The sequence below is a fragment of the Chryseobacterium daecheongense genome (assembly GCA_027920525.1).
Lineage (GTDB): Bacteria > Bacteroidota > Bacteroidia > Flavobacteriales > Weeksellaceae > Chryseobacterium > Chryseobacterium proteolyticum.
The window spans coordinates 1,441,788-1,499,458 of the sequence record CP115858.1 but is presented as its reverse complement, the minus strand read 5'-3'; the positions used below and the strand labels follow the sequence as shown (position 1 = coordinate 1,499,458).

49 protein-coding genes (2 of these 49 cut by a window edge) are annotated in these 57,671 nt (G+C 37.4%); 28 read left to right on the top strand and 21 right to left on the bottom strand.

Translation table 11 applies throughout. The annotated features are described in order from the left end of the window. Positions 1-1,025, top strand: the 3' portion of a protein-coding gene (locus PFY10_06550; GenBank protein WBV58100.1) for a cation:proton antiporter. Its footprint begins 124 nt before the window's first position; only the last 1,025 of its 1,149 coding nucleotides appear in the window; the start codon falls outside the window, past its left edge; its stop codon occupies positions 1,023-1,025. Between the two features lie 187 nt (positions 1,026-1,212). Beyond that, positions 1,213-1,665: an Hsp20/alpha crystallin family protein gene (locus PFY10_06545; GenBank protein WBV58099.1), complete on the top strand. Its 453-nt coding sequence runs from the start codon at positions 1,213-1,215 to the stop codon at positions 1,663-1,665. A gap of 124 nt (positions 1,666-1,789) precedes the next feature. Here the strand turns inward: PFY10_06545 and PFY10_06540 are convergent, their stop codons facing one another. Both PFY10_06540 and PFY10_06535 read right to left on the bottom strand, forming a co-directional pair. After that, the gene (locus PFY10_06540) at positions 1,790-2,107 is read right to left on the bottom strand and encodes a nuclear transport factor 2 family protein (GenBank protein ID WBV58098.1); all 318 of its coding nucleotides are present in this window, start codon (positions 2,105-2,107) and stop codon (positions 1,790-1,792) included. A 20-nt stretch (positions 2,108-2,127) separates the two neighbouring features. Further along, the gene (locus tag PFY10_06535) at positions 2,128-2,922 is read right to left on the bottom strand and encodes an SDR family oxidoreductase (protein ID WBV58097.1); all 795 of its coding nucleotides are present in this window, start codon (positions 2,920-2,922) and stop codon (positions 2,128-2,130) included. Positions 2,923-3,072: 150 nt separating this feature from the next. Here PFY10_06535 and PFY10_06530 point away from each other — a divergent pair, with 150 nt between their 5' ends. Further along, complete coding sequence (locus PFY10_06530) at positions 3,073-3,420, top strand: helix-turn-helix domain-containing protein (GenBank protein WBV58096.1); 348 nt, start codon at positions 3,073-3,075, stop codon at positions 3,418-3,420. Between the two features lie 77 nt (positions 3,421-3,497). On the opposite strand, the gene PFY10_06525 is transcribed toward PFY10_06530, so the two are convergent. Then, positions 3,498-4,088 carry a Crp/Fnr family transcriptional regulator gene (locus PFY10_06525; protein ID WBV58095.1) on the bottom strand — a complete coding sequence of 197 codons (591 nt, stop codon included), beginning with the start codon at positions 4,086-4,088 and terminating at the stop codon, positions 3,498-3,500. A gap of 197 nt (positions 4,089-4,285) precedes the next feature. Here PFY10_06525 and PFY10_06520 point away from each other — a divergent pair, with 197 nt between their 5' ends. The 14 genes from PFY10_06520 (at position 4,286) to PFY10_06455 (ending at position 18,196) form a co-directional block, all read left to right on the top strand. Further along, positions 4,286-4,798, top strand: a complete 513-nt coding sequence (locus PFY10_06520) for a YceI family protein (protein WBV58094.1) — start codon at positions 4,286-4,288, stop codon at positions 4,796-4,798. A gap of 260 nt (positions 4,799-5,058) precedes the next feature. Next, positions 5,059-5,880 (top strand): alpha/beta hydrolase, encoded by an 822-nt coding sequence (locus PFY10_06515; GenBank protein WBV58093.1) that lies wholly within the window; start codon positions 5,059-5,061, stop codon positions 5,878-5,880. Between the two features lie 27 nt (positions 5,881-5,907). Continuing rightward, positions 5,908-6,396, top strand: a complete 489-nt coding sequence (locus PFY10_06510; protein WBV58092.1) for a MaoC family dehydratase — start codon at positions 5,908-5,910, stop codon at positions 6,394-6,396. Positions 6,397-6,521: 125 nt separating this feature from the next. Continuing rightward, positions 6,522-7,433: an alpha/beta hydrolase gene (locus PFY10_06505; protein WBV58091.1), complete on the top strand. Its 912-nt coding sequence runs from the start codon at positions 6,522-6,524 to the stop codon at positions 7,431-7,433. A 32-nt stretch (positions 7,434-7,465) separates the two neighbouring features. Next, positions 7,466-8,098 (top strand): hydrolase, encoded by a 633-nt coding sequence (locus PFY10_06500; protein WBV58090.1) that lies wholly within the window; start codon positions 7,466-7,468, stop codon positions 8,096-8,098. Between the two features lie 19 nt (positions 8,099-8,117). Further along, positions 8,118-9,506 (top strand): alginate export family protein, encoded by a 1,389-nt coding sequence (locus tag PFY10_06495; GenBank protein WBV58089.1) that lies wholly within the window; start codon positions 8,118-8,120, stop codon positions 9,504-9,506. Positions 9,507-9,526: 20 nt separating this feature from the next. Continuing rightward, positions 9,527-10,270, top strand: a complete 744-nt coding sequence (locus PFY10_06490; protein WBV58088.1) for a peptidase M17 — start codon at positions 9,527-9,529, stop codon at positions 10,268-10,270. 6 nt (positions 10,271-10,276) lie between these two features. Beyond that, positions 10,277-12,166: an amidohydrolase gene (locus PFY10_06485; GenBank protein WBV58087.1), complete on the top strand. Its 1,890-nt coding sequence runs from the start codon at positions 10,277-10,279 to the stop codon at positions 12,164-12,166. Between the two features lie 12 nt (positions 12,167-12,178). After that, entirely contained in the window at positions 12,179-12,604 is a 426-nt protein-coding gene (locus tag PFY10_06480; protein ID WBV58086.1) for a DoxX family protein, read from the top strand. Position 12,605: 1 nt separating this feature from the next. After that, a complete protein-coding gene (locus tag PFY10_06475) occupies positions 12,606-13,079 on the top strand; it encodes a DNA starvation/stationary phase protection protein (protein ID WBV58085.1) in 474 nt (157 codons plus the stop codon). Between the two features lie 4 nt (positions 13,080-13,083). Further along, the gene (locus tag PFY10_06470) at positions 13,084-13,749 is read left to right on the top strand and encodes a YoaK family protein (protein WBV58084.1); all 666 of its coding nucleotides are present in this window, start codon (positions 13,084-13,086) and stop codon (positions 13,747-13,749) included. A gap of 45 nt (positions 13,750-13,794) precedes the next feature. Further along, positions 13,795-16,062, top strand: a complete 2,268-nt coding sequence (locus PFY10_06465) for a tetratricopeptide repeat protein (protein ID WBV58083.1) — start codon at positions 13,795-13,797, stop codon at positions 16,060-16,062. A gap of 12 nt (positions 16,063-16,074) precedes the next feature. Continuing rightward, positions 16,075-17,427 carry a sigma-54 dependent transcriptional regulator gene (locus PFY10_06460; GenBank protein ID WBV58082.1) on the top strand — a complete coding sequence of 451 codons (1,353 nt, stop codon included), beginning with the start codon at positions 16,075-16,077 and terminating at the stop codon, positions 17,425-17,427. Between the two features lie 127 nt (positions 17,428-17,554). Further along, on the top strand, positions 17,555-18,196 hold the full coding sequence (locus PFY10_06455; GenBank protein ID WBV58081.1) for a TMEM175 family protein: 642 nt from the start codon (positions 17,555-17,557) through the stop codon (positions 18,194-18,196). Here PFY10_06455 and PFY10_06450 read toward each other — a convergent pair. The 5 genes from PFY10_06450 to PFY10_06430 form a co-directional block, all read right to left on the bottom strand. Beyond that, positions 18,175-19,734 carry a sigma-54 dependent transcriptional regulator gene (locus tag PFY10_06450; GenBank protein WBV58080.1) on the bottom strand — a complete coding sequence of 520 codons (1,560 nt, stop codon included), beginning with the start codon at positions 19,732-19,734 and terminating at the stop codon, positions 18,175-18,177. The two genes, PFY10_06455 and PFY10_06450, sit on opposite strands and share 22 nt — an antisense overlap. Before the next feature lie 181 nt (positions 19,735-19,915). Then, the gene (locus PFY10_06445; GenBank protein ID WBV58079.1) at positions 19,916-20,563 is read right to left on the bottom strand and encodes a MarR family transcriptional regulator; all 648 of its coding nucleotides are present in this window, start codon (positions 20,561-20,563) and stop codon (positions 19,916-19,918) included. Positions 20,564-20,598: 35 nt separating this feature from the next. Next, the gene (locus PFY10_06440; GenBank protein WBV58078.1) at positions 20,599-21,297 is read right to left on the bottom strand and encodes an SDR family NAD(P)-dependent oxidoreductase; all 699 of its coding nucleotides are present in this window, start codon (positions 21,295-21,297) and stop codon (positions 20,599-20,601) included. Positions 21,298-21,307: 10 nt separating this feature from the next. Continuing rightward, on the bottom strand, positions 21,308-21,589 hold the full coding sequence (locus tag PFY10_06435) for a TIGR03643 family protein (GenBank protein WBV58077.1): 282 nt from the start codon (positions 21,587-21,589) through the stop codon (positions 21,308-21,310). Further along, positions 21,589-23,067 (bottom strand): cryptochrome/photolyase family protein, encoded by a 1,479-nt coding sequence (locus tag PFY10_06430; GenBank protein ID WBV58076.1) that lies wholly within the window; start codon positions 23,065-23,067, stop codon positions 21,589-21,591. Before PFY10_06430 ends, PFY10_06435 begins: the two co-directional genes overlap by 1 nt. Positions 23,068-23,405: 338 nt before the next feature. Between PFY10_06430 and ribA the strand changes: the two genes are divergently transcribed. From ribA to PFY10_06400, 6 genes are all read left to right on the top strand, one after another. Beyond that, the gene (gene ribA / locus PFY10_06425; protein WBV58075.1) at positions 23,406-23,996 is read left to right on the top strand and encodes a GTP cyclohydrolase II; all 591 of its coding nucleotides are present in this window, start codon (positions 23,406-23,408) and stop codon (positions 23,994-23,996) included. Positions 23,997-24,044: 48 nt separating this feature from the next. Beyond that, positions 24,045-25,475, top strand: coding sequence for an SDR family oxidoreductase (locus PFY10_06420; protein ID WBV58074.1), 1,431 nt, complete (start codon positions 24,045-24,047; stop codon positions 25,473-25,475). Between the two features lie 377 nt (positions 25,476-25,852). Next, positions 25,853-29,755 carry a PAS domain S-box protein gene (locus PFY10_06415; protein WBV58073.1) on the top strand — a complete coding sequence of 1,301 codons (3,903 nt, stop codon included), beginning with the start codon at positions 25,853-25,855 and terminating at the stop codon, positions 29,753-29,755. Between the two features lie 12 nt (positions 29,756-29,767). Next, a complete protein-coding gene (locus PFY10_06410) occupies positions 29,768-30,124 on the top strand; it encodes a response regulator (protein ID WBV58072.1) in 357 nt (118 codons plus the stop codon). A 7-nt stretch (positions 30,125-30,131) separates the two neighbouring features. Next, positions 30,132-31,199 carry a HEAT repeat domain-containing protein gene (locus PFY10_06405; GenBank protein ID WBV58071.1) on the top strand — a complete coding sequence of 356 codons (1,068 nt, stop codon included), beginning with the start codon at positions 30,132-30,134 and terminating at the stop codon, positions 31,197-31,199. After that, positions 31,193-34,624, top strand: coding sequence for a sulfatase-like hydrolase/transferase (locus PFY10_06400; protein WBV58070.1), 3,432 nt, complete (start codon positions 31,193-31,195; stop codon positions 34,622-34,624). The genes PFY10_06405 and PFY10_06400 overlap by 7 nt, the downstream gene beginning before the upstream one ends. A 6-nt stretch (positions 34,625-34,630) precedes the next feature. Here PFY10_06400 and PFY10_06395 read toward each other — a convergent pair whose 3' ends face one another. The 10 genes from PFY10_06395 to PFY10_06350 form a co-directional block, all read right to left on the bottom strand. Further along, complete coding sequence (locus PFY10_06395; GenBank protein ID WBV58069.1) at positions 34,631-35,866, bottom strand: YaiO family outer membrane beta-barrel protein; 1,236 nt, start codon at positions 35,864-35,866, stop codon at positions 34,631-34,633. Positions 35,867-36,108: 242 nt separating this feature from the next. After that, positions 36,109-36,804, bottom strand: coding sequence for an ABC transporter ATP-binding protein (locus tag PFY10_06390; GenBank protein WBV58068.1), 696 nt, complete (start codon positions 36,802-36,804; stop codon positions 36,109-36,111). Beyond that, positions 36,798-38,144 carry a DUF3526 domain-containing protein gene (locus PFY10_06385; protein ID WBV58067.1) on the bottom strand — a complete coding sequence of 449 codons (1,347 nt, stop codon included), beginning with the start codon at positions 38,142-38,144 and terminating at the stop codon, positions 36,798-36,800. The genes PFY10_06390 and PFY10_06385 overlap by 7 nt, the downstream gene beginning before the upstream one ends. Beyond that, a complete protein-coding gene (locus PFY10_06380; GenBank protein WBV58066.1) occupies positions 38,144-39,589 on the bottom strand; it encodes a DUF3526 domain-containing protein in 1,446 nt (481 codons plus the stop codon). The genes PFY10_06385 and PFY10_06380 overlap by 1 nt, the downstream gene beginning before the upstream one ends. Before the next feature lie 3 nt (positions 39,590-39,592). Then, positions 39,593-41,908, bottom strand: a complete 2,316-nt coding sequence (locus PFY10_06375; GenBank protein ID WBV58065.1) for a TonB-dependent siderophore receptor — start codon at positions 41,906-41,908, stop codon at positions 39,593-39,595. A gap of 142 nt (positions 41,909-42,050) precedes the next feature. Continuing rightward, on the bottom strand, positions 42,051-42,377 hold the full coding sequence (locus PFY10_06370) for a hypothetical protein (GenBank protein ID WBV58064.1): 327 nt from the start codon (positions 42,375-42,377) through the stop codon (positions 42,051-42,053). 350 nt (positions 42,378-42,727) lie between these two features. Then, positions 42,728-44,134, bottom strand: a complete 1,407-nt coding sequence (locus tag PFY10_06365; GenBank protein WBV58063.1) for an MFS transporter — start codon at positions 44,132-44,134, stop codon at positions 42,728-42,730. After that, positions 44,131-44,781, bottom strand: a complete 651-nt coding sequence (locus PFY10_06360) for a zeta toxin family protein (protein ID WBV58062.1) — start codon at positions 44,779-44,781, stop codon at positions 44,131-44,133. Before PFY10_06360 ends, PFY10_06365 begins: the two co-directional genes overlap by 4 nt. A gap of 44 nt (positions 44,782-44,825) precedes the next feature. After that, on the bottom strand, positions 44,826-45,947 hold the full coding sequence (locus tag PFY10_06355) for a hypothetical protein (GenBank protein ID WBV58061.1): 1,122 nt from the start codon (positions 45,945-45,947) through the stop codon (positions 44,826-44,828). 61 nt (positions 45,948-46,008) lie between these two features. Beyond that, the gene (locus PFY10_06350; protein WBV58060.1) at positions 46,009-48,432 is read right to left on the bottom strand and encodes a TonB-dependent receptor; all 2,424 of its coding nucleotides are present in this window, start codon (positions 48,430-48,432) and stop codon (positions 46,009-46,011) included. A gap of 244 nt (positions 48,433-48,676) precedes the next feature. On the opposite strand from PFY10_06350, the gene PFY10_06345 reads away from it, so the two are divergent. Next, positions 48,677-49,606, top strand: coding sequence for a LacI family DNA-binding transcriptional regulator (locus tag PFY10_06345; protein WBV58059.1), 930 nt, complete (start codon positions 48,677-48,679; stop codon positions 49,604-49,606). A 65-nt stretch (positions 49,607-49,671) separates the two neighbouring features. Here PFY10_06345 and PFY10_06340 read toward each other — a convergent pair whose 3' ends face one another. Further along, positions 49,672-50,877: a hypothetical protein gene (locus PFY10_06340; protein WBV58058.1), complete on the bottom strand. Its 1,206-nt coding sequence runs from the start codon at positions 50,875-50,877 to the stop codon at positions 49,672-49,674. Positions 50,878-51,317: 440 nt separating this feature from the next. Between PFY10_06340 and PFY10_06335 the strand changes: the two genes are divergently transcribed. Next, positions 51,318-52,928, top strand: a complete 1,611-nt coding sequence (locus PFY10_06335; GenBank protein WBV58057.1) for a reverse transcriptase domain-containing protein — start codon at positions 51,318-51,320, stop codon at positions 52,926-52,928. 33 nt (positions 52,929-52,961) lie between these two features. Here PFY10_06335 and PFY10_06330 read toward each other — a convergent pair whose 3' ends face one another. Together PFY10_06330 and PFY10_06325 are read right to left on the bottom strand one after the other, a co-directional pair. After that, positions 52,962-54,224 carry a DUF4263 domain-containing protein gene (locus PFY10_06330; protein WBV58056.1) on the bottom strand — a complete coding sequence of 421 codons (1,263 nt, stop codon included), beginning with the start codon at positions 54,222-54,224 and terminating at the stop codon, positions 52,962-52,964. A gap of 203 nt (positions 54,225-54,427) precedes the next feature. Next, positions 54,428-54,736, bottom strand: a complete 309-nt coding sequence (locus PFY10_06325; GenBank protein WBV58055.1) for a helix-turn-helix transcriptional regulator — start codon at positions 54,734-54,736, stop codon at positions 54,428-54,430. Between the two features lie 92 nt (positions 54,737-54,828). Here PFY10_06325 and PFY10_06320 point away from each other — a divergent pair, with 92 nt between their 5' ends. The 3 genes from PFY10_06320 to PFY10_06310 all read left to right on the top strand — a co-directional run. Beyond that, complete coding sequence (locus PFY10_06320) at positions 54,829-55,374, top strand: hypothetical protein (protein WBV58054.1); 546 nt, start codon at positions 54,829-54,831, stop codon at positions 55,372-55,374. A gap of 261 nt (positions 55,375-55,635) precedes the next feature. Further along, positions 55,636-57,261: a T9SS type A sorting domain-containing protein gene (locus PFY10_06315; GenBank protein ID WBV58053.1), complete on the top strand. Its 1,626-nt coding sequence runs from the start codon at positions 55,636-55,638 to the stop codon at positions 57,259-57,261. Positions 57,262-57,268: 7 nt separating this feature from the next. Further along, positions 57,269-57,671, top strand: partial view of a hypothetical protein gene (locus tag PFY10_06310; GenBank protein WBV58052.1) — the 5' end (the start) only. 2,354 nt of this gene lie beyond the right edge of the window; only the first 403 of its 2,757 coding nucleotides appear in the window; the start codon lies at positions 57,269-57,271; its stop codon lies off the right edge, out of view.

Below are 57,671 nucleotides of genomic sequence, written 5' to 3'. Positions count from 1 at the left end.
TCAGAATTGTAGATAAACCAGATGAAATAGAAGTTATTGGCGAGATCGGGATATTGTTGCTGATGTTCTTCATCGGAATGGAAATCAATATTCCGAATAAAAGAAGTCTTATTATTAAGCCTGTGATGGCGCAGAGTATTAAAGTGTTGCTGAGCTTTGTATTTGCCTATCTTCTAGGAAGGATACTTCACCTGGACTATAAAAGTATTCTCCTGATTGCCATCCTTTTCATGTTCAACAGTACAGCAGTTGTTGTCGATTTTATGAAGAGGCATGGAACATTAAATACCGCCTTTGGAATAATTATACTCAATATCCTGTTATTGCAGGACCTTCTTCTTGCTCCGGTACTGACCCTGCTGAAGTTCTGGAGTGGTGAAGAATTCAACATCTTTAACTTTGTGCTTCCTTTAGCTTTATGCATCGGTATTTTTTTAATATTCAGGAAGGTGAGAAATTTAAGGGAGATCAGAATTTCAAGTACTTTTCTTGAAAATGATCATGATCTGCAGGTTTTTTTTGGCCTTTTTATCTGTCTTGGCTTTGGTCTTATTGCGGAAACCATTGGTCTGAGTGCCGCATTGGGAAGTTTTATAGCAGGAGTTCTGGTTGGAAAAATACAGGCATTCCACTGGCTTGAAAACTCTTTGTTACCCTTCAAGGTCTTCTTTATTTCACTTTTTTTCGTATCCATTGGTCTAAGACTGGATATTAATTATCTTTTATCCAATTATATGCTGATTGGTATCGGTACTTTGGTCGTTTTAATAAGCAATAGTATTATGTCATCCGTTTTCTTTCGGATTCTGAACTTCAGTTGGAAAGACAGTTTTTATGGTGGAGCATTGCTTTCTCAGACCGGGGAATTTGGGATCCTGGCACTATCTATTGCCTATAAATCCGATATGGTAGGATATGATCTGTATAAAGCCGGATTAGGTATTACCTGTTTGTCTCTATTATTATCCACCTTTTGGATCAGTTGCGGTGCATTCGTTAAGATTCGTAAATCTGTACGCAGTTAAAATAAGGAATGAGAGATATGGGATTACAATCAGGACTCATTTTGTGTCACAAAAATGAAATTTTGACAGAAATTCTGAAAAAATATCACCATTTATCCGGTGGTATTTTTTTTGCTGGTTTTTAGGTACAGCTGGCCAGCTGATGTGTTATTAAATAATTGTTAAACTTATTTAAAAAGAGATTACTATGAATAATCTAATGAAAAGAAACGGAAACAGCAATTTAGGCATTTCAAACATCTTTGATGATTTTTTTAGTCGTGAACTTTTTAACTGGGGTAATAACAATTACTCATCTACCAGTACAACCGTACCATCGGTAAATATAAAGGAAAACGGAGATGCGTATGAGGTTCAGGTTGCTGCGCCCGGAATGGATAAGAATGATTTTGATATCAGTCTTGATGGTAACCTGCTGACCATTTCATCCATGAAACAGGACAGTAGTGAAACAAAAGAAGAGAACTTCACCCGAAGAGAGTTCAGTTATCAGTCCTTCCAGCGTAGTTTTGAACTTCCGAAGAATGTTGTTGACCAGGATAACATTAACGCGAAATATGAAAACGGATTGCTTATGCTTACTATTCCTAAGAAGGAAGATGCAAAGCAGAAACCACCAAGAAGGATTGAAATATCATAAAAATATTTAGAAAAATGGCTACCATGGTAGCCATTTTTTATTAAAAGAGAATGAATAGCAGTATTTATAAACCAAAAAGCTGAAGTGAAATCTCCAGCTTTAATTAATTGTATCGGTTATTATATTAACCGGTTACTTTCAATGATTGAATATATCCGTCAGACAATTGAAAATGATACTTCAAAACAATAGGGCTGCCAGGAAAGTCTCCTAAAACTTCTGCCGATAAAATATTTTCATTTTCATTATAGTCTAAAGGCTTCATAGTAGCATTGTAATCTTTGTTGGCTTTATCAATCCATTTTTCAATTTCGGTTTTTCCGTTATGAGTTTTGCCTTCATCAAATACTTCTGCATTTTCATTAAAACAATTGGCATAAGCAATACTGTCAAAATTGTTTTGGGCTTCGATTAAATCTGTGATAACTTTTGGTAGGTTCATTTTTTATTTTTTTAAGATGATTAAACTGTTGGCACTGTGCCACCATCGATTACAAATTCAGTTCCGGTTAAATAGCTGGCTCTTGGTGAAACTAGGAAACCTACTAATTCAGCAACTTCTCCCGGTTCTGCGGGTCTGCCGTAAGGTATTCCACCCAATGCATCCATAACACTTTGCATGGCCTCTTCTTCTGTACTATTTGCATTTCTTGCAATCTCACCCAGCCACGCTGTGGATGCCGTTGTATTGATCCATCCCGGTGAAACAGTCAGCACGCGGACACCTTTGGGGGTTACTTCATTTGACAAACTTTTACTGTAATTGATCAATGCTGCCTTTGCAGCTGCATACGGCAAAGTAGAATCATACAACGGCAGTTTACCCTGGATTGAAGCAATATGAATAATAACACCGCTTTTGCGCTCTATCATTTGCGGTAAAAACCCTCTGTCCAGTCTGACCGGAGCAAGCAGATTGGCTCGAAGAGTTGATTCCCAATCTTCATCGTTTAGTGCAATGAAACCTCCCGCAGGTGTTGATGAAGAACCAAGGTTGTTCACAAGAATGTCGAGTCTGCCATAAGTAGACAGCACTTCGCTGATGACATTTTGTGTTCCTTGAGCTGTACTTAAATCGGCCGAAATAAAATGCAGGTTTTCATTTTCTTTTTCAGGCTTGTTTCTCGCTGTAATAATAACCTTTGCACCGGCTTGTAGCAATCTCTCTGCTATGGCTTGTCCGGCCCCTTTTGTTCCTCCTGTTACCAAGGCAATTTTACCTTGAAGTTCATTGTTGTAATTAAATTGATTTTCCATTGTCTAATTCTTTGATACAAATTTCCGAAGTATCACTATTTTAGGCAATAACGGAAAATCGAATTGCATAGGGATAATTTATTCCCCTATTGTACAATTTGGTACATTGGGCTACATTTGTATATGCATGAAAGAAAAATACCTTTGAATTTGAACTGTGGCCTTGACCTTATTGGTGAAGTCCTTTATGGCAAGTGGAAAATCCGCCTGCTATGGTTTATCTATCAGGGACATCTGCGTCCAAGTGAATTACAGCGTAAAATTCCTGATGCATCAAGGCGTGTATTAAATATTCAATTAAAAGAACTTGAAGAGCATGAACTTGTCACTAAAAAAATCTATGCTCAGGTCCCTCCCAAAGTTGAATATTCACTCACAGATTTTGGTAAGACACTAATTCCTGTAATTTCTGTATTAGGCGGTTGGGGCGACGAGAATGAAGATAGACTGAGAAGAGTGATTCTGTCAAGAATGGTAGAGCATGATAAACATTCATAGCTTGCTTGATTTAATTATTAACGCTCAAAATAACGTTAACTATTTAATTGGTGATTCTTATTAAATTTTTCTCAAATCTATTTCTGTTTACGGATACGGCTTAAAGTTTCTTTTGTAATTCCCAAATACGATGCAATAAGATGTTGTGGAAATCTTTGTAAAAATGCAGGATGAGTTTTAAAAAGATTATGATAACGTTCTGCTGCGGAAAGGCTTATTGCATTATTGATGCGATTTTGCATCGCTATGCCGTGGTTCATATCCAATCGTTTTGTCAATTCGTTTAAAGCCGGAACTTTTGTCATTTCGTTAATGTCTTCTTTTGAAATCATCAACATCTCAGTATCCTCATAGGCTTCAATAGTATAAATGGACGGTTTTGAGCCTAATAGACTTTCTCGATCAGCTACCCACCAGTTTTCCAGATAAAGGTTGATGACATTTTCCTTTCCAGAGTCGTCCACAGAATATTGTTTCATTGCTCCCTTAATGATGAAACCACAGTATTTGCAAATTTCTCCCTGCTTTAGAAAAAACTGTTTTTTTTCAATTTTTTTGTAAACAAATAACTCTCGTATAAATTTTTTGTCATCAGAACTTAATGTGGATGAGCTGTGAGCTTCGATATAACTGAAAAGAATTAAAAAACTGTCCTGATTGATATTCATAGTTAGGTCCTGAACTGATTTCTTGATTTACGAATTTAATGAAAATTATCTGGTCATTAAAAGTTATTATCAAATCCGTTATCAAAATAAATCATTGAATCAATTTGATGCAAAATATTTATTATCAAATATCAACAACTTCCAGACTTGGATGCCTGTAAATTTGTGATATAAATAACCTTTAAAATATAATTACAATGGCTACAAAATGGAACCTAGACCCAACACACAGTGAAATAACTTTCAAGGTAAGACATATGATGATTTCAAATGTCAAAGGAAATTTCACCAATTTTGATGTGCAGCTTGAAGCAGAAGACGATACTTTTACCAATGTAAAAACAGTAGCAACTATTCAGACAGATTCTATATCTACATACAATACCGACAGAGACAATCACCTGAAATCGGCAGACTTTTTTAATGTTGAAGTACATCCTGTAATCACTTTTGAAGCTTCTGCATTAAGCAATGAAGTAAAGGGTGATCTTACCATTAACCACATTACAAAACCAATTACTCTTGATGTGGATTTCAACGGAATTAAAGCAGATCCATACGGAAATACAAGAGCAGGATTTTCTTTTGAAGGCAAAATCAATAGAAAAGATTTCGGACTTACCTGGCATGCTGCGCTTGAGGGCGGAGGAGTAATGGTAAGCGATGAGGTGAAACTTGCGGGCGATTTACAGTTTGTAAAACAGCAATAAGAAAACATCAAATAGCAAACAATAGAAAAGCCTTTGGAACCTCAAAGGCTTTTGTTTATTTATGATCGGAATTTTAATGGAATTTATTTTCATTGAACTTTCTTTATACAAAACTAAATAATGCAATCATAAAACTACGATATTTCGTAGTTTTTTTTATTATGATATTTTAAATAATATTCTGTAAATCAGGTGTTTTGTTGTTTTGGGTTATTTTTTGGCATTATGCTCATAAGTTTAATTCAAAAAATAATACAACAATGAGCACATTAACATTAAAAGACGGAACAGAAATTTTTTACAAAGATCAGGGACAAGGACCTGTCTTGATGTTTCACCACGGGTGGCCATTATCATCTGATGACTGGGATGCACAGGTAATTTTCTTTTTACAGAAAGGCTACAGAGTGGTTACCCACGACAGAAGAGGCCACGGACGCTCCAGCCAGAATATCTACAATCATACTATTGAACAATACGCTTCTGATGCTGCAGAACTGGTTGAATTTTTAGATCTGAAAGATGTTGTACACATCGGGCATTCAACAGGAGGTGGAGAAGTGATCCGTTATGTTAACAAATATGCAAACGGAAGAGCTAAGAAAGCGGTTCTGATCAGTGCCATTCCGCCGGTAATGGTTAAGAGTGAAAATAATCCTGACGGTGTTCCGATGTCAGTTTTTGATGATATCAGAGAACAGACGATGAACAACAGAAACCAGTTTTATTATGATCTTACTTTCCCTTTCTATGGCTATAACAGAGAAGGAGCGAGTGTAAAGGACGGAGTTCAGAGAAACTGGTGGAGACAAGGATTGATGGGAGGAATTGTTGCTCATTATGACGGGATCAAAGCTTTTTCAGAAACAGATTTAACCGAAGATTTAAAAGCTGTGGATATTCCTGTTTTGGTGATGCATGGTGAGGATGACCAAATCGTCCCTATTGCCAATGCGGCATTAAAATCAATTAAATTACTAAAGAACGGAAAACTGATCACATATCCGGGGTTCCCTCACGGAATGCCCACTACAGAGCATCAAACCATCAATAAAGACCTTTTGGAATTTATTGCTGAATAATTATCATTCCATTCAAATCCAAAATATATGGAAAACTCAAAAACTCACGAAGCGGAATTCAATCCTGAAGATTTTGCTATTGTGCCTGCCCGTACTTTCGATGAACTGAAAGTAGGTGAAGTGTTCAGGGCGCCAAGCAGAACTCTTACAGATGCACATGCTTCAGCATTTCAAACGGTTTCCTGTGATAATCATCCGATCCATTACGATGTGGAATATGCAAAAAGGTACGGTCATGAAGCTCCGGTAGTCCACGGTTTGCAGGTATTGGCTTTTACCGCACCGGGTGCAACTCTTTTGCCTCATTATTTCGGAAGTGTTTTTATTGCCTTTTTAGAATTATCATGTCATTTTTTGAAGGAGGTACATTCAGGAGATACGCTTTATTCTTCGTTGGAAATCACCGATTTAACGCCACAGGAAGACAGAGGTATAGTGACCACAAAAGTGAGAGTCTATAACCAAAAATCTGAACTCGTTTTAGAAGGGCAGCATAAATATTTACTAAAAAGATAATTTCTTTTTTGAATCTGCTGTCTTCTTTTTAAATGGAGAACCTTTTAGAGAAGGCAGCTGATTCAATACCATTTTGACATGTTTACAATAAATCTGTCAAAAACCAGCCATTAAATATCATCATTATGAAACTAAAATCAATTTTTGGTACTGCCGTTCTTTTATCAGCGGTATTCCTTACCAATATTAATGCACAAAATACGGCAAAATCTACGAAAGCCAGAGCAGAATATATCGAAGTGGAACCTAATATAAGACTTCATGTTTCCGACCTTGGAGAAGGTAAGCCAGTTGTTTTAATCCACGGTTATCCGGTAAGTGATGCTTCATGGGAGTACCAGTATCTTCCTTTAATCAAAGCGGGTTATCGTGTTATAGGAATCACTCTGAGAGGATTCGGACAGTCGGATAAGCCTTATGGAAAATATGATTATGACCAGTTTGCTTCTGATATCAAAACTGTTTTGGACAAACTGGATATCAAAGATGCTACGTTGGGCGGCCATTCTATGGGCGGTGCGATTGCTTTGCATTACGTGGCGAAATACAACAGTGCCCATGTCAGTAAACTTGCATTATTCGCTGCTGCTGCGCCTGTTCATACCAAAAAACCGGATTATCCTTATCCGCTATTTACAAAAGAAGATATTACCAAATGGATAGACCTTGTAAGCGTAGACAGACCGGGATTACTGAACACTATAGGTGAAAGATTTGTTTTATCCGCAACTTCTGTTTCACCCGGTGTAGGAACCTGGCTTGGAGGGATTGAAATGCAGTCATCTGCTTATGCAATGGAGCAGGCTTTAATCGCTTTAAGAGACGAAGACCTTCGTGGAGATTTACCGAAAATCAAAATTCCAACCCTTATCATGCAGGCAAAACAGGACAGGATAGTGGCTTATGCTTTAGCAGAGCAAATGAACAAAGCTATTAAAGGATCTAAGCTTATTCCTTTTGAAAACAGCGGACATGCATTGTTCCTCGAAGAAAAAGACAAATTCAATGAAGAATTATTAAAATTTCTTAAGCAATAAAATTCAAACTAAATAACAACTAAATAAACTTTATGAAACCATCAACCAAACTACTTTCTCCTGAAAATCATGCATTGGTATTAATTGATTTTGAAGGGCAAATGGCATTTGCAACCAAAAGTATCTCTATGAACGAACTGCGTAATAATGTAGCAGTACTGTGTGGAGCATCCAAAATATTCAATGTTCCGACTATCGTTACTACGGTTGCTGAACAAAGTTTTTCAGGTCCTGTTTTCCCGGAAATCGAAGAAGCATATCCTATGGCAACATCAGGGTATATCGACAGAACAACGATGAATACATGGGAAGATGAAGCCGCTTATAAAGCCATTACAGGAACCAAGAAGCAAAAACTGGTTCTCGCAGGATTATGGACAGGCGTTTGTATTGTGGGGCCGGCATTATCTGCACTTGAGGAAGGCTATGACGTGTATGTCATTACCGATGCCTGTGGCGATGTGAGTGATGAGGCGCATGAAAGAGCGGTACAGAGAATGATCCATTCAGGAGTAAAGCCCATGACTTCCATTCAGTATATCCTTGAACTTCAGAGAGACTGGGCACGCCAGGAAACCTATGGCCCTGTAACTGACCTGATGAAAAAATATGGTGCTTCTTACGGATTGGGAATCCACTATGCTCACCATATGCTGAATCACTAAAATTCATATACCATTTTCAATGTTGAAATCTGCACCTTCAATACTGTTCTTAAAAGCTTTTATCATAACAGTTTTTTTATATTCTGAAACGTTCTCATCCCAGAGCTTTAAACTTCTGCGGTATGACGAAAATTATGAATATCTGAAAGATTCCACCAAAAGCTTTTATAATAACATTAAATATCTCCCTCTCAACGAAAAGAAAGACATCTATCTCTCATTGGGTGGCGAGGCAAGATATGAATATGTGGATTTCAACAACGAAGATTGGGGAAGGCTTAACATAGGACACAACGACTTTTTTCTCCAACGCTATGACCTTCATGCAGACTGGCATTTCGGGAAAAACTTCAGAATATTTTCACAGATCAGAAGTGCTTTGCAAAACGGAAGAAAAAACGGTTCAAGAGGCATTGATGAAGACCAGCTGAGTATTCAGAATCTCTTTCTGGATGCAGGTTTGGTGAACAGGGAAGATCAGAAGCTGACAGTGAGACTGGGAAGACAGGAGCTGGACTACGGTTCGGGTAGATTAATTTCTGTAAGGGAAGGGCCCAATGCAAGGCTGTCTTTTACAGGAGCCAAAATCATGTATTCCTATAAAAATGTTTCTTTAGATGCTTTTGCGATGATGACAGACTCTGTCAGGACCGGCGTTTTTGATAATACCATTTCAAAGCAGCTTAATCTTTGGGGACTTTATTCCAAAATTATTATTCCCGAAGCCGGAAATCTTGATCTCTATTACCTCGGAATCCGAAGAGACGAATCTGTTTTTGAAGCCGGAACAGCAAGAGAAAAGCGTCACACAATTGGCGGAAGACTCTGGAAATATGGCGGCGGATTTATCTATAACCTGGAAGCTGCCTATCAGTTCGGACGTTTTGGAAACGAAAAGATCAGTGCATGGACGGGCTCTGTGGATGTAGGGTATCTCTTTGAAAACCTTACATTCAAGCCAAGCATTAATCTGAGAAACGATTATATATCAGGAGATCATTCTAAAAATGACGGAAAGCTCAATACCTTTAATCCTTTATATCCGAAAGGAGGCTATTTCGGCTTCAGCCCTCAGGTGGGGCCTGTCAATTTAATTGATATTCATCCGTATATGACCCTTGATCTGACTTCCAGACTCAAAATGCAGGTGGATGTTGTCTTCAACTGGCGATATTCCCTGAACGACGGTGTCTACCGGCCAAGCGGAGCATTGAACCGCCCCGGAAGCAGCTCAGATAAAAGGTATATCGGAACGGCTTATTTAACCAGCTTTACCTATAATTTCAACAAACACTTCTCTTTGGTGAGCGGACTTCAGTATTTCCACAAAGGACCTTTTATTGAAGATATCATTCAGGATGCAAAAAGCGGTGTTTTCTGGAATATCCGGCTGGGATTCAAATTTTAATCATTATTAAATCATTTATTATGCAAAATTCAATTTCAAAATATATCAATTGGTCAAAAACACTCTTTACAGTATTGGTGTTGGCAACTGCGGGAACCCAATTCGTTTCAGCACAGGCTGTTGCAGAAAAAACAGCAATTGGAACCTCAAAAACATGGGGAACTGTTGACGGAATTTCCGTTGTAGGACTGGTGCAGGGACCTTCTGCTGCCAAAGCAGATTTGCAGATCGCCTGTGTTTTCGAGTATACGGAAGGAGATATTTTTAATCCGCCGGCGCTTCCCAAAGAACTGAACGGAATGATTCATCTGGATGAAGCATTAAAAGGAATTATTACAGAAGTCCGTAAAAAAGGACAGTTCAAAGGACACGCTTTGGAAACCTTATTAATTAATCCTCCGAAAGGAAGCCTTGCCTCCGGAAAACTGCTGTTGATCGGCCTGGGGAACAGAAACTCTTTCGATGCCGAACTGATGAAAGAAGTAGGAAGTGTTGCCATGAGAGAAGCTTTGAAACTACAGGTACATACCGTATCCTTTGCCAGTGATATCAAAGATGCCGGAATTGATTCTCCGACAGCCCTGGTGGCAGAAAATGTGGTTTTGGGCGCTTTTGATGCCTACCGTACGCAGTCTTATTTAAAAGCTCAGCATTTATCCGATACCATGAAATTAAAAAAATTGATTCTGCTGGCCGGACCGTCTTTTTTCACCGTTGCCGGAGGAGGAATTCAGGAAGCTATATCGAAGTTGAACACCAAATAATTAAAGATGAAAGCAGACCTTATCGTATACAACGGAAAAATCCACACTTTCAATAAAGAAACTCCGGAAGTTTCTGCAGTGGCCATTAAAGACGGGAAAATTATTGCGGTTGGAAATGACAGACTGGCAGATCAGTTTGCAGATGAATCTACAGAACTTATTGATCTCAGAAAGAAAAGAGTAGTACCGGGAATCAATGATTCTCACATTCACCTGATTCGTGGCGGATTGAATTACAACCTGGAATTAAGATGGGACGGTATTCCCTCACTGGCTGATGCGCTCAGAATGTTAAAAGACCAGGTAGACCGTACGCCTTCTCCGCAATGGGTTCGTGTCGTAGGAGGATGGTCCGAATTCCAGTTTGCAGAAAGAAGGATGCCTACTTTGGAGGAAATTAATGCCATTGCCCCGGAAACGCCTGTTTTTATCCTGCATTTGTACGACAGGGCTTTAATGAACAGGGCAGCATTAAAAGCAGTAGGATTTACCAAAGATACTCCGGCTCCGGCAGGCGGACATATTGAAAGAGATGCTAACGGTGAACCCACAGGGTTGATTATTGCCACACCCAATGCCATGATCTTATACTCAACACTGGCAAAAGGCCCGAAGCTTTCTTACGAACACCAGCTGAATTCCACAAGGCATTTTATGACAGAACTGAACCGCTTCGGAATTACCAGTGTCATTGATGCCGGCGGAGGATTCCAGAATTTTCCGGATGATTATCAGGTGGTGAACGAACTGAATGAGAAAAAACAGCTTACCGTAAGGATCGCCTATAATCTTTTTACCCAGAAACCAAAGCATGAATTTGAAGATTTCAGCGATTGGATCGACACGGTAAAATTATATCAGGGGGATGATATGTACCGTCACAACGGGGCAGGAGAGATGCTGGTATTTTCTGCAGCCGATTTTGAAGATTTTCTTCAGCCAAGACCTGACCTACCTGAAAACATGGAAGCAGATCTCGAAAAAGTAGTCCGTTTACTGGTAGAAAACCGCTGGCCATTCAGACTTCATGCAACCTATAATGAAAGCATCACCCGTTTTTTAAATGTTTTTGAAAAAGTAAACCGGGATATTCCTTTTAATGGTCTTCCATGGATTTTTGATCATGCAGAAACCATTGATGAAAAAAATATCGAAAGGGTAAAAATGCTTGGCGGAGGAATCGCCATCCAGAGCAGAATGGCTTATCAGGGAGAATATTTTGCAGACCGTTATGGTTCCGGCGCCGCAGAAAGTACACCACCCGTAAAAAAAATGCTGGAAATGGGAGTTCCTGTAGGTGGAGGCTCAGATGCCACAAGGGTAAGCAGCTACAATCCGTGGGTTTCCATGTATTGGCTGACCGCAGGTAAAACTGTTGGCGGACTTCAACTGTATCATGAAACAAAGCTGGACAGGTCAACTGCACTGGAACTGTATACAAAAGGCAGCGCATGGTTCTCTCAGGAACAGCAGAAAAAAGGTGATATCAGAGTGGGAATGTTTGCCGATCTGGCAGTTCTTGATCAGGATTATTTCACGGTTGATGATGAAGAGATCAAAAATATTGAAGCGGAAATGACCATTGTAGACGGGAAAATAGTCTATGCCAAAGGAACATTCTTATCTTATGCACCACCATCTATTCCTGTGCTTCCGGACTGGTCTCCCACCAATCTTTACAACGGATATTACCCTGCAGGCGGACATTTTCAGAAAGAAATTGAGAAAAATGCGAAACAGGATTTAAAAGCCCCGCTGACCTCACAAATTCACAGCTGTGCAGGAAGCTGCGATATTCACCATCATAACCATAACCAGGCAAGAATGAGCAATGTGCCCGTTAATAATTACCACACATTCTGGGGAGCTCTAGGCTGTTCGTGCTTTGCCTTTTAACTATCAATACATATGGAAATTTTAAAACAGATCCTTTCATCGGATTTAGGCTCACCATGCAATGATGCTTCATTTCTGGTTTTCCGGGTACTCCTTGCCATTCAGCTGTTCAGAGTCCATGGTTTAAAGAAATTCAGGTTGGAAAACGGGCAAAGGGAAGTCATTCCAAACCCTCTGGGATTGCCTGATCAACTCAATGCCATAGTCGCTTCATTTGCTGATCTGATAGTTCCGTTTCTGATTATTTCAGGATTGGGAACCAGGCTTGCGGTTTTACCGACCATTGGTGTGACGGCTATCGGATATTTTGTGGTTCATAGAAAGGATTCATTGGAAGTGCGGGATGTTCCTTTTATGTACACCCTTTCCCTGTTACTGATTCTTGCATTGGGTGCAGGAAGATATTCACTTGATTATTACTTATTAAATATTTTATAAAATGAAAACTTCAATCGGAATTAAAAACGAAAATTTAGCAAAAGTTGCTGAGGTACTGGTTACCACTTTAGCAGACGAATTTGTATTGTATACCAAAACTAGAAAAGCACATTGGAATGTCGAAGGACCGGATTTTTACAATAAACACCTGTTTTTTGAAGCACAATACGGGCAGCTGGACGACATCATTGATGATCTGGCTGAAAGAATCAGGACGCTGGGACATTATGCACCGGCTACTTTAAGGGAATATCTTGAATTAACCCATTTGTCTGAGCACCATCTTGAATCGAACGACAGCCTAACTTACATCAGAGCGCTTCTTTCCGACCACGAAAGTATCATCATTCATCTTCGTGAAAATATTGAAAACTTCGCTGTGGAATTCCGTGATTCAGGGACAAGCGACTACATTACAGGATTACTGGAAGCCCATGAGAAAATGGCCTGGATGCTCCGTTCACATTTAAAATAGAAAAATGGAAGTAAAACATAATATCGGCTTTGTCACCTTATTGTTAACCATGATTGCCGGATACTGTGATACCGTGACATTTGTAGCGGCAGATGCCCTTTTTTCGGCACATGTTACAGGGAACTTTATTGTATTTGCCTATCAGTTTGTGAAGGGATCGGATATTCATGCCTGGGTAAAGCTGCTTACTTTTCCGGTCTTTATTCTCGCGGTTATGGCAGGAGGGAAGATTGCCGGGAAAGTTATCAATCATTACACGCTGTTATTCTGGGAAGGAACATTGCTTTTTTTAGCCGGAATTATTGTTGCCGTTCTCAGTTACTACGGAACGTTTTCAGAAGTTATGATGTATACTGTGGCTATGATGACCGTTTTTGCGATGGGGCTTCAGAATGCTTTCGGGAAACTCTATGCAAAGGAAACCCATGGTCCTACTACCATGATGACAGGAAATGTAACCCAGGCTTCCCTGGATTTTGGAACGCTTCTGTCAAGTGGCTTTCAACACCCTGAAGCCTGGGCAAGCCTGAAGAAGCAGTTGGTTACCATACTTGGATTTCTGATAGGCTGTTTTTTAGGGGCATATGCGGGAAAACAATTTGGACTCGAAACATTGATTTTACCGGGGCTGGCCATGATCATCTGCTATTTTTATCACCGTAAAAACTAGTACGGGACTATGGCAAAATACGGTATAAAATATTACCTTTAAAAAATGAATTTCTGGCTTTATTTTTTATCTAAAAATCTATTTAAAGTAGTATATTTTTCATTGGTTTTTATGTTTTCATGGAGTATAAAAGCACAAATCCAAGAAAATCCTGCACTGTTGAGAAAACAGATTTCCTCTTCCCCCAATACTGCTCAGAAAACCGCTTTATTGTTGCGGCTGAGTAACTATTATATTAGTAAAAAAGGAGAGTTGAAGGCTGATCTCGACAGTGCCGCTATTCTGAACAGACAGGCAAAAGCACTGAATATAAAATCCGGAGATCTGATGTTTGCCGGAAAGCTCATATTTCTGGATGCTAAACTAGATAAAGAAAGAGGCAGTAAAAACATTGCTTTATCCAAAATGAAAGAAGCACTTGCTTATTTTGAAACCCATCAATTTAAGGAACAGACCGGAGAGGCATATAACGAGTTATCGTATATGTATGACAATAAACCCGAGTATTTTGATACTAAAATTAGACTGAAAGAAAAAGCATTGGAACTTTTTAAAAATTCAGGATCAAAACTGAATCAGGCAGGCGTCTTAAAAGATCTTGGAGAACTATATTATATCAAAGAAAATCCTGATAAAGCGCTCGGTTTGCTCAGGCAATCCCTTTCTGTTTATCAGTCGGTGAAATTCAGAGAATTACAGAGTGTTTATAACCTTATTTCCCAGGTTGAAATTCAGAAGGCGGATTATGGGGAAGCGCTCCGTTATGGTCTTCTGGCAGAAAAAACAGCAGAAAGCGTAAATGATTATTCTTTGCAGATGTGTTCTATTTACAGCAATATCGGAATGGTGTATTACTATCTCCGCCAGAACGACGATGCCATGAGATATTGGGAAAAATCCTTAGCTACTGCTAAAAAAAATAAAGATAACAGCTACATCAGAACCGTTGCCAATAATATTTCTACGATGCTGATCAGGCAGAAAAAGTTTAAGCAGGCTATTACCATGATAGAAGAATATAGAGAACGTTACCCTATCGTAGACCAGGATTTTGAAATGTCAGAAAATTATATCCTGTTCAGCACCTATACTATTTTAAAGCAGTTTAATAAAGCCGAAGCCTACTACAAAAAACTGGTCGCCTATTACGGTGAAAATGCAGAAAAGAACAATCAGCAGGCTTCATTGCTGCGAAGCTTTGTTTTTTATCATTACCAGACCCGGAACTTTGATAAAATGTACCGCGAAGCGAGGCTTTTTGATTCGATAGCCAAAAATAACGGAAATGATATGCTTCGTTCGGAAAACCATTTAATGTGGTTCAAAGCAGATTCCATACAGGGAAAATACCTGGATGCCATACAGCATTATCAGCTGTACAAAAAATTTTCCGATTCTGTTTTTAACGGCGAAAAAAGCAAGCAGATCAACAGTCTTAAAATTCAGTTTGAGACAGAACAGAAAGATAAAAACATTCAGCTGCTGACCCAGAAAGCAAAACTACAGGATATTAAGATTGCGAATGATACCTTTATCAGATATGTTTTCATTGGAAGTATTCTGGCACTGATCCTTTTTGCTGCTTTGTTGTATAACCGATCAAGATTAAAAAGCAATGCCAATAAAAACCTGGAACTGAAACGTAAGCAGATTGATGAACAGAACGAACAGCTGAAAAAATTACTTGCCGAAAAAGAATGGCTCTTAAAAGAGATCCATCACAGGGTCAAAAACAATCTGCAGATTGTGATCAGCCTGCTGAATACGCAGTCTGCTTACCTGGATAATGAAGATGCCCTGATGGCTATCCAGAACAGCCAGCACAGAATGCATGCTATGTCCATTATCCATCAGAAACTTTATCAGTCCGATAATCTTTCGATGATTGATATGTCATGGTATATTTATGAGTTGATCACTTATATCAAAGAATGTTATTCATATGACAAAAAAATTAATTTCACAGTGGATACCGATAAAGTGTTACTTGACGTCGCCCAGGCAGTTCCTATGGGATTAATTGTTAATGAAGCAGTCAATAATACGGTAAAATACGCGTTTCCGGATGACCGGAAAGGTGAAGTTTCCGTCTCATTCAAAAATACGGATGACCATCTTTGTGAACTGATTATATCAGATAATGGAGTAGGGCTTCCCAATGATTTCAATATTGAAGAAACGGAATCTCTGGGAATGAACCTGATGCGGGGGCTTACTGACCAGTTAGACGGGACCTTCCATCTCGAAAATAAAAGTGGATTAAAAATTACAATTACATTCAGAAGAAATACAGAAATAACTCCTTCCAACTAAAGGCTGACTATCATGAAAGAAAAAATATTAATTGTAGAAGATGAATTTATTGTAGCCAATGATCTGAAGCTGATGCTGATGAAGGCCGGTTACCAGATCACAGGAATCGCATCTTCGGTGGTTCAGGCCAGAAAACTGATTGCAGACAGCAAGCCGGATTGGGTACTTCTTGATATCATTTTAAAAGGAGACCTCACAGGAATTGATCTCGCCTGGGAACTGCGTGAAATGAATCTGCCTTTTCTATATATTTCAGCCAATACCAACCAGTCTACCCTGGAAGCAGTGAAAGAAACGCAGCCCTACGGATTTATGGTAAAACCTTTCCGGGAGCGTGATATGATTGTTATGCTTGATATTGCCAGATACCGTTATGATATGGAAAGAGGCTGTGAACTGTGCACAGATAACGGAAATCGTGAAGTGATTGAAGGAATTATCGGGAAAAGCAAGGTACTTCAGGATGTCGTTGAAAAAATAAGGGTAGTAGCTCCTACAGATACGTCTGTTCTGGTGGTCGGGGAAAGCGGAACGGGTAAGGAAAAAGTGGCTCATTCCGTTCATGAGCTTTCAGACCGCAGCGCTCATCCTATTGTTGTAGTCAACTGTGCCGCACTGCCGCATGCGCTTATCGAATCCGAGCTCTTCGGACATGAAAAAGGAAGCTTTACCGGAGCCAATACATTGAGGATCGGAAAATTTGAACAAGCCAACGGAGGAACAGTCTTCCTGGATGAAATAGGGGAACTGCCACTGGATTCACAGGTTAAATTACTGAGAGTTTTACAGGAAAAGGAAATTGAACGGCTTGGTGGACATAATACAGTTAAAGTAAATGTAAGAATTGTTGCAGCGACCAACCGCTCCCTGGAAAAAGAAGTGGCGGAAGGAAGATTCAGGCTGGATCTGTATTACCGTTTGAATGTTTTCCCTATAGAACTGCCTCCGCTGAGAGAAAGAAAGGAAGATATCGTATTGCTGGCCCATTTTTTCCTGAATAAATATGCCGCTGCTTCGAGAAGAAATATCACTTCTATCAGTGAAAAAGCATTAGAACAGTTGCTGAATTATCACTGGCCGGGAAACATTCGTGAGCTGGAGCATTTGATCGAACGAAGTGTTCTGTTGGCCAAAACCGCAGAAATAGAAAGCTTTGATCTGCCCAAAATCATTGAAAAATCTTCTGAAATGCCAGGCCAGCTGAAATCATTGGAAGATATGGAAAGAGATCATATTATAAGTGCGCTTCAGACTTCTAACGGAAAAGTTTCCGGACCTGGCGGTGCTGCAGAGCTGCTGAAAATACAAGCTCAGACTTTATATTCCAAAATGAAAAAATTAGGAATTGACAAAGGCTATAAATAATCACGGGCAAAGCTAACCGGAGACTATATTTTCATTCATTTTTTTAATCATAATTCTTCAAATAATTTGAGGACAAAATCATTATGCCTTTACGCAGAATATCAAATAATAAATCAATCATGTAATTATGGAAAAAGAAACACTCAGAATAGAAGGATTCAGTGATGGCGTCTTTGCAATAGCTGTTACGCTTTTGGTATTGGACCTTCATTTCCCTGAAGAGCATTCAATACAGAACGGGAATGATCTGCTGGTCTTTCTGAAGAATCAATGGCCGGCATTTCTGGCATTTATCCTTTCATTTTTCAGCATTTTCATCATGTGGGTAAACCATCATAAGATCTTCAAACAGATCTACAGTCGGAATTCCGCAATTATGTTTGCGAATGGACTGATCCTTTTTCTGGTTTCAGCAGTTTCTTATCCTACCGCTTTGCTGGCAAGGTATTTTGACGGTGAAGCTTCCTCTGTTGTTGTGGCACTTTATACCGGTATTTTTGTTCTGATCAATCTTGCTTATAATTTATTATGGTTTCTGGCCACCCGGAATAAAAAACTTTTGCGTCCCGGTATTACCGATGCTGCTATAAAAAAGATCCATAATAATTACCTTTACGGGCTTCCGATTTATGTGATTGCATTAATCCTGTCGTTCTGGATCCCGGTCTTGTCGCTGCTGATCATTTTAGGCCTTTGGATTTTCTGGGCTTTGTCTTCCGGGAAAATAGAAATGGAGCTTGACAAACATTATTCAGATCCCTTGAAATAGTGTTTTTTTTCTATTCCGAGTTTCTGCATTTTGGAAATCAGCGTGGTTGGCGGTAATCCCAGCAGCTTTGCAGCACCTGTTTCACCAAAAATACGGCCGTTACATTTTTTGATTATTTTTAGAATATATTCCTTTTCGAATTCCTGGAGCGTTTTGATCCGGAAATCCTGATCCGTATTTTGAGAGTTAATAACTTTGGGAAAATCCATTTCCCTGATCATATTTCCTTTTGCCGTCAGCATGCTTCTTTCAACCATATTTTCCAGTTCACGGATATTACCGAGCCATGGATTGGCGATCATCATTTTTGCCACGTTCTGAGAAAAACCGGTAATCTTTTTGCCTGTCTTAGAATAGAGTTTCTCAAGGAAGTAGTTTGCCAGTAAAGGAATATCCTCTTTTCTTTCCCGCAAGGCAGGAAGATGGATAGGAAATACATTCAGCCTGTAAAAAAGATCACTTCTGAACCGTCCTTCCGCGACTTCTTTTTCAAGATTCCTGTTGGTGGCCGTAATGATCCTTACATTCACTTTTATTCTTTTGTTTCCCCCGATCCTTTCGATTTCTTTTTCCTGAAGAACCCTCAGAAGTCTGGCTTGCAATTCCAGGGGAAGTTCACCTATTTCATCCAGAAAAATGGTGCTGTTTTGCGCCTGTTCAAACTTTCCTTTCCGCTGTTCGGTTGCTCCGGTAAAGCTTCCTTTTTCATGCCCGAAAAGTTCGGATTCTATCAGATTGGCAGGAATAGCCGCACAGTTTATCCTGATCATCTTCTTTCCCGAAAATTCTGAAAGTTCATGAATAGCCTTTGCTATAAGCTCCTTTCCTGTACCCGTTTCTCCAAAGATGATGACATTGGATTGTGATGGAGCTGCCTGCGAGATCTGTTCAAAAATAGTCTGCATTACTTCACTTTGTCCTACAATTCCATGAAAGCCATACTCACTTTTCTTTTCTTCTTCAGTTTCTTTAGGAAAGTTCTGGATATTTCCCTGAAACGCTTTCAATTGTTCCTGAACATCAATATTATGAAGAGTAATGGAAACCTGGGTAGAAACGCTGTTTAAAATTCTTTCCGGAATAGCATCTCTTGAGATAAAATTTCTGTAGAAAAGGAAAAGCACATTTTTATTTTCATTAACAGCAGGCAGACCTAATCCCACAGCCATTCGCATTCCCGAATTTCTAACTTCGGTAAAACAGGAAGGAAGTGATGACAATTCTTTAAGATCAAAAAACAGGGGTTCCGCGGAATCAAGGCATTTTTTTAAATACGTATCAAGTGCATGATCTATAGTATAATTTTGATTTTCAATCCCACTGATGAGCATTTCAATAGTCCCTCTGTAATCCCTGATGATCATACAATCATTAAAGCCCAGTTCAGTTTTGAAAGAGGTATTGAGAACAGAAAGAAGTTGTTTTTTGTTTAAAACGGTAGAAAAGTCTTTGGCTAAACGGACAATGATAAGCTGTTCTTTCTGCATGTCCTGCAGGCGTTTCATCATTTCTGCATTAGGATCAGAAGGCTTGCTCATAGAAAATTCTTACTTGAAAATTTAAAGATAGGAAAATTGAGAAAAAGATCTCATTTAAATAAACAAAAAAGCAACCTCGAAGAGAGAATCTTTATTTGGTGGTTTAGCCTTTACAACCGGTGTCGGTCCGGGAATAGGCGATTTAAGGAGATCATGGTTTAAACTTCACGTAATTCTGGATCTAGTCGAATGCTTCAGTAATCTCGTCAATATTAGAATTTTTATATTGAAAGTAAAGATTAGAATGAAAATCATTAAGCTTTCTGAGTAATTCCAGAAACTCATTTTTTTCATTATTTTCAAGCTTCCCGGCAAGAATTCTTGAAGTGATATTTACTTTTTTAACAGAACGGTGGAAATAATCTTCTCCTTTTTTAGTGATGTTCAGACGTTTGCTTCTTTTGTCTTCGCTGTCGTTTTTTTCTTCAATTAAACCGTATTCCAATAAACGCTTGATAATTTGAGTTCCCGTCTGTTTCTCATGTCCGTTTCTTTCAATGAGCTGAATTTTAGTCAGGTTTGGTTCATCTTTCAGTCTATACAGATAGGTGAATTCTTCATTGGCTAATTCAGGAAAGTCATTAAGCCCTTTTCTAATAAGTTGCTTGGAATATCTTGCCAAAAGCAGAACCTGTTTGCAGATTTCATTTTCGGTAAAAGCAACCTGATGCTCTTCATTTTTAAAAAGCTTTGTAGGGCTTTCTTTTCTGTATTTCTGATCATTCATCCAAAGACGGAAATCCTCAGTGGTAGAATGAGGTTTACAAGCTTCGGAGTTTTCAAATTCTTTTACCTGATGAAGCAAATCAATGAAAAAATCGGTATTCATGGCACAAATTTAATCTAAAAATATATCTTTTTACGTTAAAGTTTCACACTTCCCATTCCACCGTCGATTCCAAAAATCTGGCCCGTAATCCAGGAAGATTTATCGGAAATTAAAAAAGCTGTCATTTCCGCGATTTCTTCAGCATTTCCAATTCTTTGCAGAGGATGCCTTTTAGCGGATGCTTCCTTTTTTTCAGGAGTTGATAAGAGGCTTGAGGCGAGCTCAGTATCTGTCAAAGAAGGGGCAATGGCATTTACCCTGATTTTATGTGCCGAAAATTCAGCCGCTAAACTTTTGGTAAGACCTTCCACAGCGTTTTTGCTGGCAGCAATTGAAGAGTGAAACGGCATTCCCAGTTTTGCCGCTACAGAACTGAAAAGTACAATAGAGGCACTTTCAGATTTTTTAAGATTCGGTAAAAGCTTTTGAATAACTTTCACTGCTCCTATCACATTAATTTCAAAATCATTCTTGAACTCATCTATGGAAAGCCTGTTAAACGGTTTCAGATTAATGCTTCCGGGAGAGTACACCAGTCCGTCTACAACTTCAGGAAAAGTAATTTCATCTAAATTTCCGGAAAGAATATCCATTTGATGGAATGTTATATTAGCGTGATTTACCCCGGGATTTATTGTTCTTGAAATTCCTATGATTTTATTTTGTTCGGAAAGGATTTCTGCTGTTGCATGTCCAATTCCTTTTCCACATCCGACGATGATAATATTTTTCATGATTACTCTATTATCTTTTAGAAATTTTATTATTGCTAATGGTTCTTTGTCTACTGCATTTAAAGCGAATGATATCTTCATTTCGCTTTTTTAAATGTTTTTGACTCACCCCGGAATTCACCCTCGTTCTCCAAAGTTTAAAACTCGATTCTTTTAATTCAGCACGCATTATTTCAATCACTTCAGATTCTCTGATCCCAAACTGAAATGCTATAGCTTCAAATGGAGTACGGTCTTCCCAGGCCATCTCGATAATCCGGTCCCTTTCCCGTATGTTGAAATTTTTATTCATTATTTCAGATTTTCAATAAATGCTTTTGCTCTCTTTATATGCTCTTTCCTTTGTTCTTCCGGCATTTTTTCAAGCGTTCTCAACATCATGCCCAGCCTTGGGTTTTTGGCGAAAAAATCCTTGTTATCATTGATGAAGTTCCAGAAAAGTGAATCCCATTGTTCTGCCCATTCTCCGTTAGGATAATCGCTCATTTTTTTGATGTAATTGCTGCCACTGATGTAGGGTTTCGTACTCATTTTGCCACCATCCGAAAAGGTGCTCATTCCATATACATTCGGAACCATTACCCAGTCATAAGAATCAATGAACATTTCCATAAACCACTGATATACTTCATCAGGATCGAATTGGCAGAGGTTCATTAAATTAGCAAAAATCATCAGCCTTTCGATGTGGTGTGCATAGCCGGTTTTTAAAATTTTCTGAATTGAGCTGTCAACTGGCTGGATTCCCGTTTTAGCAGTATAAAAAGATGCCGGAAGTTTTTGCTTGTGTTTCCAGTAATTTTTATTCCGCTGATCTACACCCTGATAAAGATAAACGCCCCGGACAAATTCTCTCCATCCTAAAATTTGTCTAACAAAACCTTCCAGTGAGTTTACCGGAATATCATTTTCCTTTGCAAAGGAAATGGCTTTTTCCAAAACATTTTCCGCAGTTAAAAGTCCTACATTCATTAATGGAGAAAGAACACTGTGATGCAGAAAATATTCTTTCTCCACGATGCTGTCTTCATAAATGCCAAATTCCGGAAAACGCATTTCCAGGAATTGCTCAAGCCATTTTTCAGCTTCTTTGAAAGTTGTAGGATAAAGCTGTTCATCTGTAAGAATTCCGTAATTTTTTGAAAAATGTTTTTCGGTATATTCTTTCGCCTCCTCATAATATTGATTGTTTGTCGGGAAATATATGAAAGGTGCTTTTTTATTTTTAGGATATTTTCTTCGGTTTTCCGTATCATAGGTCCATTTTCCTCCCAGCGGTTTTCCTGCCTTCATCAGGATATTCCGGGTGATTCTCTGCTGCTTGTAAAAATCAGTCTGATGGTATGATTTCTTCCCTTCAAAGTAATCTTTCAGCTCTTCTTTGGTATTCAAAAAAAGAGAGCTGTCATGAATTTCAAGATCTAATTTGGTTTGTCTTAATCTTTTTTCCAGCCAATTATCACAAACATCTGTCGTTTTTATAGTTTTAAAATGGTCGTTTTCCAGTTTCAGAATTAAGTTTCTGATGTCTGAGTATTTTGATGAACTTTCGATATATTCAACCTCAAAACCGGATTTTTTCAATGTATGTTCATAGAACTTCATTGTCGCACGATGAAAAGCTATCTTCTGTTTATGAAACGCATATTGCCTGAAAAATAAGAATTCCTCTATCAAAAATACCGGCTGATCTTGGATAAGGTAATCAGTATCCTCAAAAAGCTGATGCGGAAAAATCAGTTGAGCGGTATGTTTTATTATTTTAGCCATAATCGTCTGAATTCTTGCTTAGGGTTGTAAAGTTTTGCCTGTTCTCTGGATTAAAAGGCCGGTTGTTATTTATCAGTGCTCAATTTTATTTTATTTTATTTCACCTTGTCAAAAAAATTAATTTCGAAAGGTTGTAATTAGTGAAACATTGATCCGGGACTTCTCTTTCATTTATTATAACTTTTTGGTATTCAATATATAATTCAGTTTTTTTTCCTGTGTGATATTGGATTTTCCTGCACAAGAAAATGTATTTATCTACAAATTTAGTAAATAATTTTATTTTTATTTAAAATAAAGTATAAATTTGTACTATATGATTTTTTAATTTTTAAATTATGTTGACAATACAAGCGCAATCGAATATTCCAACTGATTTTGGAATGTTTACTGTTTATGCATTTTCAGAGTTCGAAGATGATTGGAATCCGAATCTGGTTTGGGTGGCGGAAAATACAGATTTTAGTACTGCGGTGAATGTGCGTTTTCATTCGGAGTGTATCACCGGCGAAGTTTTTCATTCTAAAAAATGCGAGTGCGGGCAACAGCTGGATGCTGCTATGAAATATGTGCATGAGAACGGCGGAATGATTATTTATCTGCGTCAGGAAGGTCGGAATATCGGAATCATCAACAAATTGAGAGCTTATGCACTTCAGGAAAAAGGCTTTGACACGGTAGAAGCTAATCTGAAACTGGGATTACCGGCTGATGGCAGAAATTTTGATATCGCGATAGAAGTGCTGAAGATTTTAAAAGTAAATGAAATTAATCTGCTGACCAACAATCCTGAAAAGCTGAAATCTCTTGATAACAGTGGAATTAAGCTAAAGAATAGAATTCCGCTGGAAATAGAGTCGAATGAGGTCAATGAAAGTTACCTGGCAAAAAAGAAAGATTATTTCGGACATCTTTTAGAAAAGGTATAATTTTTTCTTTCACCGGCAAACATTGTCAAACCACCAAAGCCTAATCCTATGAAAAAAATTCTGCTCACCGGCGCAACCGGATACATCGGAAAAAGAATGATCGACGTTATCGCTGCTCAGGGTTATCGGGTTATCTGTTGTTGCAGAGATAAAAATCGTTTTTCCAAAAGTGTCGATATTAACGATAATCAGGTGGAGGTAGTGGAAGTAGATTTTTTAAAACCTGAAACCCTGGAAAATATTCCGAAAGATATTTCAGGAGCGTATTATCTTATGCATTCGATGAGCAATAGCAATGATTATGCTGAAAAAGAAAAAGAATGCGCTGTTAACTTTTCCAATTTTATTGAGAACACGGAATGCAAACACATCATTTATCTTTCGGGTCTGGTCAACGAAAAAGAATTATCCCAACATTTAAGTTCCCGGTTTGAGGTTGAAAAGAATCTTATGCAATGTAAAATTCCTGCCACGGTCTTAAGAGCCGGAATTATCATTGGATCAGGAAGTGCTTCTTTTGAAATTATAAGAGATCTGGTAGAAAAATTACCCATAATGATCGCTCCAAGGTGGCTTCACACAAAATGTCAGCCGATAGGAATTGCCAACGTTCTTGATTTTCTGATTTTTACATTATTTAAAGAAAAGGCCTATCGTAGAAATTTTGATATAGGTTGTGATAATGTGTTGACTTATAAAGAAATGCTCTTGGAATTTGCTAAAATTAGAGGGCTGAAAAGAAAGATTTTTACAGTTCCTGTAATGACACCCAAACTGTCCTCGTATTGGTTGTATTTTATTACTTCGACATCCTATAATTTGGCTTCCGCACTGGTTGGAAGTATGAAAATTGAGGTGGTATGCAGGCCAGAAAGCTTACTGGAAATAAAACAGATTACAGGTGTTCAGCCACTTTCATATGATACAGCCTTAAGAAGAACTCTCGCTAAAATTCAGGATAAGGAAATTATATCAAGCTGGAAGGATAGCTTTATCAGCAGCAGAAGTGATTCCAATCTGAAAAATTATCTTGATGTCCCAAAATATGGATGCTTTACGGATCTAAGAACTGCAGAATACGATGATCGTGAAAAATGTCTGAACCGGGTTTTTTCTTTAGGAGGAACAAACGGCTGGTACGGGCAAAGCCTATGGAAAATACGGGGGTTTTTGGATCTATTGATTGGCGGACCCGGATTGCGGCGTGGGAGAACACATCCCGATCAACTTCACGAAGGTGATGCTTTGGATTTTTGGCGTGTTTTATATGCAAACAAAGAAGAAGGAAAACTTATTCTCTTCGCAGAAATGAAACTTCCCGGTGAGGCATGGCTCATGTTTAAAACTTATAAAGGAAAGCTTTGGCAAAAAGCGGTTTTTCGGCCGCATGGACTGACCGGGAGATTATACTGGTATTCTGTTTTACCATTTCATGGGATTATTTTTAAAGGTATGGTAAGGAGATTAGCAAAAGAGTGACTTTTTTAAGTTATCAACTCAAAATGAATATTGTCGCTCAATCTGTCATTACAGCAACGAATTTTAAAATTAAAAAACGGCATCGAAGAATGTAATCTTTGCATGAGTCTTGTGGCCTTGATGAGATTGTTATCAAATAATTTTATCGACAATTGACTCCGATTGAATGAGTTAAACCGGAATGGAAATGTAATAATCGTTTTATCAGATATTTTTATTGAAGATTAAATTTTCCGCAACTGTAATTTTGAATATTTGTAATCGTAATGTACTATTAAATAATATTAATTGAATATGCTGACGATGTTGTAAAAAAATAGTTTCCCATAATGATTTTATAACTATATTTAACATAAAACAAAATATTAGTTAATGTTATGGGGAATTATCCAGTGCCTAATAATGAACAGGGGAGAGTAAAAAAACTGGAACTATTTGATCTTCTGAATCTGCCAAAGGATCCTCAATTAGATATTTTTGCAGAAACTGCTTGTCTGGTTACCGACTGTCCCAGCTCTCTTATTGCTATTATGGAAAGTGATGTCCAGATGATACAGAGCTGTATTGGGATTTCTTTGGATAGTGTGGAGCGTGAAAATACACTTTGCCAGTATTCTATTGCAAACGGAGATGTGTTGGTGATCCCTGATACACTTGCTGACGACAGATCATCCGGGAATTCTATAATTGTGGAAAGTGGTATCCGATTCTATGCAGGGGTACCGCTGATAGATGATGAAGGGTTTGCATTAGGTACACTGTGCGTTATTGATTTTAAGCCTAAAAACCTCTCCGACAACCAAATAGATACTCTGAAAAAAATTGGAGAAGCTATCACCAATTTATATATCGGCAAAAAAAAGAATAAACAGGCTGAATATTTCCAACAGACCTTTGATATTTCCAATAACCTGATTTGCGTTCTTGATAACAAATTTATTCTTAAAGAAGCAAATCCCACCTTTGAAAAAATATTCGGAATAGCTCCAAAAAAAGCAGTTAATCAAAGTTTTTTAACGATTATAAAAAAGCAGGATGACGATTGGCAACTCAAACTCGAAAACTTTCTTAAGACAGATGAAGAACTGGTTTTTACTACCTCCACAAAAACTGAAGACGCTGGTGCTATAATTATAGAATGGTACCTGAAGCAAAACCATGACCATTCTGAGATTTTTTGTTTCGGCATTAATATTACCCAGCATATCGAAGAAAAGCGCCAGCTTGAAAGTTCCGAACGCCGTTTTAGAAGCTTCTTCGAAAATGCAATCGGGTTGATGAGCATGCACGATATGGAAGGAAATATTCTTGAGGTGAATCAAAAAGGTAGAGAAACCCTGCATTATTCTGCGGAAGAAGTAAACGGATTAAATCTGAAAGATCTCGTTCCTGAACAAAATAGTTCTTTGCTGGAAAAATATTTAGAACGTATCAATCAGAATAAGGAAGATTTCGGAACAATGATCCTCGAGTCAAAAGAAGGTGAAGAACTGATCTGGATGTACCATAATCTTGTGGAAATTGATAAAGACGGAAAACCGTATGTGGTAAGTACAGCATTGAACGTAACGGAAAGAATGAGCCTGGAAAGGGATCTTCTTTATGCCAAGAAAATGCTTGAGCAAACGAGCTCGGTCGCTCAGGTGGGTGGCTGGGAAGTCAACCTTAAAAATAAATCTGTAATCTGGTCCAAAACAGCAAAAGAAATCCATAAAATAGATCAGGAATTCCAGCCCGACTTTGAAAATGCAATCGGTTTTTATAAAGAAGAAGATAAACAAAAAGTTGAGTTCTTATTTAACCGGGCTGTTTCAGAAGGTATTCCTTATGATGCGGAATTTCAGCTTGTCCGCAATGATGGAGTTACGATCTGGGTAAGAGTAAAAGGAATTCCGGAGTTTGAAAACGGAGTATGTACCAGGGTGTACGGAATCATTCAGGATATTGATGCTTTTAAAAATATATATCTGGAACTGGAGAAGAAAGAAGCAATGATGCAGTCTTTTGCTACTTATGTTCCCGTTGCAGTAGCGATGTTTGATAAAGAACTTAATTATGTTTCGGTAAGTACAAGCTGGAAGGAAGAATTCAATATGAATAATATGGAGCTGATGGGAGAGAATATTTATACCATTTCTCCTAACGTTCCTGAAGAAAGAAAGGCCATCTACAAAAATGCTTTAGAAGGCAAGGTCTATAAAAATGATGATTTTGCCATTGAAGTTCCACATAAAGAAGGCATCCAACATTATAACCTGGAAGTAGGACCATGGTATCTTTCTGATGGCATAATAGGTGGAATAATTGTCTCTGTACAGAATATTACCGATATTGTAAAAACCAACGAAGAACTCAAAAATGCAAAGAAAATGGCGGATATTGCAAGCAAAGCAAAATCAGAATTTCTTGCCAACATGAGTCATGAGATCCGCACCCCTCTGAATGGAGTGATCGGATTTTCAGATCTTCTTTTGAAAACTCCTCTCAATGAAATACAGACTCAATATCTTAATTATATCAATGAATCGGGGGAAAATCTACTCAATATAATTAATGATATCCTGGATTTTTCGAAAATAGAATCTGGAAAAATGGAACTCCTTATCGAAAGATCGAATGTTTATGATTTAGTTAGCCAGGTAATCAATGTGATCCTTTATCAATCACAGAAAAAAAACATTGAGTTGCTACTCAATATTGAACAGGGATTGCCGAAAGTACTTTGGCTTGACGAATCCAGAATGAAACAGATTCTCATTAACCTGTTGGGTAATGCCGTTAAATTTACACATCGTGGCGAGATTGAGCTTAAAGTAGAAAAGCTGAATATCACAGGACAAAATATATCATTAAGATTTTCCGTACGAGATACCGGGATAGGTATTCCACTTGAAAAACAGCAGCATATTTTTGATGCCTTTACCCAGGAAAACAGTTCCATCAGCAAGCATTACGGGGGAACAGGACTGGGACTAACGATATCCAATAATATTCTGGGCTATATGGGAAGCCATCTTTCCCTGAACAGTATACCGGAAAAAGGATCCGTATTTTTCTTTGACATTGAAGTTCCCTATGAGGAATCTGAAGGTATTGAAGAAGAAGAACTGAAAATAGAAAAAGTTCTTATTGTTGATGATAATGAGGCGAACAGGATCATTCTCCAGCACATGCTGGCCTATAAAAATATTGGGTCAAAATTAGCAGCCAACGGGATGGAAGCTTTGCAGATTTTATTGGATGGAGAACATTTTGATGTTATTTTGATGGATTATCATATGCCCATTATTTCAGGGTTGGAAACTATTGAGAAAATTAAGGAATTATTTGCTCAAAAAAATGAAACTTCACCCCTGGTTATTCTTCATACTTCTTCGGAAGAGCATGATGTGCTCAACTCTTTCCGGCAAGAAGAAAATTCCTACTTCCTGTTAAAACCTATAAAATCAGAAGAACTCTACCGAACTTTAAAACGTGTAGTACATGATAATGTAAAAGAAATACCGGCAGCTGATGAGCAGGAAGCAGAAAATTTTTTATTTCCACCACATCTTAAGGTTTTACTTGTTGATGATAACCCTGTGAATATGGTTCTTAACAACAAAATGATGAAATCTTTGATTCCCGATGCTGAGCTTACAGAATCGGTAAATGGACTGGAAGCAGTGGAACAATGTAAAAACAAACATTTTTCGGTGATATTGATGGATGTCCAAATGCCGGTAATGGACGGTATTGAAGCTACTAAACAAATTCGTCTTCTTCCAGGATATCATGATGTTCCGATCATTGGTGTAACAGCAGGAACCATCATCGGTGAAAAGGAAAAATGCATCATGTCCGGAATGAATGATTTTCTTCCGAAACCCCTGAGACAGTCAGATCTTTTGGAAATGCTAGAAAAATACATTTCCGTTCAAACGATAGAAACAGGAAATACTGTAAAAACTGAGAAATATCTTGATCTGAATCTTCTCAATGATCAAACGGGAGACGATGATGATTTTAGAGCGATTTTCCTGGATCTGGTGGTCCAACAGCTATCTGAGGCGGAAAATAATATAAGAATTGCATCGGCTGAAGAAAACAGAGATGAGTTGAAGAAAGTTCTTCACAAACTAAAAGGTACAGCCGGAACTGCCGGATTGATAAAGCTGGCAGAAACTGCTTTATACTGGGAAAAGAAAGCGGATGAAACTATGGATTTCACCTCTTTACAGCAGGAAATTATCAATGAAATAACAATCGGATTAAATTTAATAAAAGGTTTAATAAAATAAAAACAAAAGACTATGTTGATTCTGATCGCTGAAGACGATGAACTGATTCTAAAAACGATAGAACACAAATTATTAAAGGAAGGGCATGAAGTAATCCTTACCCGTAATGGTAAAGAAGCCATCGAAACCTTAAAAGAGAAAGATGTAGACCTTGCCATCACCGATATCATGATGCCTTTTGCTTCAGGAATAGAAATACTTTCTGCCATACAAACCATGGGAAAGGAGATTCCTGTCATTATGCTATCCAGTATGGGGCAGGAAGAGGTGGTACTAAACGCTTTTGATCTGGGAGCTTCTGATTTTATTGTAAAGCCGTTCAGTCCCAATGAATTGATGTTGAGGATAAAAAGATTTACCCCTAAATAATAGAACGATGCTGCTAACCACTTCTGTACATTTTCTGTTTCTTATCTTCCTTGGGATGTTGTCTCTCGTATTGTTATTGATTACAGGGATTCTTGTTTACAGTTTTTTTCGGTACAAAGAATCTGTGAGAATCTCGGGGTGGATGAAGGTTATTAATCAAAAAATATCGGAAGTTATTGTTTATGAAGATGAAGAAGTTGCTCTTGATCAGAATTTTGTACTTCTTTCCAGGAGTCCTTCATTTAGAAATCTATTCCTGCAAAAACTGGTAGATTCTGAAAAGAAATTTTCAGGGGCTGCAAAAATTAAAATTAAAAACCTTTTTAAAGAATACAATCTCCGGCAGGAAGCCGCTAAAAAGCTTGATCAGAAAAAAACATATCTTATTGCCGGGGGGATACAGGAACTTACGGTCATGAACGCAAAGGAGGACCTTCCCAAAATTTCCTCTTTTTTATCCCATCCTTCCGCACAGGTCTACCAGGAAGCGCAATATGCCATGGTAAGCTTTAAAGGTTTTGAAGGATTGGATTTTTTGAGTACCGCTTCGGGGATAATTTCAGAATGGCAACAGCTCCGGCTGCTTCTCTCCATTACCAGCATACCTGAAAACTCAGGAGAAGCTATTGAAGGCTGGCTTAGAAGTTCAAATAGCTCTGTTATCATTTTTACTTTAAAATTGGTAAGGAAATTTCAATTGCTTTCTTTTTATCCGATGGTGGCCGATCTTCTGGAGCATTCATCAGTTGAGGTCAGAATACAGGCCGTGCATACCCTTTTGTCATTGGAAGATCCTTCAACCATTCAGTTCCTTACAAAAGTGTATCCCGACCAGCCTTATGAAGTCCAGCTTGAAATTCTTCGTGTGATGAAAGTTTCTAAGGATCAGTCCTGTATAGGCTTACTCAAAAAAGAATTATTGGAAAATATCAATACAGGGATTAAGTTGTATGCAGCGGAAGCTCTTGCTGCATTGGGATATAAGGAATACTTATCAGAACTTTCGGAAGATGAAACATCGTCCGAAGAATTAATTCAAATTATAAAACACGCAGTCCAGGAAAAAGTATGTTAGAATTCTCACACATTATCTATGAAGTTGTTATATGGTTATTCCTGCTGTATGGGACGGCAGTAGTTATTATTTACGGCTGGGTCGGAATATATGCGTTAGGAGCTGTAATACGTTATAAAAAAGAAAATACATTTACCGATTACAGCATTATTGCCGCTAATCCCAATTCGCCTACCTTCAGCCTTCTCGCTCCCGCTTATAATGAGGGAATGACCATTGTAGAAAATGTAAGGTCCCTGTTATCTCTCTATTATCACAACCTGGAAATTATCATCATTAACGATGGAAGTAAAGACGATTCCATGCAGAAACTGATCGAAGCTTATGAGCTTGAAAGAGTGTCTTTTTTTGTACAAGGTACAATTGAAACCAATAAAATAAAAGGCATCTATAAGAGTAAAAACCAGGCTTTTAAAAAGCTTATTGTTGTAGATAAAGAAAACGGAGGTAAAGCTGATGCCCTAAATGTAGGAATTAATGTTTCTTCAGGAAATTATCTGGTGTGTATTGATGTGGATTGTATCCTGGAACAAGATGCCATTTTAAAACTGGCAAAACCGTTTCTGGAACAAACCGATAAAAAAATTATTGCCTGCGGAGGTGTGATCCGTCTCGCTAATAATTGCGTTATTGAAGATGGAAAAGTAGTAAGTGTAAATATGCCAAAAACGCTCCTCGGTAAAACCCAGGCGTTGGAATATATCCGTGCTTTTGTTCTTGGAAGAATGGCATGGGCGCGGGCATCGGGATTAATCCTGATATCCGGGGCCTTTGGAGTTTTCGACAGAAAAATAGTTTTGGAATGCGGTGGATATGATAAAACTACGGTAGGAGAGGATATGGAGTTGGTAGTCCGTATGAGAAAGTATATGGAAGAAAAGAATGAGCCTTATGAAGTTCTTACAATTCCTGATCCACTTTGCTGGACGGAAGTTCCTGAAAGCAAAGATATCCTGAAAAAACAACGTAACCGGTGGATGCGGGGAACCATCGAAACTTTGTGGAAACATCGGAAAATGATGTTTAACCCAAAATACGGAAAGCTGGGCATGGTAAGTCTTCCTTATTGGTTTTTCTTTGAATTTCTGGGTCCTTTGGTTGAATTTTCTGGATATATAATCTTTGTAATTTTCCTTTTATTAGGAATTATCAATTGGCCGTTTTTCGTGATTTTGTTTGCCCTGGTCGTATCGATGGGATTTCTTTACTCTATTTATGGGATTTTGGTGGATCTTGTTAGCTATCAGGTTTATACCAAAAGGAAAGATTTTCTAACCTTGATCGGTACTGCGTTTTCAGAACCGTTTTATTTTCATCCCATCGTGGTGAAAGCCGGGGTGAAGGGGTTTATAGATTATTTTAAAAAATCCCACGGCTGGGGTGAGATGACAAGACAGGGGTTTAATCAGAATACCAAAAATTTACCTTTAAAAGAAAGAATATCCGCGATTCTTAATAATGGGTTGAAAAAATTCGGAATGGTATCAGTCGTTTTTCTGCTTTTATTTTTAGTAGGGATCACAGCAGAATGGCTTTGGTACAAATATTCTTTCCCAAGGCTGAATCCTTCTTCAATTGCAGGAAATCTTTTTTTTGAAAATATTTTGTTTGCGTTTAAACTGATATTTGGCTTTGGAATTATTTATTTAATTATCAATTCCGTAAAAGAGAATTGGGCCAACTTATCAGCACTTGTCCTATTCGGATTGGTGACTGTAGTACAGTATATTCTGTTCCTATATTTCTCTGAGACCCAAAATATGCTTGGGGCAGATCTTTTTTATTACAACAAAGATGAGATCAAACAGATTTTAAGAGCAAGCGGAATGCTTAATTTAAAAAATATTGCGCTATTGATCGTTTTGATTGCGATATGTATCATTCCATTATGGATGGCCGTAAAATCTGCTTTGAAGTCGAAATATATCGGAATCGCTTTTTTAAGCCTTGGCCTGATTGCTTTTTTCGTTCCCAGTAATATGTTTCAGTCAAAGGAATTAAACCAGACAAATAATACCTTCGGCCAGACAGCTTCAAAGAGTAAATGGAACTATTTCTTTATCTCCAATGAAGAGAATTTTATCAGCGATCACCCGGAAATCGGAGAAATAATTAATGGGGAAGAAAGCTTTACAGCCAATGCTGAAATGCTCGACAAGTCATTTCCTTTCTGGAGAAAAGAGGATACTCCCGATTTTTTGGGATCTTATTTCAACAGATCCGATGAGGTTCCGAATCTTGTATTTATTGTGATGGAAGGTTTTGGACATGCATACACCTCTCCTAAAGGTTATGTCGGAAACTTTACGCCGTTTCTGGATTCTTTGTCTAATAAAAGTTTGTATTGGGAGAATTGCCTTAGCTCTGCAGGAAGAACATTCGGAGCCTTACCTTCGCTTACAGGATCACTTCCTTTCGGAAAAAACGGATTTCTGGAAATTGAAAAAACACCGGAAAATTTTAATCTTTTTAATATACTGAAAGCCAACGGATTTGAAACAGGATTTCACTACGGCGGAAATTTATTGTTTGACGGATACCGAAACTTCCTCGAGTACAGTAAAGTAGATCATATTGTAGACATTGGATCGTATGGGGGGGCTTACAAAAGACTGCCGGCAAACAATGGAGACAGTTGGGGATATGAAGACCAGGCGGTTTTCAGAAAGATGCTGGAAACCCAGAAATTACAGCAAAGGCCTTATTTTAAAATGCTTCTTACCCTTTCCACCCATAATCCGTTTCTCATTAATAACAAAGAATATTATGAAAAACTTTATAACGAAAGGTTGCAATCCAATCTTTTAAATCCGGAGCAGAAAAAATGGGCGGCGGGCTTTAAAAACCAATTGGTTGCTTTGCTTAATGCAGATGATGCTTTGAAAAACTTCTTTGAAAACTACAGTAAACGTCCGGATTTTCAACGTACGATTTTTGTTATTACAGGAGATCATAGTATGCCGGAGATCACACTGGAGTCTAAGATTGACAGGTTTCATGTGCCGTTACTGATTTATTCACCATTACTGAAGGAAACAAAACGTTTTCACAAAACGGCAAGTCACTTTGATGTTGCTCCTTCTATTGTAGCCTATTACAGAAATAATTATAAACTCCGAACGCCATCTACTGTTACATGGGTAGGACGGGGCTTTTCTCCGGATCTTCAACCAGGAAAAGCGGGAATCCCTATGATGCAGAGTAAAAATATGATGGCTGATTTTGTTTCAGATCAATATTATCTTCACGACGGGGAGTTGTTTACCCTTGAAAACTCAGAGGAAGAACCTTCTAATGATGCTTCTGCCCTGAATATGATCAATGGGCGTTTTAACCAGTTTAAAAGGATGAATTCAAGTTTTTATACCACGAAGAAACTAATGCCTGATTCTGTAGTTATTCATTTTATGAAAAAAAATAAATAAAACAGTCTAAAATTTTCTTGTGTAGCCTAGAGTAATATCAAACTGGTTTCCTTTTGTATTTGGAAGGTATTCCTGGTTGTAATACATGGTTCCTACAGAGAATATATTGGATTGTACTGTAAAATTATATTCGGCACCTACTTTAAAAGTTTTAAGCTTAAAAGTTTCATTTTCAAGAAGGTTATTTCGGTTTTCTTCAGGGCTTATTCCCGTGCCGATCTGAAAGCCAATATAATCCTGAGCACTTTTCGTATAATAGCGTACTGTTCCGGTATAGGAATGCGAGATATTTTTGTTATCCGGCGTAATGTAGGTTCTTATATTAAACCAGAAATTCTTGTAATATTTTCCGATAGATGCTGTGTACATCCAGATGCTGTTGCTGAAATAAAGCTGTCTGTATCCGATTTCTCCTTCGTAACTCTTAGGAAGATTAGCATAAAGGGATACCCCTGTACGGTATTTCGGGAAAAGCCCGACATCATTGGAATAGGCACCTCCCACATACAAGTAAAATGTTTTTGATAACCGTGGATAAGCTTCCAGCTCAATCTGGGTACCGTCTTGAGCAAATTTGTTGGCATAATTCCCTCTGATAATCACGGCTCCAATAGGGGTAACCCTTTTATAGCTGATCCCTACAACATGCCAGTCGTCATCAAACTGCTTATCAAAATGGGAATAGTTATAAAGAATGCTTATAGCGTTTTTAGAAGTAAACTCCTTCACTTTTACGGCAAGGCTGTTGGCTTCCGTGTTTTTCGGATCGATGGCTAGAATATATTTAATGGCCTTTTCGGATTCAATATAATCTTTGTCTGCATAATTTACTTTTGCTTTTAAAAGTAAAAGCGCTTCAGATTGCGGATGAAAAGATAACCCTTTGTCGAGGATCTCTTTGGCCTTACTATACTGGTCATTCCAATATTCTAAGGATGCATAGGCAATAAAGTAATCTTCATCCTGTATATTTTTTTTTCCAAGCGCCTCAAAAACGGTTCTTGCAGACTCCGGATCCTTATTCCACGTATAAACTCTTCCTAAAAAAATTGAAATATCGGTATAATCGGGGGCTTTTTCCAGGGCTTGTTTAGCCAATACAATAGAGTTGGTATAATCCTTATTTTCAAACGCAGCAGTTCTTGCTTTTGCAAATAATTCGTCGGCTGACAGATTTTGCTGCGCATGTATTTGTAACGGAAATAATATCAGAAGAACTAAATAGCCAAAATATATTCTCATTGAGGTGAAATTCTTAATCAATATAAAGACGAATTGTATCTTTAACAAATATATTAAACTTTTTTAAGTAATTCATTGTAATTATTTCCATTAAATAAGGGCCGTAAAGTTGATAGGAGCTCCTGTCTCTCCATCTTATTACTACTATGAGATCAAGTATTCATAAGATTCTTGTAAAAAAAGATAATACAGAGAAGTTACAATACATATCAATAATGTATTTCAATTAAAATTTAAAATAATTAGATTGTCTTCAAATACAGTTCCTTCAGTTCTTCGGCCGAAAACGCTTTGGATGGAATATTTTGCACCAGTTCTCCCTGTTTCATAATTCCGATATTCGTAGCGACACTTACCGCGTTGAAAATATCATGGGTGGCCATTAAAACAGTTCGTCCTTCTAAGCCTAGCATTCTTACAATTTCTGTAAATTCAGCGGTGGCAATCGGGTCGAGTCCGCTGGTCGGCTCATCAAGGAGCAGAACTTTGGCATCTTTAGCGAGAGCGATAGCAATTCCAACTTTCTGCCGCATTCCTTTTGAATAACTTCCTAAAGGTTTATTATGAGCAGTTTCCTGTAAACCGGTTTGTTGTAAAAGACCAGAAAGTTCTTCTTTATTATAATTAAATCCCGCAATTTTTGAAAAGAAATCAAGATTTTCAATTCCGGTAAGATTCGGATAAAGTAATACAGTTTCAGGAATGTATGCCATGTGTTTTTTAATTTTTTCGGGATGATCTTTTACTGAAATATTGTTAATGAAGGCATCACCGGAAGTAGCTTTAATCAGGCCTAAAAGAATATTGATAGTTGTACTTTTACCGGCTCCGTTCTGTCCGAGAAGAGCAAAGATTTCCCCTTCCTGAATTTCAAGATCAAGAGATTTTAAAGCGGTAAAATCGTTGTATTTTTTATGAAGTTTGATGGTTTTTAACATAGCTTTCTGAATTTGTTTTGTGAAAGGATTAGCAATAAAAAAATTAAAATGAAATAGGGAAGAAGTAAGCTGAAAAGATTAATTTTCTCAGAATCCGTAAAGATTTTTACAGTCTGTTTTTTCCAGTCGATCATTTTTCCGTTTATATTTTCAAAAATATAAGGATAGAAATACAGCCTTTGTTTCTCGTGGAAATTTTTCAGGTTTTCTGCATAATTTAGCTGATTTTCCATTCCTGTTCCGGCAACATTGCTCTGAATCCATTGTGTTTGAATATTCGGTAAAATATACCCTAAGTAAATGGCTGCATTGTTTCTGCTATGCATTTTTTCATGATATTTCTTTGAAGAAGCTGCCGATTCCACATCCGCCATGTGCTGCATTGCGTAATACCAGGCGTAAGAAAAGTCGCTGTTTTCCGCAATCTCGTATTGGCTGAACTGAGGATAGATTTTATAGAATTTTTGCATTGTAGGAATTTTCGGTTCATCCCACTTATTGTGATAACCTTCCCGTTGTTCGATTTGTGCCTGCAATCCTTCTTTTACAGGAATCAATTTCTGTATCATCATATTTGCAGTCATCGGAATTACAAAATTCATGCTCAGCCAGAAAATCACCAGGGTTAAAGCATTCCACGAAGAGGACTTCTGATAACCAATAATCCATCTACATAAGGCAAACCAGAAAGCCAAATATAGAAAACCGGACAAAGCAAAAATAGCGAAGGCCAGGTCTACTGGAATTTTAATGTAAAAAAGGGCAGCAATTAACAATAAAACATAAACCGAGCTTACGGCCAGGAAACGGAACAGCAACTTAGCATCAATCAGCTTTCTTACATTTTGACTTTGCACTGAGAGTAATTTCCAGGTTCCTTTTTCCTGATCTTCGGAAATGATATTGTAGCACAAGGCAATAATCACGAGTGGAAAAAGAAATATCATCACAAAAGAGAAATCGAAATTTCCAACCGCTGCATTCGCAGGGTTGAAAAAATCGGAATTGTTTTTTTGTTCTTCCAGGTTTCGTATTGTAACGCCCTGAATGGAAGGATTCAAATCTCTCATACCGATACTTAAAGCAGCCAGTCTGGGTATTTCATTCACGAGATTAAATTTCACATAATAGAGTAAAAGACCGATGTTATCGCTGTGTAATTCCACATTTTTAGCGATGCTGTTTTTTTGATAGGTTGCACTTTTAGCCATAATTTCTTCATTCCTGTCCAGAAATTTTTTACCGGTGTACAGAGAGCATAAACCGGCAAAAAGAAGAATCAACAAAGAAATAATGTAGGCTTTGTTGCGGTAAAACTGTTTAAATAAATAATGATTCATTAGATTAATTTTAAATTTTTTGCACTTAATTCAATCATCAGAACACAGACAAGGAACCAGAAAAGAATAGCAACCAGAGGAAGAATCTGGTTACCCAGACTTTCTTTAACTGACGTAAACTCATACTGAAAATCAGGAAATTCCTGCCAGTTTTTTTTACTTACCATTGCCTGTTTTTCACCTTTTTTGGGTGGGGTGTTACGGATGTGTTCAATCTGTAAATCATTCATTCGCTGGGCGAGTGTATAGCGGTATTTCTCTGCCTGATTCTGAAATTGCCGGTACGCAAAATAATCTGTTCCCGAAGCGGTCATTGAAAGATTTTTAATCGCCATCACAGGATTGATGAAACCGAAAATTTCATTCAGTTTTTGTTGTCGATCGTATTGATCCTGAAGTCTTTTCAAATGATCAACATACAGTTTTGCACTGATTCTTTCTCCTTCTTTCATCACAATTCCACCGTAATTAACCGGAAGTTCATCCGTTGTTTTCACATTGTATTTTGCCAGAAGCGAATCTTTAATGTTTTTAAAATGCGGATCGTTGGGGTTGTGGCTGTCGCCTACTTTCATAACATCCTCTTCTACCTGGGTTTCAAAGGCAATTCTTGATGGAGTAGGATAGAGATTCTGCGCTGCAAACTGAATTCCTTTAGGTAAAAAAATCGACAGAATTATCCACGAGCCAATTAAACTGATTAAAGCGGATGACGAAGCTTTGCTTTTTGCCGAAATTAAAACCGTCAATGTACTGAAGAAAAAATAATAGATCATATACGCCGGAAAAAGGACCAGTATTCTTGATAAAATATCAGTAAAATGGCTTGATTCAACCATAAGTCCGGCCACTAAAACGATGGCAATCACAGGAATCAGAAACAATAAAGAAAACTGCCAGAGACCAAGGATTTTTCCCCATACAATAGCCCGTGATGATGCTCCCTGAACGGTAAGGATTTTCAGTGTGGCCTCTTCTCTTTCACGGACAATCACGCTGAAACCGAGAAATAAAATAATCAAAGGAACTATTGCCTGCAGAATGAATGCTGCACTGAACGCTCCGAAACGTACGAGAGTCCCTGAACTTCCGGCTTCCGAAAGGTTAGCGGTATTTTGTTTATGGGCTTCAAGGAAAATAACATTTCCAAGGTAATCGTCCAATCCGTTATCAAAAATACTTAACGGATGCCCGATTCTGAAAACGAGATAACCATAGTGGGCCATCCTGTGCGGATGCTTGTCAGGCCTGTGCTCCCAGTTTTCACGGGTTTCTTTACGGTATTCCTTTATCTTTGAATAAGTTTCACCGTATTTTGTAAACCCTATTCCAATGCTTATAAAGCAGAACAGGAGAACAGTAATGGCAATGAGCAGGTTTTGTTTACTTTTAAATAAATCCTGCCGGGTTTTTCTTACAATGAGTTTCAGGTTTGAAAAAGCCATGGTTTAAAATTTATAAGTTGCTGTAAATAGATAATTTCTTGGGGCACCGGGGAACAGTCTCAGGTAATTCTGAGCTCCTACCCAATACGTTATATTGGTAATATTGTTCACATTCAAAGCCAGCTGAAGCTTAGTTTGCGGTACGGAATAATAAATTGCCACATCCACGGTAGCATAAGCGGGAAGCTCGAAACTTCTGGTAAACCAGGGAATTTTTTTACTTTGATAGAGCATTCCCGCACCTATTCCGAAGTCTTTTAAAGGCTGAATGTTGGTAAAATTATACCTCGTCCAGATATTGACGGAATTTTTTGATGTATTTTCTTTAGCTAAACCAATTAAAGCAGGATTAGAATCATCCAGAACTTTTGCATCAATATAGCTGTAACCAGCATAAATGTGCCATTGCGGAAGAATATGACCCGTAAACTCAGCCTCAAAACCACGGCTTCTGTCTGCGCCACGCTGGATCAGTTGATCGGGCTCCGCAGGATTATTGGCGTTCATCAGGATATTTTTCTGATTGATTTCATAGATGGAAAATGTGGCATTAATTTTTCCAAAAAGCTTGGTTTTGACCCCGAATTCTTTCAGATCGGAAAGCAGGGGTTTGTACAATGAGGCGGAAATTGCACCTGTAAAATTGGCTGTTTGCGGCATCAGGGTAACCGTATTGGATTGTGGCTGATACCCTGTAAGATATGTTGCGTATATGTTTGTATTTTCTGTGATGCTATACGTCAGGCCGACCCGGTAAAGCATCTTCTGATTTCTGAAAGAACTTTCTTCCGCTTTCTTATATTGGGTAATGTCCTGAAACCATTCCTGTCTGAGTCCCGCCAGAAGTTTAAACTTTTTCCATGTCAGTAAATGTTGTACATATGCTGCATGAGTAGTTGTTAAAGCCGTTGGTAACGGGTTGATGATATTCAAAACAGTATAGTTATTCCCCTGATGGTTTGCCGCTCCGGGCGTCAGGTCGAATGGGCTCACATTGGGGGTGGGAAATATAATACCATTATAAACCGATGTCTGATATAAAGCAGCATTGGCCGGATTATAAGATGAGCTTACTGTTCCATCCTTCATCATGAAACCTCTTGCGGCATCTTGTTTTCCGCCGCTTTTTTTCTCCCAGATATGGCTGTCATATCCTACTAACGTCTGATGTTCAAGGGGTCCTGTTCTGTAAGTAAAATTAAAATAGGCATTAATATTATCCACCGACCAATGTTGAATTCTTTCCATATACTGCATCATCACCAGGCTTGAAATCTGGTTATTGCTGATATCCGGCACAAAAGAATTTGTAGTCCTCGTTTCATGGATGTCTTCGTTCCAGAACTGCTTCATATAAGAAGCATTAAAGCTGATGTTTTTATTGAAATGGTGGGCAAGACTTCCCATCAGAGTAAGATCTTTTGTTTTAAAATAGTCACCCGGAGCCCCCAGATTTAAACTGACAGGAGTACTGTTGAGATCGGTTTTTCCGGCAACTGCTCCAAAGATAGGCTGTCCTCTGTCGAGGTTTCCGTTCATTTCGTTGTAAATCATTTCTACATTCACCGAAGTTCTATCATTAGGGATAAAGGAGATCGAGGGAGCTATTAAAATTCCGTTATTTTTTACATGATCACGAAACGATCTGGCATGCTGATGAGCACCGTTGAAACGGTATAAAAGCGTTTTACTGGTATTCAAAGGTCCGGTTACATCTGCGGAAAGGCGATAGGTATCAAAGCTTCCTCCCGACAAACTTACTTCGTAACGGGAATTTGCCAAAGGTTTTTTAGTTACCATGTTGATGGTTCCTCCGGGGTCTACGCTGGACATGGTAATACTTGCGGGACCTTTAAAAACCTCCACACGCTCGATATGTGGGGTCATCGGCTGAAGAAAATAATATTGCCTGGTGCGCATTCCATTAATGATCTGGCCTTCTTCATTCTGGCTGATCCCCCGGATGCTGTACTGATTGTAAAAGCTTACATTGGAAACGCCTGCAACATTTTTCAGGACATCACCCAGTCTGAACGCCTGCCTGTCGTTGATGAGTTCTTTGGTAACCGTATTCAGCGTGAGCGGAAGATCTTTGTTTTTCATCGCAATCTTAGTGGCCGCAAATGAATAATCGGAAATATAATCTTTGGATTTTCGCCCTGTAATTTCTACCGTCTGAATAGTGACGGGAATTGAATCTTTTTTAATTTTCTGAGCATGGATCACACCTGAGAATATGATACAACCTAAGCCTGCTAAATGAAAAGTTTTAGTGGGAATAAAATGTATGATTCCAGGATTATAAGCATTAAATGACATAAATAGAGAGTAAAATGGTATAATTAAATACCTGGTGAGTAAAGAATATCTTATTCTACTTTTAAAATAAAATATCCCAAAAAGACAGTTACTGCAGATAACAAATCTGTAGCTAAAAGAGTTTAGTTTGAAAAACTAGAAATTAGGAGAGAACGGGAGGAGCCCTGGAAGAGAAAAAATCAAGGAGACAACGGTATGATACGGCCTTTGGCTGAGGTATTTCGTTATCATTTGAATCGTTTATGGCAAAATTTAGATTCTGAATTTCCGGAAGAAGACTTGTATTCATCTGCAAATGGAGTGCACATTGGCAGTCGTCCTGGGAAACTGTAGGGGCTTTTTCCTTTTTAGAATCTTTTTTGTTGTCAATTTTGGTTGTTACATGTTTCGCATGTTCAAGACATATGCTTATTCCACTGACGTTCGAAAGAAAGATCAGTAACAGAGAAAAGGTAAATAAGATTTTCAATGTTTTTTGCATAAGAAGCGGTAAAAGTAAGGATAAAATTTTATAAAATGAAACTTTGTTGCAATATTGAATGTCGCCAGCCTGGAAATAACAAGCAAAACATAAACTCTATGTTTGAGCAGTTAGCTTGTTGGATATGGGAAAAGAACTTCTTATAGCAGTATTAAATGCTATAGGGGATAATAGTTCTGAAGAAGGGAAAGCGCAAAACCGTAGAGTAGAGCTTGTGAAAAAATAATATAAATGCTGCAATATCGTAGAATTGTAGCTATTTGGCTTAAAAAAATCCCAGCTTTCGTTGGGATTTTTTTATTGAAGTTTTATTAAAGAATAATTCTTATCATCCGGTATTATTCGCTTTTAGGAATATCAGGTTTAATAAAAAAGACACATGCGCCGGCAGTCAGAAATAATATTCCGGAGACCATAATGGCTGAGGAAGGATTGCTGTTCAGAAAGAAATTAAAAATAGTCCCGAAAGACAGGGTCTGAATCAGCATGGGAATAACGATCATCATATTGATAACGCCCATGTAGATTCCCCTTTTCCGGTGCGGGATAGAAGGGGAAACGATGGAGTAGGGCAAGCCCATCATGGAAGCCCATCCAATTCCAAGAGCCACCATTGGGATAAGAATAGCATATTCATTCCTGATAAAAGGTAGCGTCATTATTCCCAATCCTGTAAGGAATAGACAGAAAATATAGGTGTTTTTTGAACTGAACTTTTTAGCAAAAGGTACCAGGAGCAATGCGGAAATCATGGTCACAATATTATAAGAGCCATTCATAAGTCCCGTTTGTCCTACTGCTACTTCTACCTGGTGCAATATGTTTTTTGCCCAAGTCAGGTCGGATGCTGCAATGGGTATTCCGCTTTTAGTGCTTTCCAGAAGATGATGGGCTTTCATTTCATCAGCTTCGGAAACGCCGTACAGTGACCATTTCAGCATGGGCGTGATAAACTGCCAGTACACAAAAAGGGCATACCACTGGAAAAGGTACACCAGGGCCAGTTGCCAGAGAACTTTTGGCATTTCTCTGATGGCAATGATTATTTCTATAAAAGGAGTAAAAAACGTGCTGCTTTCTCTGGCTTTTTTTATGTCCTTAAGCTCATCTTCGGTGGGCGGAATCTCCGGTGTTTTATACACAGACCAGACTACCGATGCAATGGAGCAGAAGGAACCTAAGAAAAACGAATAGTAAACCCAGACCGGAATACCGCCGTTCGTAGAATTTCCTGCGAGATATTTCTGAAAAACAAACAGTGAAAGATTTGCCAGGGTAATACCCGCCCCTACAAACAGGCTCTGCATCTGAAAGCCGAATGTCTGCTGGTCTTCGGGGAGCTTATCACCAATAAAAGCACGGTAAGGCTCCATAGCTGTATTATTCGCCGCGTCCAGGATCCATAACAAACCTGCTGCCATCCAGATGGTAGAACTGAAAGGGAATAAAAATAGAGCAATGCTGCAAAATAGAGCACCGAGCAAAAAGAATGGCTTTCTTCGTCCCCACCTAGGACTCCAGGTCTTATCGCTGATGGCTCCTATCAGAGGCTGTATCAATAACCCTGTGATGGGCCCGGCCAGATTCAGGATAGGAAGCTGCTCAGCATGGGCACCTAAAAAGGAATAAATAGGATTTACTGCCGTCTGCTGAAGTCCGAAACTGTACTGAATACCAAAAAATCCGACATTCATGTTCCAGATCTGCCAGAAGCTCAGATGGGGAATGATTCTTTTTGCTTTCATAAACCGGTATTTAAAAGTTCATAGTTTTTCCCCAGAATAAGATCTGCTTTATTTTTAAAATTTCTGATAATCTGATGTTCTATTTCCAATACTTTTTCTATAAAATCACTTTGTTCATCCCGGTTACGGTTCATCCGGTTTCTGTAAGTATCCTTATAATCCCTGTCTATGAAAATTTTAAAATCAAAAGCTTCAATTTCAAGGACGTAAGTGCCTTCTGCAATAATAATACTATATTCTGATGTATCCACTATTTCATTGCTTATAGTGTTCTCACCGTAGTTCACCAAAGGTTTTTCTATTTCCGGATCTCCATTTTTAAAGTCCCTTATATTTTGAGAAAGTGTATTGAGATCAACCTCATGTATGCCTACGTTGTCCAGAGATTTCAGACGGTTTTCGTGATTTGTTTTCGGGGGGAGTTTAAAGTAATCATCCATTTGCAGAACGATGCTCTTCAGGTTTTCCTGTTCCAGGATCTTCTGAACGGCAAAAGCTGTTACGGACTTTCCGCTTCCGCTTTCTCCTGCAATTCCTATCGCTATTTTCTGGTCTTTATGTAAAGTGAAACGTCTTTTCAGTATTTCTGTGATCTCTCTGGCGGTGGCCAGATGTTTTTCTTTCAGTTCGATAATATCTCCAATCATTTTTTTAATTTTTTGAACCTATCTTGGTTATTTGAAACAATGCTTTACAGCGACATGAAAAGATATCCGGATGCAGAAAAACAAAGCTGCCCGGTTCCCAGTGGCAAGAGCTTGTCTGTTGAATAATATTCTCTGAAATGCTCACCCTTTTCATGCATTAATGTTTCGTATTCCGTCATAATTTTTTCAGGAATTTCCCTGATTCCCTTTTTCTTAAGCCCCTGGCACAGCCATCCTAAAAATATAGGCCACGATCCTCCGTTATGAAAATGGTAGGGTTGGTTTTTAAAGCTGTAACTGTAGTTGTTTTCCAGTAAACGCCAATCGTCATCTCCAGGAAAAATAACCGGGTAAAAGACAGGAAGCATCCAGTGCTTAAACTCATCACGGATACCCTTTAGGAATTCTGAAAAAGCCTGTATATCCATTTCAAAATCTAAAAGTAGAGCCAGTGCATTTCCGGCCAGATCAAACCGTTCGTCGTATCCGTTTGCATTCAGTGACGCCCAGAAGTAGGGTTTTGCTGAAGCTTTTGCGTAGGCTGTTTCATGATACCTGGTTACATTGGAATCATTTTTATAAAAATTCTGCTGAATGAGATTTTTTGTGTTTTCCGATACTGCTTTTAATTCGGGATCATTATAAACTTCTGAGGTGTTTTTCAATGCCCAGTATCTCAGAACATTATCATACAGCGTATATCCTGATGTCACATATTCATCTGCCCAGTTTCCTCCAAGGGGGCTGTAGACCAAACCTCTCTGATTGTATTCCCAGGTCTTAAGGCATGAAAGCGCCTGATATATCTTCTCTTTCAGGCTGCTTTTAAGCGCATCATCTGATGTTGTTTTAAGGTATTCACAGGTCGTAACAATCCACCATGCCGTAGCATCCGTTCTTCCTACATGTGTTCCGTAACTCGCTTTGCCATTCACCACATTGGAAGGGATCTGCCCGTTTTCTGCCTGATGTTCGGCTAAGGTGAGAATAGATCTTTTAAGCCCGGAAATGATCTGCTCATCATGGATTAAAATTCCGGCATATCCTGCCATCATAGAATCCCTTGACCATACTCTTGCATAATTATCTTTTTGCTGTGCAGAGGCCAGAATGCCTTCTTTTGTAATGGCTTTTCTGATGATCTCAATGGCTTCCTGTTTAAACATATTTTTTATTTTTTTTAAATACAGAGCGGATTAAAAAAAAGAGTCCGTCCATAACCAACTATTAAAAATCAAATTTCACACTTGCGCTGTAGCTGCTTCCCGGAAGTGTTCTGGCTCTTACAATTCCATTTCCGCCTGCGATGGATCCTTCTTCGGCCTCCGTAACTGCAATGGCGTTAAAGATATTATTGGCATTCACATTTACTGAAAGGTTTTTCATAATCTGATAAGAAATGTAAGGATTTACAATAGCATATCCCGGCATTACCAGCTTATTGGAATCCTGGGTGTATGCTTTTGTGGTTCCGATCAGATAAAACCCGACATTCACTTTACCCATATTGAAATTCGGGTTTACGGAATACATCAGCTTAGGGGTTCTTCTCGGCGTGTTCCCAATAATAGAAGGGTCAAGTGCATTTTTGATCTCAGCGTGGGTATAAGTAAGCCCTGCTTTTACTTCAAAACTTTTTGTAATTCTGTAATATCCATCCAGCTCTACTCCCAGGGACTGGTATTTATTTTCTGTTTTCCTCTGGGTGGTTGCTTCGTAATTCGCTTCTTTTGTTCCGGCGTAGAAAAGTGTGGTATTCAGGAAATATCCCGCTCCTCTCAGTTTGTATCCCGCTTCTATCTGGTTAACCTTATTTACTTTTACAGCATCCAGTGCAGGATCGTCATTATTGGTATAATTATATCCTGAAAACAGGATTCTGTCTGCAGAAGCGCTTCCACCCTGGCTTACCCTGGCAAATACAGCATTTTTATTGTTGAGCGCATAATTGGCCCCCACCGAATATCCGAAAATGCCATATCTGTAGTTGACCGGAACATTAATGTTATCATTGGATCCCACCATTTGTTCAGGAATATCAATGACGCCGTTTCCATTCATATCAAGGCTGGTATAGGTAACGGTGGCGCCTGAAAAAGTTCCCGTTACTTTTCCGATATCGTATCTTGCTCCGGCATCTATCGTCAGCTGATCTGTTGCATTGATTTCAATCTGGGCATGGGGTGCGGTGATATCATATTTGGTATTGTAATCCCTCTTCAGGTTTCCCCAGTCTTTCATTCCGTAATTCAGTAAACCATGGTCTGTGATCAATGCTCCGGACGTATCTTTTACATCTACCAACCGGGCATTGCTGTCATTGACTTCCTGAATGTAATTGTTCCACATCCAGGACATATTGATGTTTTGTGTCGATTTATATAAGCCTGCATTCAATTTTAATCTGTTCCATTTCTTGTTGATATTCAGGTCATTCACGAAGTTATTGAAGTTGTTCAGCTTTACATTAAAAAGGGCCAGCTTCATATAATTGGCATTCATATCTACCGGAGTATTCGTCCCTGCATACACAGCACTTCCGAAATTGGTGAAATTAGCAGCAGTAAAGAAATCACTGCCTTTGCTTACACTGGCAGGAAAAGGGGCAATAAACTGTCCGCTGTTGGCCGCATAACGAATTTTTTCTTCCAGCTTCCAGCCTTCTCCAAGGTCATAATTAAACTCTGCCCCGATCACCTTTGAAAGGGAATGCATTCCATCCGAAACATCACTGTTAAAAATATTTCCGTCATTTCCTAAGGTTCTGTCGTGCTGAAGATTGATGGTTTGTAAAGCACCTGTGAGAATATTGTAATTCGGCAGGGAAGACCATTTAGGATCTCCGTCGGTTCCTGTAACGCCTACCGGCATCGGCATATAAGCGGCTGTTCTGTCGTCCAGGAGCTTTGCATATATTCTGAAGCTTCCTTTATCAAACTTTTTCAGTAAAGAAAGTCTGAACTGTCCGCCGTTATTGGAATTAAATCCGGTTTTTCTCGGTCCGTCCGATATCCTGTAAAATCCTCCTACTGCGATATAGGTATTTTCTGCTATGGATGTTCCGTAATCGAAATCTGTTCTGTAGTTTTTATAATTAAGACCAATCTGCTGCGTAATGCTTCCGCCTTCTTTTTCTCCTGTTTTTGTAATAAAATTGATGATCCCTGCCGGAGAATTGCTGGCAAAAACAGAGGCAGATCCTCCTCGTAAGGCTTCTACTCTGGAAACAAAAGAATCAAATCGGGTAAACTGGTCCTGCGTTCCGAAAGCAATGTCTCCAAACTGCATCACCGGTAAACCGTCTTCCTGGATCAGAAGGTATCTTGAACCTCCTGCCGAAACCGGAACTCCTCTTACCGTAATATTGGAATTTCCTTCCCCACCGGATGATTCCGAACGGATCCCCGGAATAGTACGGAAAATTTCCGCAGTTGTTCTTGGGGCAGCATTTTCTATATCTTTCATTTTTAATGTGGATATAGAAGTACTGGTTTTAATGGAAGCTTTAGGATTGGAATTTCCTGTGATCACCACTTCATCAATGGCCTTACTTTTTACAATCGTATCATTTTCTGTACTTTGGGAAAACATGAATGCAGCTGTATTCATCGTACCCAAAATAAGCAGTCTGGTAAAAATTTTTGATTCCATATCGTTTCGGAGTTTTTTTGTTATGATCCAAAAGTATTTTTTTTACCCTATGTAAAATGAGCTTTATCCCGTATGTTAAATGATAATTAAATTCAAACGTTTGCGCAATCGTTTGCGGTGGATAACTTATTTGAATTTTAACTTTTTAATAACATTTTTATGGTTAAAATTAACGTTTTTTTAACTTAGATTTGCTCCGAAAACAGTCCTGAATTAACCCAAAAATGGTCTCAATTAACTTATAATGAAAAGAGTCACAATAAAAGACATTGCCGAAATGCTGAACATCAGTGTATCTACAGTATCCCGGGCACTGAAGGATCATCCTGATATCAGCAATGCCGTAAAGCTTAAAGTAAAAGAGGCCGCAGAGACTTTTAATTACATCCCTAATGATTTCGCCATCAACTTCCGGAAGAAATCATCGAAAGTGATCGGGCTTATCATTCCTGAAATGTCAATGTTCTTTATTCCTTCTATTATTAAAGGAATATCTTCTGTGCTTCACAGTGAAGGATATCATTTCTTTCTGTTGTCTTCGGAAGAGTCTTTGATGAGGGAAAAGGAAAACATTATAACCTGCATCAACTCCCGGGTAGATGGAATCCTGATTTCTCTTACGCGATATACGAAAGATCTTTCCCACCTGCAGAGAGCCAGAGACATCGAGCTTCCTGTTGTTATTTTTGATAAAACGATCTCGCAAAATCATTTCGATGAAATTATTTTCGATAATGGACTGAATGCCGGAATGGCTGCCGAAAAGCTGATTGAAAGCCACTGTAAAAGTATACTGGCTGTTTTTGGTGATGAAAACCTGGAAATAACCCAAACCAGAAGAGATTTCTTTCTTGAAAAACTAAAAGACAATCCGGACATCAAATGCAAGGTGATCTACTGTAAATCTGCCGATGAGGTAAAAGACAAGCTCAGTACCATTCTGGAGTATGAACATTTTGACGGCTATTTTGCCATGAGTGACGAAACGCTTGCAGGATTGCACAGTTCATTAGTTAAAAATAAATTACAGGCCTCTGCAGTAAAGGTAATTGCTATTACAGAAGGTATTCTTCCCAAGTACCTTGATGATTCTTATGAATGTATTATTAATGATGGATATAGCATGGGGACTTTGGCGGCAACAAAAATTTTGGAGATAATAAAGGGGAGTTGAATTGGGAGTGTAAGTATTTTTAATAGTTATAATTGTAATTCATTGACTTTAAACTTGATCAAAAGTCAGGAGACTTCTTCGATTTCAATCTCTTCAAATATTTTTATACCATTAATAATCTCTGTTGATTCTAAAATTTGACTTAATTTAAAGTGTCTTATATGGCCATTTCGTAGAAGACAGTTCGCAACAATAAAAAAAGAATCTTCATTACTTTCTGGATCGATATAAGGTTCCTTATATAATACTTTAATAGTCCGATTAGTTATTTTGTTAAATTTATCCCTATATTTTATGAAACAATATTCTTGTTCATGGAAGGTATTTTCAGTGATGGGATAGAAAGTGGTCTTATATCTAGGATATGTAGAGGCAAAGATTGTTGATTTTTCAATAAAATCTAATGAATAAAGATTGTCTATTGTATATGATGATGTCTTTTGTTTTGCATAGTCAAATGCATTTATTTTGTAGTAATAGTGATTGAAAATGATCTCTATAGGTTTAATAATGTTATTTATCACCTTGTTAGGGCTATCTTCTAATTCTAATATGTGTTTTCCTTTTAAACTTGCAATTAAGAAATTATTTTCGGCAATTCCTGCCATAATCATCTCAACAAACTCTGTCTGATTAACAATAAAACCTAAAATTTTACTTGGTATAAATTCTTCTGAATAAGATGAAGTTTTAGGATTATACCACTTACATTTAAAAATATATTTAGAAAGATCTTTTTCAATAGAGTCTGATTTAGTAGAAGAAAATCTTTTTTCCTCCTTATTTTTCACAATATCTATAATAGTCATTACTGGAGGTAGGAATTCAAGATGGTTATTTTCTTTATTTGTACGGATCCCATCTGAACTGTCAATAAAAATCTTTTTTTTATTGAGTTCGAAATCTACACTTTTTAAACAAACCATTTTATTCAGGTATAAACTTTTCAAATACTCTAAATCAAAATCATCAATTTTAATAAATTCATCAATATTTAAATATGTTTCTGGAGCAGCAAGTTTTTTTAATTGTTCAGCTTTAATCCATTTATCTATATATTTTCCTTCTTTTGTAGAATAATAATAACACCGAAGTTGAATTTCAGATTGCTTACCAGTTGAAGTATTGTATTCATCCTTATTCAAAATCTCGCCAACAATCATAATTGGAGGTGTCATATCTGCATTTGCAGCAATTTTAATTTTGTGATTTGAACTTAAATAAGGATGATTTTGAAGACATACGAAATCCCCGATATTAAACGAGCTCATTATTAATTATTTTCATGGTTATTATCCCAAATATAAGAATTATTTCATATTTTTGAAATGCTTGCAAAAAGTAGTGTAATTACGTCTAGAATAAGATAAAAGATCTTTTTAGATTTACTTATAACAAGTGGGTTATAAGGTTAGCGAATTTCATCGAAGGCTCACCGAAAGGACAGCCCGATATAAAGGAAATCAGTACCAATTTACTAAGAATTATTGAAACTACCAAAAGGGTAACTTTATTTATTAACTTTATCATCTTTGTCTTCATAATTTATCAGTATAACTATTAGTTCTGGGATTACAGTCTCTGCTATGCTTAATACTATTTCCACCAATTACGGAATTATCAATGACTCAATATTAATAATTTGGGTACTTATCTGAGCGAAAGCTGTATGTAATTATAAAACGTTATTGACTTTTTGCAAGTATTTTTTATGAATGAGAAACCTAGCTGGCTTAAAGAAAAAGGCTACTTACACATTTCCCCCTCTCTGAAAATAGGAGAAGAATGGCAAAATTACTACCGTAACATAATTAATAAAAATTTTGTTGCAAAGTATGCGTTTTATCCACTTATTCATACAAATATAATCGATCGAAAATACAAGAAAGCAGATCCAGAAAAACACAAAACTCGAGGTAGAAGGCACTGTCATGTGAATGAGAAAACAGGAAAAGCTGAAAAATCAAACAAGCTTAGACCTTTACATTATGCCAGTCATATGGATGCTTTGATTTATGGATATTACAAAGAAATACTTGACGAATTATATGAAAAAAAGTTGAAGGAAAATCCCCAATTAGATTCTTCAGTAAACGCATATCGTAAAATTGAAATCTCGAAAGAAGATAAAAAAGGAAAAAGCACAATCCATTTTGCAAAAGAAGCATTTGATGAAATCAAGAAGAGGGGTAAAGGTGAAGAAGTTTGTGTTTTAACGTTTGATTTGAAAAGCTTCTTTCCAAGTTTGAATCATCAATTCTTAAAACAAAAATGGAAGTGGCTTTTAGGTGTTGATGAGCTTCCAAAAGACCATTATAATGTGTTTAAAGCTTGTACAAAATTTAGATATGTTCTGCTTGATGACTTAAGAGTCCGGAATAATCGAAATGGAAGAAAGTTGGGCTTTGATGAATCAAAACTTGCAAAGATTAGAAAAGAAAAAGGATATAAATGCTTCTTTCAAAGTAATGAAGAATTTCGGAGAACAATTAAGGAGGGAAAATTACGTATTTATAAAAATCCTTTTTACTCGAAGGATAAAATTAATGTTGGAATTCCACAAGGTTTACCAATTAGTGCTTTACTTGCAAATTTGTATTTATACGACTTTGATTTGAAAATTATAACTGATCTTGTTGAAGAGAGGGGGGTGTATTACAGACGATATTCGGATGATATTGTTGTAGTTTGCAAACCTAGTCAATCAGAATTTATTGAGGAATATATTTATGCTCTTGTAAAAGAAAGTAAAGTGAATATTAGTGAAAATAAAACTGAAAAATTTATTTTTAGAAATGTTATGTATTCTCCAAAACATACCAATACAAGATTAGCATGTTTTAAGATTGATAAAAAAACTAACCTTGAAACGGAAACTCCATTATTATATTTAGGTTTTGAATTTAGAGGCTATAAAACTGTAATTAAATCAGCTAATTTATCAAAATATTACAGAAAAATAATTTCAGTTACAAAGCGTAGGTGTCATAGGATTAAAAAGGTTTTAGATAAAAATCCTGAAACAAAAAAAGCGATTTTTATGAGTCAGGTTAAAAAATTATATAATAGACCATTAAAAATAAGTGATTCAGAAAGTTCTGAGAAAAAAAGTTTAAGAAGGAAATTTAGCTCATTAAGAAAAAATGAAAGAGGCTTTTATGAATTTTCTCATTATAGGCCTACAAATCCTAAAAAAGATTCCAATTATTATTCTTATGTAAAACGGTGCTGTTCAATTTTTGAGGAGGAGCACTTTATGAATCAGATAAAGAAGAGAAAGCATATTGTATTTAGATGTATTAGCAAACAATTTAAATCATAATTAATTAAAAAATTGAAATTCAGAGAATGTGATTTATTTCTGATTTAGTAAATATTGTAAACTTTGAATTTTCTCTTTTAGTTCATCAAAAGTTATAATTTCAGCATCCTTATAATTATTTCTTTGTATTTCAAAAGAATAGCGTTGTTGTTCTGATAAATCATTCAAATTTCCAATTAATACAATACATTTAGAATTAAAAGTCTCAAAATTTTCTTTTGTTTTATTCTTTCCTTTCAAATTGTAAAATTCCTTTTGAAAGTTATCCCTTTGATTAAGCACTTGTGCAACGGATCCAGATAAATCTTTTGAAGCTCCGAATACATCATCTCCTCTGTAGGCTATATTTTCAGTCAATTTGGTTTTATGAGTTTTAATTTCTAGAAATGAAACGTTGTCACTTAAATTTTTTAATAAGAAGTCGTTATATTTACCGTTAGTATTATCTAAAGTTTTACCACCAACATACGCCTCTCGTTTATGTAAAATAACTGGTTGTGCAAATATTGTTGAAAGGACCCAACTATTATCTCTTAGAAACTCCTGCCACTTTTGTTCCAAATTATCAGCATTACTTTTTAATGAATAAATCTCATCAAATTTTTTAAGAGTTTTTTGTATATACTTACTATCAACTATTTCTTTTGTTTTAGCTAATGAATCTGTTGACAAAAAGTCTGTGCTTAAAGATAATTTATCAAATAAGTCTTGAATTGCACTTTTATCTGCATCTGAAAATTCATCAATTGAATTTCCCCATTTTGCTATTGAAGATGCTAGATCATTTTCGACATATGTTTTTTCAGGTGCCTTAAAATTCCTTGGAAATAGTTTATTTAATCCAATCTGTAAACTTAAACTAATTTCACCTTTATTTTTCTTATAAATTTCACTGAATGATTTATTTAAATATTCCAAATCTTTTTCAGATAAAAATAATTTTCTATTCTTCTTATCTAGCTTTGTTATTCCTTCATTTTCAATTATTACTTCTTCAATGTGGAAGTTATCGTTTATGTAAAATGCAAATGGATTTAATGTTTTTGTGAAACCATATCCTAATTTAAATGATTTCACAACACCAACGGGTAAATTACCTTTAAAGCCTTTATATATAAATTTCCTTATAGTTTTATACTTATGCTGGCTATCAAATCCTCTAGGATAATGAATTTCTTCATCAACTTTTTTAAAAATTTCCTTAGAAATATAATCTATTGAATTTTCTTCGTCAATGTAATGATATACATCTTTAGAGATTAATGTTTTTTTTAAAATTTCTCCTTTTATTGCCATTTATGAGTGGGAGTTGGTTAAAATTGTTGTATAATAGTTTCACACTTATCGAAAATTTATCTAATAATCCAAATATACAAAATTGTATACTTATTTTCCTATGGTTTCCCGTAAACAACAAAAATATAAATCATTATGAAATTTTGAGTCAGTATTTTCACGGAATTTCTTTAAAGTTTCAACAAAAAAAATCCTAACTTTCATCAGGATTTTCTCTTATTTTGATTTTTAAATTCTTTTTGTAGCTGATCGATTTCAATTTCAATCCTCTTTAATTCTTTCTCATTTAATTTTGTAAATAAATGTAATAGATCAATTTCAAGAAAATTACAGAATGTGACAAGACTTTCAATGGTTGGATTCGTTTCTGCTCTTTCAATTCTACCAACATGGTTACTTGAAATATTGAGCTCATTTCCAAGCTGAAACTGTGAAAGCCCTCTTTTTAACCTATATAATTGAATAAGCTTTCCAATTTGAAACTTTAATTCTTCTATTTCCCATTTATACATTTAGTAAATTTTGGACTTTCTATAATTTTTCATCAACACATATATGTATTTTTATTTATTTTTTTATTACATTTATAAAAAAATACAAACACATGAAAAAGATAAAAACACATTTCGATCCTCGGTTTCGGGCTAACAAGATGCCTTCCGGCTTGCAGCTGATGGAAGCTTTCTTTCAATTCAATGAGCTGGATGTTTCCAAAGAAAGGCTCAGCAACATGATGAATTATGCGGTAAAAAGGAATAGCTGGATCCATGAAGATCCGGCGGTCATCTTTGAGTTTTACCAGTCGATGAGGTCACTGATCCGGGCTGGCTATCTCATCATGCTGAAGGAAAGGAAATGGACGGTTGATACCCGGCCGGAAAAGATTTCCCCGTGGGTTCTTGGCCTGCTTTCAGAGAAGGAATACCGGAATCCGCTGCTGGTTTTCAAAACAGCATTCAGGGAATACACCCCCAAAGAATTTCATTATTTTATGTCCGGAATCGTCTATTTCTCAATGGGTGTCTATGAAAATCTACCGGAAAGGAATATCGTGATGCCGTATATCCATACGGTTAAAATGCTGGATGCGGCACACCTTATCCTTGAAAGAAGGAGAGAAAAGAAAATGGCAGGTACAAATTCAGGATAAGAAGACTATGCGAAACTTCTCAAAATATCATTTGAGTATTTTCTTGATTATTTACACTTCAAAATTTAATGCGTCAATTTCTGTCGTTATACAGCAATATCTTTGCAGTATGGTAATCGTAACATTTTGTAAATGAATAATCAAACATGATGTAATTCATATTAAATCTTTTTAAAGTGAAATTAACAAGTCATAAAAAGCGTTAAATTTGCACGCTTTTATATCAGACGGAATTAAACTAAAAAATATATACCATAAAGGATGAAAAAACTCTACTTCAGTGTACTTTCTACGTGCATTATTTCCGGGCTATCAGCCCAGGAAGTGGTTTGGCAAAAAGACATCAAATCTTCTACCCAGGATTTCCTGAGCCAGGTAACCACAACAATCGATCAGCAGTATCTGATAACAGGAAGTGTCATACAGGCTGGAAACCAGAAGAAGGATGCAGGAAGCAATACCCAGCAAAATAATGGATACGACTTTCATTTGGTGAAGCTGAACCAACAGGGAGACCAGGTTTGGGAAAAATATTTCTCAGGAAACAATCATGATTATTTGTCTTCTACCGTAGCTACGCAGGAAGGAGGCTTTCTAATTTCAGGAACCTCATATTCCGGAAAGGGATCGGATAAAAAAGATGACTCCAAAGGAGGATCAGATATCTGGCTCATCAGGATTAATGAATTTGGAGATGAATTGTGGCAGAAGACCTTGGGAACAAGTGCTGATGAAGAAGCCAGATCGGTTATCCAAACCACAGATTTAGGATTTGTTGTAGCCGGAAATGTTCAGAATGCATCCAAAGGCTATGGTTCAAAAGATATCCTGGTTATCAGATTGGATAAAAACGGAAAAGAACTCTCACAGCTTATTCTAGGAGGAAGAGGATTAGACGAAGTGGAAAAGATGATCCCCACAAGAGACGGAGGAGCACTTCTGGGAATCTATTCAAGAAGTTCAGAGTTTCGTGTTTCCGATTCCGGGAATCAAAACTCAGCCACAGGAACCTCAGGTTCCGTATCCCGCTATGCAAAAACCACTGAAAACTTTGGTGAAGGAGACTACTGGATCATAAAACTAAACAAAGAGGGAAAGGTAGAATGGGAAAAGAACCTGGGAGGAAAAGGAGATGATCATCTAAGAACACTGGTTTTAACCTCAAACGGTTATCTCATCGGAGGAGAATCCAGAAGTGAGAGATCCGGAAACAAAACAGTAGGAATAGAAGAAGGAACAGATTTGTGGCTGGTTTCTTTAAATGAAAGAGGAGATGAACAGTGGCAAAAATCCTACAACTTCAAAAACAGGGATGTTTTGATGGGTATGACTGCCCTAAATCAGCTATCAACTGACAACTCTCAACCCTCAACTAAAGGAATATTGTTGGGTGGATATACTCAGGCAGAAGGAAGAATAGAAACAGATGATGAAACATTCTGGATGCTGTATCTGGATCATAATGGAAATGAACAGTGGAGAAAGCATGTGAAGGGAGAATCCAGAAAAAGAGAGGAGAGATTATCGGATATTAAGCTGAACAGGGATGGTTCCATCATTTTAGCAGGAACCAGTGCAGAGGAATTAGGGAAGGAGAACTGGAAGATTGTGAAGCTGGGAGATAAACAACTGGATCAGTTAATCGAAAGACAAGACATCAAGATCTACCCGAATCCGGTATCTGATTATGCTTATGTAGAAATAGGCTTTGATTTCAGGGAAGCGGATATTACTTTGTATGATATGGGCGGAAGACAGCTTCAGAATCTAAAAACCAAGAATAAGGTTACGAAGATTAATACACAGCCATTGATACAAGGTGCTTATCTGGTGGTGATCAAAACGGATACGAATAAAACGGCTAATGCTAAATTGATTAAAAAATAAATTACCAATGAGGAATATATATATACTACTGATATACATTTTTGCATATACTTTATATCATGGTCAGACCCAAAGCCAAAATACAATAGGTATAATGCCTGTACCCTCGGTAGCTTCGCTGGCTACCTATAATAATATTCCTGTTTCTGTTCAAACTGGAGTTCCAGATATATCCTATTCTTTGTTTGAGGTATCTACAAATAATAAGTTTGTAAGTGTTAATTTACAACTAAGCTACCATACAGGAAATGTTTCTAAGGAGATGTGGTCGGGAGAAGTAGGAACGGGTTGGGCATTATTAGGACAAGGTGTTATCTCTAGAGAAGTTTTGGGTGATTTTGATGAATCATTTGACAATTCATCAGCCTTTTATTACATAAAAAATGAATTTGATGATATTTACAATTTTA

What these genes read in the sequence shown, in the direction of transcription:
- PFY10_06545 (WBV58099.1), top strand. Translation starts at nt 1,213, where the DNA reads ATGAATAATCTAATGAAAAGAAACGGAAACAGCAATTTAGGCATTTCA.
- PFY10_06540 (WBV58098.1), bottom strand. Translation starts at nt 2,107, where the DNA reads ATGAACCTACCAAAAGTTATCACAGATTTAATCGAAGCCCAAAACAAT.
- PFY10_06535 (WBV58097.1), bottom strand. Translation starts at nt 2,922, where the DNA reads ATGGAAAATCAATTTAATTACAACAATGAACTTCAAGGTAAAATTGCC.
- PFY10_06525 (WBV58095.1), bottom strand. Translation starts at nt 4,088, where the DNA reads ATGAATATCAATCAGGACAGTTTTTTAATTCTTTTCAGTTATATCGAA.
- PFY10_06520 (WBV58094.1), top strand. Translation starts at nt 4,286, where the DNA reads ATGGCTACAAAATGGAACCTAGACCCAACACACAGTGAAATAACTTTC.
- PFY10_06515 (WBV58093.1), top strand. Translation starts at nt 5,059, where the DNA reads ATGAGCACATTAACATTAAAAGACGGAACAGAAATTTTTTACAAAGAT.
- PFY10_06510 (WBV58092.1), top strand. Translation starts at nt 5,908, where the DNA reads ATGGAAAACTCAAAAACTCACGAAGCGGAATTCAATCCTGAAGATTTT.
- PFY10_06505 (WBV58091.1), top strand. Translation starts at nt 6,522, where the DNA reads ATGAAACTAAAATCAATTTTTGGTACTGCCGTTCTTTTATCAGCGGTA.
- PFY10_06500 (WBV58090.1), top strand. Translation starts at nt 7,466, where the DNA reads ATGAAACCATCAACCAAACTACTTTCTCCTGAAAATCATGCATTGGTA.
- PFY10_06495 (WBV58089.1), top strand. Translation starts at nt 8,118, where the DNA reads ATGTTGAAATCTGCACCTTCAATACTGTTCTTAAAAGCTTTTATCATA.
- PFY10_06490 (WBV58088.1), top strand. Translation starts at nt 9,527, where the DNA reads ATGCAAAATTCAATTTCAAAATATATCAATTGGTCAAAAACACTCTTT.
- PFY10_06485 (WBV58087.1), top strand. Translation starts at nt 10,277, where the DNA reads ATGAAAGCAGACCTTATCGTATACAACGGAAAAATCCACACTTTCAAT.
- PFY10_06480 (WBV58086.1), top strand. Translation starts at nt 12,179, where the DNA reads ATGGAAATTTTAAAACAGATCCTTTCATCGGATTTAGGCTCACCATGC.
- PFY10_06475 (WBV58085.1), top strand. Translation starts at nt 12,606, where the DNA reads ATGAAAACTTCAATCGGAATTAAAAACGAAAATTTAGCAAAAGTTGCT.
- PFY10_06470 (WBV58084.1), top strand. Translation starts at nt 13,084, where the DNA reads ATGGAAGTAAAACATAATATCGGCTTTGTCACCTTATTGTTAACCATG.
- PFY10_06465 (WBV58083.1), top strand. Translation starts at nt 13,795, where the DNA reads ATGAATTTCTGGCTTTATTTTTTATCTAAAAATCTATTTAAAGTAGTA.
- PFY10_06460 (WBV58082.1), top strand. Translation starts at nt 16,075, where the DNA reads ATGAAAGAAAAAATATTAATTGTAGAAGATGAATTTATTGTAGCCAAT.
- PFY10_06455 (WBV58081.1), top strand. Translation starts at nt 17,555, where the DNA reads ATGGAAAAAGAAACACTCAGAATAGAAGGATTCAGTGATGGCGTCTTT.
- PFY10_06450 (WBV58080.1), bottom strand. Translation starts at nt 19,734, where the DNA reads ATGAGCAAGCCTTCTGATCCTAATGCAGAAATGATGAAACGCCTGCAG.
- PFY10_06445 (WBV58079.1), bottom strand. Translation starts at nt 20,563, where the DNA reads ATGAATACCGATTTTTTCATTGATTTGCTTCATCAGGTAAAAGAATTT.
- PFY10_06440 (WBV58078.1), bottom strand. Translation starts at nt 21,297, where the DNA reads ATGAAAAATATTATCATCGTCGGATGTGGAAAAGGAATTGGACATGCA.
- PFY10_06435 (WBV58077.1), bottom strand. Translation starts at nt 21,589, where the DNA reads ATGAATAAAAATTTCAACATACGGGAAAGGGACCGGATTATCGAGATG.
- PFY10_06430 (WBV58076.1), bottom strand. Translation starts at nt 23,067, where the DNA reads ATGGCTAAAATAATAAAACATACCGCTCAACTGATTTTTCCGCATCAG.
- ribA (WBV58075.1), top strand. Translation starts at nt 23,406, where the DNA reads ATGTTGACAATACAAGCGCAATCGAATATTCCAACTGATTTTGGAATG.
- PFY10_06420 (WBV58074.1), top strand. Translation starts at nt 24,045, where the DNA reads ATGAAAAAAATTCTGCTCACCGGCGCAACCGGATACATCGGAAAAAGA.
- PFY10_06415 (WBV58073.1), top strand. Translation starts at nt 25,853, where the DNA reads ATGGGGAATTATCCAGTGCCTAATAATGAACAGGGGAGAGTAAAAAAA.
- PFY10_06410 (WBV58072.1), top strand. Translation starts at nt 29,768, where the DNA reads ATGTTGATTCTGATCGCTGAAGACGATGAACTGATTCTAAAAACGATA.
- PFY10_06405 (WBV58071.1), top strand. Translation starts at nt 30,132, where the DNA reads ATGCTGCTAACCACTTCTGTACATTTTCTGTTTCTTATCTTCCTTGGG.
- PFY10_06400 (WBV58070.1), top strand. Translation starts at nt 31,193, where the DNA reads ATGTTAGAATTCTCACACATTATCTATGAAGTTGTTATATGGTTATTC.
- PFY10_06395 (WBV58069.1), bottom strand. Translation starts at nt 35,866, where the DNA reads ATGAGAATATATTTTGGCTATTTAGTTCTTCTGATATTATTTCCGTTA.
- PFY10_06390 (WBV58068.1), bottom strand. Translation starts at nt 36,804, where the DNA reads ATGTTAAAAACCATCAAACTTCATAAAAAATACAACGATTTTACCGCT.
- PFY10_06385 (WBV58067.1), bottom strand. Translation starts at nt 38,144, where the DNA reads ATGAATCATTATTTATTTAAACAGTTTTACCGCAACAAAGCCTACATT.
- PFY10_06380 (WBV58066.1), bottom strand. Translation starts at nt 39,589, where the DNA reads ATGGCTTTTTCAAACCTGAAACTCATTGTAAGAAAAACCCGGCAGGAT.
- PFY10_06375 (WBV58065.1), bottom strand. Translation starts at nt 41,908, where the DNA reads ATGTCATTTAATGCTTATAATCCTGGAATCATACATTTTATTCCCACT.
- PFY10_06365 (WBV58063.1), bottom strand. Translation starts at nt 44,134, where the DNA reads ATGAAAGCAAAAAGAATCATTCCCCATCTGAGCTTCTGGCAGATCTGG.
- PFY10_06360 (WBV58062.1), bottom strand. Translation starts at nt 44,781, where the DNA reads ATGATTGGAGATATTATCGAACTGAAAGAAAAACATCTGGCCACCGCC.
- PFY10_06355 (WBV58061.1), bottom strand. Translation starts at nt 45,947, where the DNA reads ATGTTTAAACAGGAAGCCATTGAGATCATCAGAAAAGCCATTACAAAA.
- PFY10_06350 (WBV58060.1), bottom strand. Translation starts at nt 48,432, where the DNA reads ATGGAATCAAAAATTTTTACCAGACTGCTTATTTTGGGTACGATGAAT.
- PFY10_06345 (WBV58059.1), top strand. Translation starts at nt 48,677, where the DNA reads ATGAAAAGAGTCACAATAAAAGACATTGCCGAAATGCTGAACATCAGT.
- PFY10_06340 (WBV58058.1), bottom strand. Translation starts at nt 50,877, where the DNA reads ATGAGCTCGTTTAATATCGGGGATTTCGTATGTCTTCAAAATCATCCT.
- PFY10_06335 (WBV58057.1), top strand. Translation starts at nt 51,318, where the DNA reads ATGAATGAGAAACCTAGCTGGCTTAAAGAAAAAGGCTACTTACACATT.
- PFY10_06330 (WBV58056.1), bottom strand. Translation starts at nt 54,224, where the DNA reads ATGGCAATAAAAGGAGAAATTTTAAAAAAAACATTAATCTCTAAAGAT.
- PFY10_06325 (WBV58055.1), bottom strand. Translation starts at nt 54,736, where the DNA reads ATGTATAAATGGGAAATAGAAGAATTAAAGTTTCAAATTGGAAAGCTT.
- PFY10_06320 (WBV58054.1), top strand. Translation starts at nt 54,829, where the DNA reads ATGAAAAAGATAAAAACACATTTCGATCCTCGGTTTCGGGCTAACAAG.
- PFY10_06315 (WBV58053.1), top strand. Translation starts at nt 55,636, where the DNA reads ATGAAAAAACTCTACTTCAGTGTACTTTCTACGTGCATTATTTCCGGG.